Annotated in this window: 55 protein-coding genes (1 of these 55 only partly in view); 32 read left to right on the plus strand and 23 right to left on the minus strand. The window is 62.5% G+C overall.

The window, feature by feature from the left end:
• Window positions 1-129: 129 nt before the first annotated feature.
• Entirely contained in the window at window positions 130-1,032 is a 903-nt protein-coding gene (locus RCO24_RS18090) for an AraC family transcriptional regulator (RefSeq protein ID WP_308964084.1), read from the minus strand.
• A 208-nt stretch (window positions 1,033-1,240) separates the two neighbouring features.
• Here RCO24_RS18090 and RCO24_RS18095 point away from each other — a divergent pair, with 208 nt between their 5' ends.
• Together RCO24_RS18095 and RCO24_RS18100 are read left to right on the plus strand one after the other, a co-directional pair.
• Window positions 1,241-1,975: an SDR family oxidoreductase gene (locus tag RCO24_RS18095; RefSeq protein WP_308964085.1), complete on the plus strand. Its 735-nt coding sequence runs from the start codon at window positions 1,241-1,243 to the stop codon at window positions 1,973-1,975.
• A gap of 355 nt (window positions 1,976-2,330) precedes the next feature.
• The gene (locus RCO24_RS18100) at window positions 2,331-3,530 is read left to right on the plus strand and encodes an SH3 domain-containing protein (RefSeq protein ID WP_308964086.1); all 1,200 of its coding nucleotides are present in this window, start codon (window positions 2,331-2,333) and stop codon (window positions 3,528-3,530) included.
• Between the two features lie 13 nt (window positions 3,531-3,543).
• Here the strand turns inward: RCO24_RS18100 and RCO24_RS18105 are convergent, their stop codons facing one another.
• Window positions 3,544-5,061, minus strand: a complete 1,518-nt coding sequence (locus RCO24_RS18105; RefSeq protein WP_308964087.1) for a hypothetical protein — start codon at window positions 5,059-5,061, stop codon at window positions 3,544-3,546.
• Between the two features lie 176 nt (window positions 5,062-5,237).
• Between RCO24_RS18105 and RCO24_RS18110 the strand changes: the two genes are divergently transcribed.
• Both RCO24_RS18110 and RCO24_RS18115 read left to right on the plus strand, forming a co-directional pair.
• Window positions 5,238-5,411, plus strand: a complete 174-nt coding sequence (locus RCO24_RS18110; RefSeq protein ID WP_308964088.1) for a hypothetical protein — start codon at window positions 5,238-5,240, stop codon at window positions 5,409-5,411.
• 106 nt (window positions 5,412-5,517) lie between these two features.
• Complete coding sequence (locus RCO24_RS18115; RefSeq protein ID WP_308964089.1) at window positions 5,518-5,910, plus strand: DUF930 domain-containing protein; 393 nt, start codon at window positions 5,518-5,520, stop codon at window positions 5,908-5,910.
• A gap of 14 nt (window positions 5,911-5,924) precedes the next feature.
• On the opposite strand, the gene RCO24_RS18120 is transcribed toward RCO24_RS18115, so the two are convergent.
• Window positions 5,925-6,530, minus strand: coding sequence for a TetR/AcrR family transcriptional regulator (locus RCO24_RS18120; RefSeq protein ID WP_308964090.1), 606 nt, complete (start codon window positions 6,528-6,530; stop codon window positions 5,925-5,927).
• Between the two features lie 223 nt (window positions 6,531-6,753).
• Here RCO24_RS18120 and RCO24_RS18125 point away from each other — a divergent pair, with 223 nt between their 5' ends.
• The 4 genes from RCO24_RS18125 to RCO24_RS18140 all read left to right on the plus strand — a co-directional run bounded on the left by RCO24_RS18125 (window position 6,754) and on the right by RCO24_RS18140 (window position 14,336).
• Complete coding sequence (locus tag RCO24_RS18125; RefSeq protein ID WP_308964091.1) at window positions 6,754-7,944, plus strand: efflux RND transporter periplasmic adaptor subunit; 1,191 nt, start codon at window positions 6,754-6,756, stop codon at window positions 7,942-7,944.
• Between the two features lie 40 nt (window positions 7,945-7,984).
• Window positions 7,985-11,164: a multidrug efflux RND transporter permease subunit gene (locus RCO24_RS18130; RefSeq protein WP_308964092.1), complete on the plus strand. Its 3,180-nt coding sequence runs from the start codon at window positions 7,985-7,987 to the stop codon at window positions 11,162-11,164.
• A 114-nt stretch (window positions 11,165-11,278) separates the two neighbouring features.
• Entirely contained in the window at window positions 11,279-12,622 is a 1,344-nt protein-coding gene (hemN, locus tag RCO24_RS18135; RefSeq protein ID WP_308964093.1) for an oxygen-independent coproporphyrinogen III oxidase, read from the plus strand.
• Between the two features lie 358 nt (window positions 12,623-12,980).
• Window positions 12,981-14,336 (plus strand): globin-coupled sensor protein, encoded by a 1,356-nt coding sequence (locus RCO24_RS18140; protein WP_308964094.1) that lies wholly within the window; start codon window positions 12,981-12,983, stop codon window positions 14,334-14,336.
• A 100-nt stretch (window positions 14,337-14,436) separates the two neighbouring features.
• Here RCO24_RS18140 and RCO24_RS18145 read toward each other — a convergent pair whose 3' ends face one another.
• The 6 genes from RCO24_RS18145 to RCO24_RS18170 all read right to left on the minus strand — a co-directional run bounded on the left by RCO24_RS18145 (window position 14,437) and on the right by RCO24_RS18170 (window position 18,452).
• Complete coding sequence (locus RCO24_RS18145; protein ID WP_308964095.1) at window positions 14,437-14,700, minus strand: hypothetical protein; 264 nt, start codon at window positions 14,698-14,700, stop codon at window positions 14,437-14,439.
• Between the two features lie 76 nt (window positions 14,701-14,776).
• Window positions 14,777-16,357, minus strand: coding sequence for an AAA family ATPase (locus RCO24_RS18150; protein ID WP_308964096.1), 1,581 nt, complete (start codon window positions 16,355-16,357; stop codon window positions 14,777-14,779).
• 130 nt (window positions 16,358-16,487) lie between these two features.
• Window positions 16,488-16,835, minus strand: a complete 348-nt coding sequence (locus RCO24_RS18155; RefSeq protein WP_308964097.1) for a cytochrome c — start codon at window positions 16,833-16,835, stop codon at window positions 16,488-16,490.
• A 57-nt stretch (window positions 16,836-16,892) separates the two neighbouring features.
• A complete protein-coding gene (locus tag RCO24_RS18160; RefSeq protein ID WP_308964098.1) occupies window positions 16,893-17,225 on the minus strand; it encodes a cytochrome C in 333 nt (110 codons plus the stop codon).
• A gap of 32 nt (window positions 17,226-17,257) precedes the next feature.
• Complete coding sequence (locus RCO24_RS18165; RefSeq protein WP_308964099.1) at window positions 17,258-17,998, minus strand: sulfite exporter TauE/SafE family protein; 741 nt, start codon at window positions 17,996-17,998, stop codon at window positions 17,258-17,260.
• A 13-nt stretch (window positions 17,999-18,011) separates the two neighbouring features.
• Window positions 18,012-18,452: a DUF805 domain-containing protein gene (locus tag RCO24_RS18170; RefSeq protein WP_308964100.1), complete on the minus strand. Its 441-nt coding sequence runs from the start codon at window positions 18,450-18,452 to the stop codon at window positions 18,012-18,014.
• A 162-nt stretch (window positions 18,453-18,614) separates the two neighbouring features.
• Between RCO24_RS18170 and RCO24_RS18175 the strand changes: the two genes are divergently transcribed.
• The 10 genes from RCO24_RS18175 to ccoS all read left to right on the plus strand — a co-directional run bounded on the left by RCO24_RS18175 (window position 18,615) and on the right by ccoS (window position 27,924).
• Window positions 18,615-18,926 carry a hypothetical protein gene (locus RCO24_RS18175; protein ID WP_308964101.1) on the plus strand — a complete coding sequence of 104 codons (312 nt, stop codon included), beginning with the start codon at window positions 18,615-18,617 and terminating at the stop codon, window positions 18,924-18,926.
• A 173-nt stretch (window positions 18,927-19,099) separates the two neighbouring features.
• A complete protein-coding gene (locus tag RCO24_RS18180; protein WP_308964102.1) occupies window positions 19,100-19,798 on the plus strand; it encodes a helix-turn-helix domain-containing protein in 699 nt (232 codons plus the stop codon).
• Window positions 19,799-20,023: 225 nt separating this feature from the next.
• On the plus strand, window positions 20,024-21,688 hold the full coding sequence (gene ccoN, locus RCO24_RS18185; protein ID WP_374990979.1) for a cytochrome-c oxidase, cbb3-type subunit I: 1,665 nt from the start codon (window positions 20,024-20,026) through the stop codon (window positions 21,686-21,688).
• A gap of 12 nt (window positions 21,689-21,700) precedes the next feature.
• The gene (ccoO, locus tag RCO24_RS18190) at window positions 21,701-22,429 is read left to right on the plus strand and encodes a cytochrome-c oxidase, cbb3-type subunit II (RefSeq protein ID WP_308964103.1); all 729 of its coding nucleotides are present in this window, start codon (window positions 21,701-21,703) and stop codon (window positions 22,427-22,429) included.
• Between the two features lie 10 nt (window positions 22,430-22,439).
• Complete coding sequence (locus RCO24_RS18195) at window positions 22,440-22,622, plus strand: cbb3-type cytochrome c oxidase subunit 3 (protein WP_308964104.1); 183 nt, start codon at window positions 22,440-22,442, stop codon at window positions 22,620-22,622.
• Window positions 22,609-23,481, plus strand: coding sequence for a cytochrome-c oxidase, cbb3-type subunit III (ccoP, locus tag RCO24_RS18200; protein WP_308964105.1), 873 nt, complete (start codon window positions 22,609-22,611; stop codon window positions 23,479-23,481). The genes RCO24_RS18195 and ccoP overlap by 14 nt, the downstream gene beginning before the upstream one ends.
• Before the next feature lie 30 nt (window positions 23,482-23,511).
• The gene (gene ccoG, locus RCO24_RS18205) at window positions 23,512-25,014 is read left to right on the plus strand and encodes a cytochrome c oxidase accessory protein CcoG (RefSeq protein ID WP_308964243.1); all 1,503 of its coding nucleotides are present in this window, start codon (window positions 23,512-23,514) and stop codon (window positions 25,012-25,014) included.
• Window positions 25,011-25,541, plus strand: coding sequence for a FixH family protein (locus RCO24_RS18210; protein ID WP_308964106.1), 531 nt, complete (start codon window positions 25,011-25,013; stop codon window positions 25,539-25,541). Before ccoG ends, RCO24_RS18210 begins: the two co-directional genes overlap by 4 nt.
• Window positions 25,526-27,757, plus strand: coding sequence for a heavy metal translocating P-type ATPase (locus tag RCO24_RS18215; RefSeq protein ID WP_308964107.1), 2,232 nt, complete (start codon window positions 25,526-25,528; stop codon window positions 27,755-27,757). The genes RCO24_RS18210 and RCO24_RS18215 overlap by 16 nt, the downstream gene beginning before the upstream one ends.
• Window positions 27,754-27,924, plus strand: coding sequence for a cbb3-type cytochrome oxidase assembly protein CcoS (ccoS, locus tag RCO24_RS18220; protein ID WP_308964108.1), 171 nt, complete (start codon window positions 27,754-27,756; stop codon window positions 27,922-27,924). Before RCO24_RS18215 ends, ccoS begins: the two co-directional genes overlap by 4 nt.
• A 112-nt stretch (window positions 27,925-28,036) precedes the next feature.
• Here the strand turns inward: ccoS and RCO24_RS18225 are convergent, their stop codons facing one another.
• Both RCO24_RS18225 and RCO24_RS18230 read right to left on the minus strand, forming a co-directional pair.
• The gene (locus tag RCO24_RS18225) at window positions 28,037-30,745 is read right to left on the minus strand and encodes a bifunctional acetate--CoA ligase family protein/GNAT family N-acetyltransferase (RefSeq protein ID WP_308964109.1); all 2,709 of its coding nucleotides are present in this window, start codon (window positions 30,743-30,745) and stop codon (window positions 28,037-28,039) included.
• 308 nt (window positions 30,746-31,053) lie between these two features.
• The gene (locus RCO24_RS18230; RefSeq protein WP_308964110.1) at window positions 31,054-31,605 is read right to left on the minus strand and encodes a hypothetical protein; all 552 of its coding nucleotides are present in this window, start codon (window positions 31,603-31,605) and stop codon (window positions 31,054-31,056) included.
• A 222-nt stretch (window positions 31,606-31,827) separates the two neighbouring features.
• On the opposite strand from RCO24_RS18230, the gene RCO24_RS18235 reads away from it, so the two are divergent.
• Complete coding sequence (locus tag RCO24_RS18235) at window positions 31,828-32,568, plus strand: response regulator (RefSeq protein WP_308964111.1); 741 nt, start codon at window positions 31,828-31,830, stop codon at window positions 32,566-32,568.
• A 6-nt stretch (window positions 32,569-32,574) separates the two neighbouring features.
• On the opposite strand, the gene RCO24_RS18240 is transcribed toward RCO24_RS18235, so the two are convergent.
• Window positions 32,575-34,236: a PAS domain S-box protein gene (locus RCO24_RS18240; RefSeq protein ID WP_308964112.1), complete on the minus strand. Its 1,662-nt coding sequence runs from the start codon at window positions 34,234-34,236 to the stop codon at window positions 32,575-32,577.
• Here RCO24_RS18240 and RCO24_RS18245 point away from each other — a divergent pair.
• Window positions 34,235-34,480: a hypothetical protein gene (locus RCO24_RS18245; protein WP_308964113.1), complete on the plus strand. Its 246-nt coding sequence runs from the start codon at window positions 34,235-34,237 to the stop codon at window positions 34,478-34,480. The genes RCO24_RS18240 and RCO24_RS18245 overlap by 2 nt on opposite strands.
• Before the next feature lie 40 nt (window positions 34,481-34,520).
• Here the strand turns inward: RCO24_RS18245 and RCO24_RS18250 are convergent, their stop codons facing one another.
• Window positions 34,521-35,993: an aldehyde dehydrogenase family protein gene (locus RCO24_RS18250; protein ID WP_308964114.1), complete on the minus strand. Its 1,473-nt coding sequence runs from the start codon at window positions 35,991-35,993 to the stop codon at window positions 34,521-34,523.
• Window positions 35,990-37,036 carry a phosphotransferase gene (locus RCO24_RS18255; protein ID WP_308964115.1) on the minus strand — a complete coding sequence of 349 codons (1,047 nt, stop codon included), beginning with the start codon at window positions 37,034-37,036 and terminating at the stop codon, window positions 35,990-35,992. Before RCO24_RS18255 ends, RCO24_RS18250 begins: the two co-directional genes overlap by 4 nt.
• A gap of 143 nt (window positions 37,037-37,179) precedes the next feature.
• Here RCO24_RS18255 and RCO24_RS18260 point away from each other — a divergent pair, with 143 nt between their 5' ends.
• The gene (locus RCO24_RS18260) at window positions 37,180-37,593 is read left to right on the plus strand and encodes a LysR family transcriptional regulator (RefSeq protein ID WP_308964116.1); all 414 of its coding nucleotides are present in this window, start codon (window positions 37,180-37,182) and stop codon (window positions 37,591-37,593) included.
• A gap of 67 nt (window positions 37,594-37,660) precedes the next feature.
• Here the strand turns inward: RCO24_RS18260 and modA are convergent, their stop codons facing one another.
• The 6 genes from modA to RCO24_RS18290 form a co-directional block, all read right to left on the minus strand.
• The gene (gene modA, locus RCO24_RS18265) at window positions 37,661-38,467 is read right to left on the minus strand and encodes a molybdate ABC transporter substrate-binding protein (protein WP_308964117.1); all 807 of its coding nucleotides are present in this window, start codon (window positions 38,465-38,467) and stop codon (window positions 37,661-37,663) included.
• A 263-nt stretch (window positions 38,468-38,730) separates the two neighbouring features.
• A complete protein-coding gene (gene eat / locus RCO24_RS18270; RefSeq protein WP_308964118.1) occupies window positions 38,731-40,224 on the minus strand; it encodes an ethanolamine permease in 1,494 nt (497 codons plus the stop codon).
• 150 nt (window positions 40,225-40,374) lie between these two features.
• Entirely contained in the window at window positions 40,375-41,268 is an 894-nt protein-coding gene (locus RCO24_RS18275) for a diguanylate cyclase (protein ID WP_308964119.1), read from the minus strand.
• 139 nt (window positions 41,269-41,407) lie between these two features.
• Window positions 41,408-42,184, minus strand: a complete 777-nt coding sequence (gene eutC / locus RCO24_RS18280; protein ID WP_308964120.1) for an ethanolamine ammonia-lyase subunit EutC — start codon at window positions 42,182-42,184, stop codon at window positions 41,408-41,410.
• Window positions 42,181-43,566 carry an ethanolamine ammonia-lyase subunit EutB gene (locus RCO24_RS18285; protein ID WP_308964121.1) on the minus strand — a complete coding sequence of 462 codons (1,386 nt, stop codon included), beginning with the start codon at window positions 43,564-43,566 and terminating at the stop codon, window positions 42,181-42,183. The genes eutC and RCO24_RS18285 overlap by 4 nt, the downstream gene beginning before the upstream one ends.
• A gap of 428 nt (window positions 43,567-43,994) precedes the next feature.
• Window positions 43,995-44,396, minus strand: coding sequence for a hypothetical protein (locus RCO24_RS18290; RefSeq protein ID WP_308964122.1), 402 nt, complete (start codon window positions 44,394-44,396; stop codon window positions 43,995-43,997).
• A gap of 94 nt (window positions 44,397-44,490) precedes the next feature.
• Between RCO24_RS18290 and RCO24_RS18295 the strand changes: the two genes are divergently transcribed.
• From RCO24_RS18295 to RCO24_RS18315, 5 genes are all read left to right on the plus strand, one after another.
• Window positions 44,491-44,658: a NepR family anti-sigma factor gene (locus RCO24_RS18295; RefSeq protein ID WP_308964123.1), complete on the plus strand. Its 168-nt coding sequence runs from the start codon at window positions 44,491-44,493 to the stop codon at window positions 44,656-44,658.
• 2 nt (window positions 44,659-44,660) lie between these two features.
• On the plus strand, window positions 44,661-45,218 hold the full coding sequence (locus RCO24_RS18300) for a sigma-70 family RNA polymerase sigma factor (protein ID WP_308964124.1): 558 nt from the start codon (window positions 44,661-44,663) through the stop codon (window positions 45,216-45,218).
• Window positions 45,219-45,350: 132 nt separating this feature from the next.
• Entirely contained in the window at window positions 45,351-46,211 is an 861-nt protein-coding gene (locus RCO24_RS18305) for a response regulator (RefSeq protein WP_308964125.1), read from the plus strand.
• 343 nt (window positions 46,212-46,554) lie between these two features.
• Window positions 46,555-46,914 (plus strand): response regulator, encoded by a 360-nt coding sequence (locus RCO24_RS18310; protein ID WP_308964126.1) that lies wholly within the window; start codon window positions 46,555-46,557, stop codon window positions 46,912-46,914.
• 83 nt (window positions 46,915-46,997) lie between these two features.
• Window positions 46,998-48,053 (plus strand): HWE histidine kinase domain-containing protein, encoded by a 1,056-nt coding sequence (locus tag RCO24_RS18315; protein WP_308964127.1) that lies wholly within the window; start codon window positions 46,998-47,000, stop codon window positions 48,051-48,053.
• Window positions 48,054-48,065: 12 nt separating this feature from the next.
• Here the strand turns inward: RCO24_RS18315 and RCO24_RS18320 are convergent, their stop codons facing one another.
• Complete coding sequence (locus RCO24_RS18320; protein ID WP_308964128.1) at window positions 48,066-48,584, minus strand: histidine phosphatase family protein; 519 nt, start codon at window positions 48,582-48,584, stop codon at window positions 48,066-48,068.
• Window positions 48,585-49,107: 523 nt separating this feature from the next.
• On the opposite strand from RCO24_RS18320, the gene RCO24_RS18325 reads away from it, so the two are divergent.
• The 6 genes from RCO24_RS18325 to RCO24_RS18350 all read left to right on the plus strand — a co-directional run bounded on the left by RCO24_RS18325 (window position 49,108) and on the right by RCO24_RS18350 (window position 55,047).
• Window positions 49,108-49,779, plus strand: coding sequence for an XRE family transcriptional regulator (locus RCO24_RS18325; protein WP_308964129.1), 672 nt, complete (start codon window positions 49,108-49,110; stop codon window positions 49,777-49,779).
• 299 nt (window positions 49,780-50,078) lie between these two features.
• Window positions 50,079-50,975 carry a glutamine amidotransferase family protein gene (locus RCO24_RS18330; RefSeq protein WP_308964130.1) on the plus strand — a complete coding sequence of 299 codons (897 nt, stop codon included), beginning with the start codon at window positions 50,079-50,081 and terminating at the stop codon, window positions 50,973-50,975.
• A 4-nt stretch (window positions 50,976-50,979) separates the two neighbouring features.
• Window positions 50,980-51,687, plus strand: a complete 708-nt coding sequence (locus RCO24_RS18335; RefSeq protein WP_308964131.1) for a GXGXG domain-containing protein — start codon at window positions 50,980-50,982, stop codon at window positions 51,685-51,687.
• Window positions 51,687-53,021, plus strand: a complete 1,335-nt coding sequence (locus tag RCO24_RS18340; RefSeq protein ID WP_308964132.1) for an FMN-binding glutamate synthase family protein — start codon at window positions 51,687-51,689, stop codon at window positions 53,019-53,021. The genes RCO24_RS18335 and RCO24_RS18340 overlap by 1 nt, the downstream gene beginning before the upstream one ends.
• A 53-nt stretch (window positions 53,022-53,074) precedes the next feature.
• On the plus strand, window positions 53,075-54,409 hold the full coding sequence (gene glnT, locus RCO24_RS18345) for a type III glutamate--ammonia ligase (RefSeq protein WP_308964133.1): 1,335 nt from the start codon (window positions 53,075-53,077) through the stop codon (window positions 54,407-54,409).
• 200 nt (window positions 54,410-54,609) lie between these two features.
• On the plus strand, window positions 54,610-55,047 hold the full coding sequence (locus tag RCO24_RS18350; protein ID WP_308964134.1) for a group II truncated hemoglobin: 438 nt from the start codon (window positions 54,610-54,612) through the stop codon (window positions 55,045-55,047).
• Window positions 55,048-55,134: 87 nt separating this feature from the next.
• Here the strand turns inward: RCO24_RS18350 and fae are convergent, their stop codons facing one another.
• Together fae and RCO24_RS18360 are read right to left on the minus strand one after the other, a co-directional pair.
• Window positions 55,135-55,686 (minus strand): formaldehyde-activating enzyme, encoded by a 552-nt coding sequence (gene fae, locus RCO24_RS18355; protein WP_308964135.1) that lies wholly within the window; start codon window positions 55,684-55,686, stop codon window positions 55,135-55,137.
• Between the two features lie 71 nt (window positions 55,687-55,757).
• Window positions 55,758-56,142: the 3' portion of a sarcosine oxidase subunit gamma family protein gene (locus RCO24_RS18360; RefSeq protein ID WP_308964136.1), read on the minus strand. Its footprint extends 191 nt past the window's final position; 385 of the gene's 576 nt are visible here — the last part of the coding sequence; its start codon lies off the right edge, out of view; its stop codon occupies window positions 55,758-55,760.

The raw sequence follows: 56,142 nt of genomic DNA on the forward strand, positions 1-56,142 counted from the left end.
GGGTGAGCCAAAGCGAGCCAATGGCGTCGTCAAACCGCTTGTCCGATGCGACGGCATCGACCTGCGCGCTTTTCCTAGCCCTTGGCTCGCTTTGGCTCATCACTGCACTAGCCATAGTGAGTTCACAGCCTAGGCTGTGGTGAACGTGCCTGCTGTCGCCCGCAATTTCTCGATATCGCGTAGCGGCGGCGCGCCGAACAGGCGGCGATACTCGCGGCTGAATTGGGATGGGCTCTCGTAGCCCACCGTATGGCCAGCGAGGGCGGCGTCCGTCGCCTCGGTGAGCATCAAGCGACGCGCTTCCTGCAGGCGCAACTGCTTCTGATACTGGAGCGGAGTCATTCCGGTGACGGTTTTGAAGTGTTGGTGAAGCGCTGAGGAACTCATGCGGGCTTCATCGGCCAAATCCTCGACGCTGAACGCATGGCGGAAGTTGGTCTTGATCCAGGCGATGGCGCGATTGATCTGCTGCAGCTTGCTTTCGGCGAACGCGATCTGGCCCATGCGCGATGTCTGCTCGCCGCGCAGCAGTCGATAGAGGATCTCGCGTTCCGCAAGCGGGGCCAGGATCGGAATGTCGCGCGGTGTCTTCAGCAGGCGCAAGAGGCGGATTGCGGCATCGAGCAACTCTTCGGTCATGGTGCTGACGGCGAGCGACGGCTCCGGTTGGCCGCGCGAGGCGCGCTCGATATCGCTTTCGAGCATCAAGGCGCCGATCACACCGGGATCGAGGTCGAGCCTCAGGCTGAGGAAGGGATGCTCCGGCGTCGCGGCGGTGATCTGGCTGACAGCCGGAATGTCGACAGAGATGATCAGATAGTCGCCGCCTTTGTAGGAATAGACGTTCTCACCGGCCATGGCCTGTTTGCTGCCCTGCGCGATGAAGCAGACGGCGGGCTGATACACCGTGTGCAGCGGGGTGCTGACGGCAGACGCGCGATGCAGGAACATGCGCGGAATTGCGGTGTCGTGCGCGCCGTCGCGTTCGGAGAATTGTTCAATCAGCTCGGCAAGCTCACGGACGTCGGACATTTCGATATTCCCTTGGAACGGGCGGTTTGCACCCTTTTCTCGGTCGGATACTAGCCTCAGTCGGGGAGCTAAGCGGAGCCTAAAAATCGCGTGCTGGAGGATTGTGCAATAAGAACGGAGCTTCGATCTACCGCTTGATCGGTCCGCCCGCGCATCTTCATCGCCAGACGGGGCGCCTTTCGCCTCGGACTAACAATGGAGAGAGACCATGAGCAATATCGCAGGGAAGGTCATTGTCATCACGGGCGCTTCGAGCGGGATCGGGGAGGCCGCCGCGAAGCTTCTTGCCGAGCGCGGCGCCAAGGTCGTCGTCGGTGCGCGCAGGACCGATCGCCTCGAGAAGCTCGTTGCGGAGATCAAGGCGAAAGGCGGAGAAGCCCGTGCTCACGCCGTCGACGTCGCAAAGAGAAGCAGCGTTCAGGAGTTCGTGGCCTTCGCCAACTGGGAATTCGGCAAGGTGGACGTTCTGATCAACAACGCGGGGGTGATGCCGCTTTCACCAATGGAAGCGCTCAAGGTGGACGAATGGGATCGTATGCTCGACGTCAACATCCGCGGTGTGCTGTACGGTATCGCGGCCGTGCTGCCGGACATGAAAGCGCGCGGGGCGGGGCAGATCATCAACGTCGCCTCGATCGGCGCGCACGTGGTGGTGCCAACCGCAGCCGTCTATTGCGGGACCAAGTACGCGGTCTGGGCGATTTCCGAGGGCCTGCGCCAGGAGAATCCAGACGTCCGCGTCACCACGATTTCGCCCGGGGTGGTTGCGACCGAACTCGGTGACGACATCTCGGACGCGAGTGCCAAGGATCTGCTCAAGGGATTGCGCAAGACGGCGCTGACCCCGGACGCTATCGCGCGGGCCATCGCCTATGCGGTCGAGCAGCCGGACGATGTGGATGTCAACGAGGTGATCGTGCGCCCGACGGCGAGCGCCTTCTAAGGTTCTTCATCGGCCGGGGGGATCAGCAGGCGGGTGGGGCTAAGGAACCCCGCCCGCACGCTTTTTGGGGCTGGTCGGGAAGGGCCAAAGAGCACGCCCGGAGGCCGTCACTGCGCGGATCTTTACCTAACGGTAACACGCATGATCCTATTGATTAAGCACGCCGGTTCAGCGGTTGCTGCACGGGCGGGCCCGGTGCATGGTATTTTTCGACGCTGGTGGCCTGGCTTTTCAGGTTTGTGTAAGGGTTGAACCCTGTTCCTGCCACACTCGTGTAGGAGGAACAGAAGGGGCATCCTTCAGTACGGTAGAGTTAGGGTCGAACTTGCTCAGGCCATTCTTCGCCATTGGTTTTTTGGCAGTAGCGACGGCCGCTCTGGCTGAGCCGGTGCCGGTTGGCGGCGATGAGCTGAAAAAGAGCATTCCCGGATCTCTCGTCGAAATCGATACGCCCCTCGGAACCAAAATGCCCATCCGCTTTGGCACCGATGGGATGCTCGCGGGCGAGGCTGGCGACCTGGCGCCTATTCTCGGCGCTCCCAAAGACCGCGGCCGGTGGTGGGTCGACGGCGACAAGCTGTGCTCGAAATTCTTCCGCTGGTTCGATGCCGAGCCCCATTGCATCACGCTCGCACGCGACGGATCGCGCCTGTTCTGGCGCAAGGACAACGGAGAGACCGGCACGGCGACCCTCGTCGAGCAAGCGGTTCCCGATGCGCCTGCCGCTCGCCCGCCCACGCAAGTCGCGAAGGCCGAGCCTGAGGTTACCAAGCGCGCGCTAGCGAACGCAAAAAGCGAGACGGCGAAGAAAAGGACCTTTGTCGAGGCGAGCAGCTCGGCTGCGAGCGCTCCTCCCGCTCGGGCACAGGAGCCGTCGGTCACTCCGGCTGGCGAGACGGCAAATCCTGTTTCGCAGCCTGTCGTGGTCGCGCGTGCTGACGCGGCGGCCGCCGCTTCCGCTTCGCAGGACGATCCGACTATGAAATTCGGCGGAACCGGTCTGATGGATGCTTCGTCTCGCGTCGGTCCTCAGGGGCCGGTGCGGCCGCTCGAAAAGCGTGCGGCGCCAAAGAAGGAAGAGGCGGAAAAACGCGCGGCGCCAGCGAAATCTGAAGCGCCGAAGAAGGTTGCCAAGAAAGAGACCTTCGTTGCGCAGCTCCCGGCAGCGCGCCGCGATGCCGGGTCGACCCCTTCCGCATCGCCTTCCAATGCGCCGTCAGCGCGCGCTTTGACGGCAAGCGAGATGTACGCTGACGCCGATGACGCCCGAGCGCGTGAGGTCGCGATGCCGTCCGCCGCTTCCGGCTCCCGCTACAGAGTTCATGGTGTGAGTAAGGGCGACGTTCTCAACGTGCGGCGCGGCCCCTCCGAGCAGCACGAGCAGATAGGGGGTATTCCCCCGAAGGGCCGCAGCGTCGAGATCATCGGGCGATGCTATGCGGACTGGTGTCCGATACGCTATGGCAAGGTCAAGGGCTGGGTGAACAGCTACTACCTGATTGCCGAAAGCACGCAGATCGGTTCGTCGAGCCCGGTCTACACCGCGAAGCCCTGATCTTCGCCCGCCATTACGTTGTGGGCGTCGCGGCCGTTTCTTCATTCAGTTTTCTTCCGAAGAGCAAAATCGCCGTCAGCGGGACGACGAGGCCGATGGTCATGACGAGACCAAGGATCAGCGGGAGGTTTTCGTAGGAGCCGCGATCCACGACAAGGATCTGGTTGAGATACTTGGTTTGCAGGGCGCCGGCGACGAGGGCCAGATTCATCAGCGATCCCATCAGGGCGAACCACGTGGCGCGGCGCTTCTCAGGTGCGTAGATGGCGCAGAGTGTGAGTAGCGGGATCATGCTGAGCTGAAGCAAGGGTGACGAAGCGGCCGTGTCGATCACGGCGATGGTGCGGGCGCCAAAGCCCAACGTCGCTTGCGTCCATTCGCTGATGCCGAGTGTCAGTGCGAGGCTGGGCACCGTGAGCAGGCTCGCAGCGATGGTGAGCCAGAACAGCACGACGGGGATTGGGCGTCTGGTTATCGCATCCGAGAAAAACCAGGTTCCGACGAGCGCAAGCAAGGCGCCGATCTGATTAAGCGTGCCCTGAAAGGCCTCGTCGAAGCCGAGCACGTCGATGGTGAACCAGGTGTAGCCCTGGCCGACGAGCGGCGTTGCGCGGAAGGCGAAGATGATGAGGGCGGCGTAGAAGATTTTCTCCTTTGTCCGGGGATCGAGGTCGCCGACGACGCGCCACAGCATGGCCGAGACGACGGCCATCGAGACGACGAACACGATTTCCTGGCCATAAGGCACGCCGGTGATGGCGAGCGTCGCGACGGTGGCGCCGAAGGCGATACCGCCGCCCAGGATGCGCCAGTCGACGGAGCGGGTCGCGGGCGTCTTGATGTCGATCAGCAGCGCGCCGGAAATGGATATCAGCGGAATGACGAGCCCGCAGAGGAACACGGTCTCGTAAGAGAAGACGCTCGCGAGCCAGCCGGCCAAACCAGCGACGGCCACCATGCCGAGCGAGAGCGCGAGCCGGCCCAGCACCTGCACCATGCCGAGATCGCGATTGATGTCCCTTGGATCGCGTGGGGACCCGTCCGCGGTCTCGCGGCTCACGACCTCGGTGCTCATGGCGTCGGCGGTTACGTCCTGGAGCACGACGCCGACGACGCTCAGGAACGAGCCGAGGCGGTAAAGATCTTGCGGTGCGGCGAATGTCAGCCAGCCTCCTGCTGCGCCTGCGAGGGTCAACAAACCGAGAGCGACCAGGCCGCCGCCGATCAGCACATACGCTCTGCGCTGGGAGCCCATGACCGGTACGGCATCGACAAGTTCCCCGAAGACCATTTTGATGGTCCAGGGCAGCGTCAGCCACACGCTCAGGGCCGCAAGCTCCGACGGCGTCAGTGTCAGTGCCGACTTGATCCAGAAGCTTTCGGCAATGGTGATGATGCCGAGCGCGCCATAGGCGAAATAAACCATCAACAGCGGCAGATAGCGGAGACGAAAAGCGCGGATGGGGTTCAACAGTGCCGTCTCGAGCTTTTCCTTCCAACGCGGCGCGCTGAGCCCAGTCGTGTCGGTCATTCGCCCCCCCTTTGAAGTCAAAAATATACGCGGGTTGCGGTGGTAGGCACGGCAGAAATATCAGATGGGCTGATCCGCAACAGAATTCGGGGCGGGATGCCATGTCGTCGTCGCGGTTTCCGAGGGGAAAGTGGGAACTCTTCGATGGCGGCGGCCGTTCAGGCTTGATGAACGAAATGATCAAATTCATCGGATCAGAGCTGCGTCGCTACTACGGTGCGATCGTGAAATCTCCGATGCCCTGGCCGGTAATCGACAAGCTCTCCAGCCTCGAGGAAGTTGAAGAAAAGAGTACGCCGCCCGATCAGGCCGACGGCGGTGGTGAGCGCGATCGCAGCGCCGAGCGATAGAGATCCGTTGGCGTATTAACGTCACTCATTACTGCCACATTTGATTGCTCCTTCAAGCCTGTTGCCTTTGACGAGGCGATTGGGGGACTTGGGGGAGGACGAGACGTTGAAGGCTGCCTATACGACTGTTCTGACGGTTCTCTTTGTGATCGATGCGAGCCTTGCTGCCGGGGCCGGATCTCTCGAAAAATCGCTGATGAAGCTGAGCCCCGAGGAGCGCGCGCATCAGGCTTGCGTCGTGAAGGGGCTCGAGGCCATCCGGCGCGACAAGCGTCTTCCGCGCGCAGACCGGCTGGTGACGGATACGTTCAAGCGCGCCTCGTTCGAAGGCAACGTGGTGTCGGCGAAGGGCGGTGCCGTGCGGGCCGACAAGCATTGGTATGCCCTGTCGTTCAATTGCACGGTGTCGGGCGATCAGCTCAAGGCACTCGCCTTCACCTATGAACTCGGCAAAGAAATTCCGCCGGATACGTGGGAAGAGGTTGGGCTGTGGCGCTGACGTGAGCGTCGGTGCTAGGTGGTCGCAGGGTTGCGCGGGGCGTTGGCCAATAGATCGCGCAACATCTTCACGGCGCGCAGCGCAGGGCCTCTGCCGCCGCACTGAATGCTGATCCGGGCGCCCTCGAAAAGCAGGAAGACTTCATCGGCGAGCATGTCCGGATCGCGGTAGTCGGCGTCATGGAACAGCTTCACCAGGTTTTCTCGTTTGCGGCGCTTGTAATCCTCGATGACGCTGCGGGCCGGGTGGGTGGCCTGTAGTTCGACGGCGGCGTTGGCGAGCGCGCATCCCCGCTCGAAGCGGCTGGTCAGGACTTCCTCGACGTGGTCGACCCAGGCGTCGAGCCGCTTTTGCGGGCTATCCGGAAAGGTCTCTGCGAGGCGGGACCAAACCGCGTCCCCTTCGGCGGCCAGCTGCCGGGCATATTCGACAACAAGATCGTCCTTCGACTTGAAGTGACGATAGAGCGTCATTTTATTGGTTTGAGCAGCCTCGGCGATGAGTTCGACACCTACGGTGTGGACGCCATGGCGGTAAAAGAGTTCGCGTGCAACCGCGACGATCCGCTCGCGCGGAGGTGGCGGTGTTTCGCCCGCGGCATGTTGCCTGCTTTGTACCAAGGATTTGCTCACTGGCCTTGACTGTTGGGGTACCGACCGGTACGTAACGGGTGTTACCGGTCAGTAACGCCTATCATACTTCGAATAGCTTTGTCATCGGATCAAATGGGTCCTGTAAAGCTCCTAGTCTGATTCTTGAATTTTTGGCTTCCGGCGCAAACGTTTTGCTCCAAGTCCTGACCCGGGCACGTTCGAAACTTTCATTTCATGCGCTGGAGGGCCTATGTCGCCTCGTCGCTCCCGCTTTGCATTCGCGTCCGCTCTGGGTCTGTCGCTCTCACTTGCGGCGTGCGGTGACAATACGTCCAGCCAAACGGCAGCCCCGCCTCCGGCGCCAAAGGTCACGGTGTCCAAGCCGGTTTCCAAGAAGATTGCCGATTATGACGAGTATGTCGGCCGCTTCGTGGCGTTCGACTTCGTCGAAGTGCGTGCGCGCGTTTCCGGCTATCTAGACAAGATCCATTTCACCGACGGTCAGATGGTGCGCGAAGGCGATCAACTTTTCACAATCGATCGGCGTCCGTTCGAGGCCGCGCTCGATCAGGCCAAGGCGGGTAAGCAGCAGGCCGAGGCCAATCTTGCTTTCGCCGAAAGCGACCTGAAGCGCGGCGAGAACCTGATCCGCGGCACGACGATAACGCAGCAGACGCTGGACCAGCGGATGCAGGCCAAGCGCGTTGCGGAAGCATCGGTCACGGCCCAGGAAGCGGCCATGACGCAGGCGGCGCTCGATCTGCAGTTCACGGAACTCAAGTCGCCGATTTCCGGGCGTATCGGTGATCGGCGTGTTTCGATCGGCAACCTGGTAACGGGCGGAACGAGCGGGACCACGACGTTGCTTGCGACAGTTGCGTCCGTCGATCCGATCCGCTTCGAATTCACGATGGACGAGGCTTCCTACCTCCGTTACCTGCGCGCGGCGACTGCCGCGGCTTCGAGCGAAGCGAACAGGGGGATGTCGTTGCCGGCCCGGCTCAAGCTCATCGACGAGCAGGAGTTCAAGCACGAAGGAAAGATCGATTTCGTCGACAACGCGATCGATAGGTCGTCGGGCACCATTCGCGGCCGCGCCGAGTTCAAGAACCCAGATGGCAGGCTGACGCCGGGCATGTTCGGGCGGATCCAGATCACGGTCTCGGCGCCGGCCGTTGCAGTTCTGGTGCCGGACAGCGCCATCGCCACCGAGCAGGTGCGCAAGTTCGTCTACGTGCTTTCAAAGGACGATGTCGTCAACCCGAAGTACGTGACGCTCGGACCCGTCGTCGACGGATTGCGTGTCATCACGAGCGGGCTCGACGCCAACGATACGGTTGTCGTCAACGGCCTGATGCGGGTGCGGCCGGGCGCGAAGGTGTCGCCCGAGAACGCGGCTTCGGGGGGCGACGCTAAAGAGACCGTCGTCGGTACCAACTAGTTCTTTTTCGTCGTGCCGCACCTAGGCGGACAGGTGATCCATGCGCCTCTCACACTTCTTTATCGACCGGCCGATCTTTGCCGCTGTGATCTCGATCGTGTTCGTGATCGTGGGCATGGTGGCTGTCGGGCGTCTGCCGGTTGCGCAGTATCCCGAGATCGCTCCGCCGGTCGTGAACGTGACGGGACAGTATCCCGGCGCGAGCGCCGAAGTGGTGGCGGCGACCGTCGTTGCGCCGCTCGAGCAGCAGATCAACGGCGTGGAGCGCATGCTCTATATCTCGTCGAACTCGACGGGTGACGGCCGTTTCACGATCTCGGTCACGTTCGATCTCGGCACAAACCTCGATACGGCGCAGGTTCAGGTTCAGAACCGTGTCTCGGTCGCGCAGCCGAGGCTGCCCGCGGACGTGCGCAACATCGGCGTGACTGTGGCCAAGGCCTCGCCCGACATGCTGATGGTCGTGCATCTTTATTCGCCTGACCAGTCGCGCGACACTCTGTTCATCTCGAATTACGCCAGCGTCAATGTCGTCGACGTGCTGAGCCGCATCGAAGGTGTCGGCTCGATCACCGTGTTCGGCAGCCGCGACTACTCGATGCGTGTTTGGCTCGATCCCGATCGCCTGCAATCGCTGGGTCTCACCGCCAGCGACGTCACGACGGCCCTGCAGCGGCAGAACGTGCAGGTGGCGGCCGGTATCCTCAATCAGCCGCCCCTCGAGCAGCCCGGCGCGTTTCAGATCTCGGTGCAGACGCAGGGGCGTCTCACGGATCCGGCCGAGTTTTCCGAAATCGTCGTGAAGCAGAGCACCAATGCGGTGGTGCGGCTCAAGGATGTCGCGCGCGTCGAGCTCGCCGCGCTGGACTACGGTCTCAACTCCTATCTCGACAAGAACCCCGCGATCGGGCTCGGCGTCTTCCAGTTGCCCGGCTCGAACGCGATCGATACGGCGGAGCGCATCAAGTCGACCATGTCGGAGCTTTCCAATAGCTTCCCGGCTGGCGTCAAATACGACATCATCTACAACCCCACGGAGTTCGTTCAACAGTCCGTCGATGCGGTGGTGCACACCATCCTCGAAGCCGTCGTTCTCGTCGTGCTGGTGGTAATCGTGTTCCTGCAGACGTGGCGGGCGGCGATTATTCCGATCGTGGCCATTCCGGTGTCTCTGATCGGCACCTTCTTCCTGCTGTCCGCCTTCGGGTTCTCGCTCAACAACCTGTCTCTCTTCGGGCTGGTGCTGGCCATTGGCATCGTCGTCGACGACGCGATCGTGGTCGTCGAGAACGTCGAGCGCAACATGGCCAAGGGCATGAGCCCTCGCGAAGCTTCCTATCAGACGATGGAGGAGGTGGGCGGCGCGCTGGTCGCCATCGCGCTCGTGCTTTCCGCGGTGTTCGTGCCGTCGGCGTTCATCACCGGTATCTCGGGGCAGTTCTATCGCCAGTTCGCCTTGACGATTGCGGGCGCCACAGTGATCTCGCTGATCGTCTCGCTCACGCTTTCGCCGGCGCTCTGCGCGCTGCTGCTCAAACCGCATGCTGAAAGCCACCGGACGAGCGTCCTAATGTGGCCGGTGCAGGCCTTCTTCCGCGTGTTCAACTGGAGCTTCGACAAACTCTCGAACGGCTACGGCTGGTTTGTGGGAAGGATCGTGCGGCTCTCGCTCGTGATGCTGGTCATCTACGTGGGGCTGCTCGCGTTCGGCATGAACGAGTTCCGCAAAACGCCGGTCGGCTTCATTCCGGCAGTCGATGGCGGCTACCTCATCACGATTACGCAGCTTCCCCCCGCCGCGTCCCTGACGCGCACCAACGAGGTCAACCGCCGCGCGGTGGAGCTCGCGCTCGACGTTCCTGGCGTGGCGCATGCCGTCAATATCGTCGGCTTCTCGGGCGCCACGCGCACGAACTCGTCCAATGCGGGCGCGGTGTTCGTCGTGCTCAAGCCGTTCACGGAGCGGGCCGGGGATCCGGCGCTTTCGGCGCAATCGATTCAGAAGGCGCTTCTCGCCAAATTCTCCACGATCCAAGACGCGATGGTGCTCGTCGTGGCACCACCGCCAGTGCGTGGCATCGGCAGCGCAGGTGGCTTCCGCATGATGGTTCAGGACCGCTCCGGCGCGGGGCCGGCGGCGCTGCAGCAGGCCGTCGGTGCTATGATGGCGAAGGCCGCGCAGACGCCAGGTCTCCAGCAGGTGTTCTCGCTGTTCGAGAATTCGACGCCGCAGATCTATCTCGATATCGATCGCGTCAAGGCGCAGATGCTCGGCGTGAACGTGTCCGACGTGTTCACAGCTTTGCAGACCTATCTCGGCTCGGCCTACGTCAACGACTTCAACCTGCTCGGCCGCACGTTCCGTGTGACGGCGCAAGCCGACAGCGATTTCCGGACCAACAGCAAGGACGTTCTGAAGATCCGCGTGCGCAACTCCACCGGGGATACGGTGCCGCTCGGGACGTTCACGACTGTGCACGACGTTTCGGCGCCGGCGCGCGTGCCGAGATACAATCTCTATCCGGCGGCCGAACTCGACGGCGCGGCGGCACCGGGTTACTCGCAGGGTCAGGCCATCGACCTGATGCAGAAGCTCGCCGCGGAGACGTTGCCGCAGGGCTTCAGCTACGAGTGGACCGAGCTTGCCTACCAGCAGATCCGGGCCGGCAACACCGCAGCCTTCGCGTTCGCGCTCGGCGTCGTGTTCGTGTTCCTGGTGCTGGCCGCACAGTTCGAAAGCCTCACGTTGCCGTTGGCCGTCATCCTGATCGTGCCGATGAGCCTCATCGCGTCGATTTCCGGCGTGATCCTGCGAGGCATGGACAACAACATCCTGACCCAGGTCGGCTTCATCGTGCTGATCGGCCTTGCGGCCAAGAACGCCATTCTGATCGTCGAATTCGCCCATCAACTCGAGGCGCAAGGCAAGAGCCGTTGGGATGCGGCGACCGAAGCGTCGCGGCTCAGAATGCGGCCCATTCTGATGACGTCGCTGGCGTTCATTCTGGGCGTGGTACCGCTGGTGTGGGCGGTCGGCGCGGGTGCGGAGCTGCGGCAGGCGCTCGGGACCGCGGTGTTCTCCGGCATGATCGGCGTTACGGTGTTCGGTCTCATCTTCACACCCGTGTTCTACGTGATCTGCCGCTGGCTCGCCGGGCTTGGCTTACGCAGGCGCCCTGAAGCTCGGGACGATACTCATGTCTCGCAGCCGGCGGAGTGACGCGTCGGGTGATCCGGGTTTAACCCTTGATCTGGGTCAACGTGCGCCGGGTGGCGATCGGTAGTCTTCGAGACTGCCGCCGGGGCGTTCCGGCGGTCTTTCGATCAGGCCGCCATGACGCCCGAACTCATCAAACGGTACGCTGCGCCGGTGCCGCGCTACACGAGCTACCCGACCGCGAACCATTTCTCCGCGGCGATTACCGAGGAGCACTATCGGGGGTGGCTCGCGACGCTTCCTGCCGATGCGGCCCTCTCTCTCTATGTGCACATCCCTTACTGCCGCGAGCTGTGCTGGTATTGCGGGTGCAGCACAAAGGCCGTTCGCCGCTATCAGCCGGTTGCCGACTATCTCGCGCCTTTGGTGGGCGAAATCGATGCCGTGGGCGGTCTCGTGCCGGCAGGGCATTGCGTCCGGCATGTGCATTGGGGTGGTGGCTCGCCGGATATTCTCTCTGCTTCCGACATCCTCCGGCTCGGCCAGGCACTACGTGCGCGCTTCACGGTGGCGGCGGACGGCGAGTTCGCCGTCGAAATCGATCCGCGCCTTCTCCGGGAGGACCAAGCCGACAGCTTTGCAGCCGTCGGTGTCAATCGCGTCTCGATCGGTGTCCAGGATTTCGACGAAGCGGTGCAGCGCGCCATCGGGCGGATTCAGAGCTTCGAAACGACGCGACGTGCCGCGGAGATTTTTCGCGGCCGCGGGGTCGCCTCCATCAACATGGATCTCGTCTATGGGCTTCCCGGCCAGACAGAGGACAGTCTCGCGCGGACGCTCGACCAGGTGCTCGCGCTTCAGCCCGATCGCGCGGCCGTATTCGGTTATGCGCATCTGCCGGATCGGCTCAAGCATCAGCGGTTGATCGATGAGACGACGTTACCAGGTCCCGTCGAGCGTTTCGCTCAGGCGAGGCTGATCGCGCGACGTCTTGTGGAGGCGGGGTACGTGGAGATCGGGATCGACCACTTTGCGCGACCGGAAGATTCGCTCGCTAAAGCGGCCCCGGCGCGAAATTTCCAAGGCTATACGACGGACAAGGCGGATGCGCTGCTCGGCTTCGGGGCTTCGGCCATATCCCGGCTGCCGCAGGGCTTCGCGCAGAACGCGGTTGCAGTCGACGACTACACCAGACGGATTTCGGGTGGTGAGCTGGGGACAGTGCGTGGGCATGAGATGCAAGGCGACGACAACTTGCGCGCGGCGCTGATCGAGCAACTCATGTGCGGGTTCGCGGTTTCGTGGCGCGATCTTGCCGACCAGTTCGGCAGCAGCGTGGAGCGGGTGCGTCAAGAGGCCGAAGACTGTGCGCGGGGCGACGAAGATGCGTTCGTCGACATCAGCGAGGAAGGGATCAGGATAACGGATCGCGGCAAGCCGTTCGTGCGGACGATTTGTGCTGTGTTCGATCCTTATCTTTCGCGCGAGGTCGCGCGGCGCCGACACGCGATTGCCGTCTAAGAAATAACGAGTTGACTGCATTTACGTGTCACGGGTCGTGAAGCTCCCTTTGATACCTTATTGCGAAATGCGCAAAGTTTCTTTATGCGCCCGATCAAGAAATCTTATTTCCGATAATTGATCGCGCGGGGGTTGAGGCGCTTGTTTTTGACACGCGACTCAGCTGAATCTCAGCAGCGATCCAAATACGGCGAAAAGTAAGGTGCTTTAGTCCTTTAGCTGTTTGTAAGTCGTCAGACGCTACCTGTACGTCGTTCGAGTTTTGGATTGTTGCAGGGCTAAATTCATTGCCCGCGTTCTGAAATGCGCGTCCGAACCGTGTTCAGTTTCGAATGATCTTCCGGAAGAGAGAATGAACATGAATTCCAATGCAGCAATGGCGGCGCGACTTTCTTTCAATCAAATCGATGAAGAAGCTCGTCGGCTGCTTCGGGAATACAAGAGCTTCCTCGTTGCGGAGCTTCCGGGGGTGCTCGAGAGATTTTACGAACACCTCGTGAAGTATCCCGAGACGGCGGCGTTCTTCAAAAATCGCGACATGATGGTCGGCGCCAAAAATGCGCAGCTCCGCCATTGGCAGACGATCCTCGACGGCAATTTCGACGCAGTTTACGAAGCCTCGATCAAGAGGATCGGCGAGACCCATCATCGGATCGGGCTCGACCCGAGATGGTACATCGGCGGCTACAATGCCTTGGTCAACGGCCTGTTGCAGGCGATTGCCTTGAGGCTGCCGCAGACCTCGTCCGGTCAGAGCGGCGTGGCCTGGAAAGGCAAGGGCGCGCCGGCGCCGGACCGGCGGCTCGATCTGCAGAGCGCGGTGCTGAAAGCCGCCATGCTCGATATGGATCTGGCTATTTCGGTTTATCTCGAGGCAGGTCGCAGGGAGCTCGCCGGCTTGGCGGGAGCCGTCGTCTCGATGGCGGGATCTGTCGCTCACACCGCAAACGAGCTCGAGCGTGCGGCCGATGCGGTTGCGAACTCGGCCAGGAACGCGACCGATCAGACATCCGCGGTGGCGGCGGCTGCCGAGCAGGCCTCGGCCAACGTGCGGACGGTTGCGTCGGCGGCCGACGAGCTTTCGGCGTCAGTCAAGGAAATCTCCCGGCAGGTCGCAGGCTCCACTGAAATCGCGGGGCGCGCGGTCTCCACGGCTGATGAGACCTCGGACAAGGTCCGCAATCTTTCGCTCGCCTCACAGAAAATCGGCGACGTGGTCGAACTGATCAGCAATATCGCGCGGCAGACCAATCTTCTGGCGCTCAATGCCACGATCGAAGCGGCGCGTGCGGGCGAGGCAGGCAAGGGATTTGCGGTCGTTGCGCAGGAGGTCAAGTCGCTCGCCAATCAGACGGCCAAGGCAACTGCCGAGATCGGCGCGCAGATCAACGCGATCCAAGGTTCCACGGCGGAAGCGGTGGGATCGATCGGAAACATCGGCGGCATCATCAAGACGATGGATCAGATCGCGACGACCATCGCCGCGGCCGTCGAGGAACAGGGCGCCGCGACCATCGAGATTGCCCGCAACGTGCAGGAAGCCGCACGCGGGACGTCGGATGTCGCCTCCAACGCGGTTGAGCTCTCTGGCTCGGCGGCGACGACGGGATCGGCTGCAGCCCAGATGCTTGCTGCGGCCAGGAAGCTCGGATCGCAGGCCGAAGAGCTGAAGAAGACGGCGGAAGGCGTCATGGGCAACAGCAAAGCGGCGTGACGCTTACCGGGAGACAGCAACGGATGTTGGTCTCCCGCCCCCGCTCCGCGCCTCTCAGCCGAAGCGCGGCCGCTATCGTGCTTTCCGCGTTCCCGGAAGATCAGAGCGGATAGTCAGCTGCTGCGACGCCGCAGGTCTCCAGGAATTTGCGGATCTGGATGATCTCTTCTTTGGGTACGCTGTGGTTGACGTGCTGAACCGCCACTTTGTGGCCTCCGAGCGAGATGCCAAGGCGGTTGCCGGATTTCGACTCGATCTCCGCTCCAAGCGCTTCGAGCGCGTGCTCCAGTTCTTTCATGTCGATGTTGGCGCTGATGGGGTGGGCGAAGATCGCGTGCAGGACTTTGCGGTGGCGGTGGTTCATTGGATCTCCGTCGACATGAAGAAAATGGGATGCGGTCGACGGTAGGAGCAGGGAAGCTGGGCCGCTTTGCTCCGGATCAAGATTGAGAAAGGCCGAGCGCTTCGAGGGCGAGATTTAGGGCGTGCTCCGGCGTTTTTCCCGCATCGATCCGATGCCAGTGGACTTCGCCGACGTCGCGTTCGGCTTGGGCGCGAACGACAGCCTCGTTCGAATCGGAAGCGTCGCCGCGGCGCGCTTCGACGCGCGCGATTTGTGTTTCGAGCGGGGCTTCGAGCCACAATCCCGCGAAAGCAATACCGAGCTTACGGGCGATCTCTTCTATTCTGTCGCGTTCCGCGACCTTGGCGGAGACGCCATCGAAGATGACGGCGTGTCCGGCCGCGAGCGCGCGGTGGGTCTTGTCGTAAAGTACGGCATAGACTTCGTCGGAAGCCTGTTCGGCGTAGTGCTCCACTGTCAGGTGGAAGGTCTCCGGCACATCGAACAGTTTCTTGCGCTCGACATCGGTGCGGAGCACCAGCGCGCCGGGGGCTGGGCCAATGCGCGACGCGAGGCTGGCTGAGAGTGTCGACTTGCCGGTTCCCGACAGCCCGCCGACTGCGATCAGCATTGGTGGCCGAGGAGAGAGATAGGTGTTGGCGGCGTTCGCGTAGCTACGAGCCCGGTCGACGTCGTCGGCGTCCTGACCCTCGGGCTTCTGCAATGCGCTCTCCAGTGCCACGAGCGCGCGCACGGCGGCGCGTGTCGCGAGGAACAGGGGTAGCGTGGCGAGGCCCTCGATTTCGCCGCCGGTCGGCTCGGCCGTGACATAGGCATTGAGGACGATGTTGGCCGCGGTCCTGTCGCCGCGCACGTCGAGATCCATGAGCAGAAAGGCGAGATCGTAGAATACGTCAGTGCAGGCCAGGCGCTCGTCGAATTCGAGGGCGTCGAAGGGAACCGCGCGGCCGTCGCGCAAGACGATGTTGCCGAGATGGAGATCGCCGTGGCAGCGGCGTACGTGACCGGCCACGCCGCGGGCTTCGAGGAGCGGGCCGAGCAATACGACCTCGGCCAAGCTGCGCCGGGCGAATTCCTTCATCACCTCTACGGCCGAGGCGGGGGCGGCGTCGGTCAAGCCCGCTGCGAGCCCAGTTATGGTGTCGCGCATCAGGTCGGCGCCGGAGGTGCCGGCAGCAATCGGGACGGCGCGATGGTAGCGGGCAACCATATCGGCCAGCTCTCTCGCGATCGTGGACGGCAGGGGGCCGCGGGCCGAGATGCGAGCCAGAAGCCCTTCCTGATCGAATCGGTTCATCACGAGCGCGTAGTCGACGATCTCATCTTCGCCGAAGGAGAAGCTTCCGTCCGGCGTGCGGCTGATCGGAGAGACACCGAGATAGAGTTCGGGAGCGTGGTCGCGATTGAGTTCAAATTCCCGTTCGAGCGCTTGCTTGCGCGAGGCGAGCGTCGAGAAGTCGAGAAACGGCAGCTTGATGCGCTTCTTGATTTTGTAGGCTTTGCGGCCGACCAGGAACACGCGCGCGGCGTGGGTCTCGATCCTGTCAATAGGCTCGGCCGGTTCGGGGTAGGAGGCAGGATCGGAGAGAAACGCGATCAGCTCGGTTTCCTCGAGGCCGGAGCCCGCGAAATCCAGAGGCTGGCGCTGTCTCGGCATCGTGCTCTCCCGTGTCGGCCGTCCTTGCGGGCCGAAGTTTGCGACAGGATGTATGGCACTTCTCGGCCGAACGCCACCATCCGATCCGGCTGTTTCACCATCCGGACTGACTGTTCCACACGCGGGCGGGTCAGCTCTTGTTTTGGGGTAGCAGGCTGGACAGGTAGTCGATGACGGCACCGATCTCGCTCGGCTCCATGACGAACTGAGGCATGTCCGGATGACCCGAGACGATGCCTTCGGCGAGGGATTCGGCAAGGTTCTCGGGCGGGTAGCGACGCACGATCTCCCGGAAGGGTGGCGCTTCGGCGTGCGCGCTTGTGTCTTCGAGGCCGATGGCGTGGCAGCGGCTGCAACGGGTTTCGAGCGCGGCTCTTCCGGTGTCGATGGTGTCGGTATCCGCCTCCGAGCAGCCGCCGGACTGTAAGGCGATGACGATGAGGAGACCGCTCGCGATCGCCGAAGCCCGCATGTTCATTCCTCCCGATCCTGTTTCTGTTTTGCGAGGCGTTGCAAAGGAAACGCCGAGATCCGGTTATTGTTGCGGGAGCGACTTCAGGCTCATGATGTAAGCGATCAGGCTGTCGCGGACAGGCTCGGGGATCATGAGGTCGGGCATGGTCGGGTGGGAGGTCTGCAGCCATACGGCAATTGCGCGCTCGGTCATGCCAGGCGTATTGGCGACATCGACGAAGCGGGGTGCCGCGAAGTCCGGTGAAATCTCACCGGATTTGTCGACCGTGTGGCATTCGGCACAGTGGGCTTTGGCGTAACGCTCGCCGTCGGCGGCGTTGCCTGCGGTTGCCGCGTTAGCCGCTACCGGCACGAACACGACGACGAAAACGGCTATGCGAAGGGTGGCGTGCACGTTGGCTCTCCATCAGCGTAGATCGATTAACGCTAAGGGTTCGTCGGGCGCTCGAAATTGATCCAGCTCAACCGAGCCTGCTCACCGGGGGCACAGATCACGCCCGTCGCAGGATGCGGAAGCCAGACCGTCATGAAGCCGAAGGCGCCGATGGCGAGACCCGCGGCCACGCGCAGGCTCTGGCGTTGTCCGGCGCGCGCGAGGGCGCGTACGCCGAGGGTCGCGGCGATGAGCGCGGGCAGGGTGCCGAGGCCGAACGCCAGCATCGCCAAGGCACCGGACAGCGCGGACCCGGTCAGCATGGCCATGAACAGAGCGCCGTAGACCATGGCGCATGGCATAAGGCCCCAGGCTAGCCCGGCGGCAAACGGAGACCACGCGCGTCCCTGCGCTCCGCTGGTCGCTCGAACGAGCACGTTGGCCACGGGGCGCAGCAGCGTATCGATGCCGCTGAGCGCGGGCAGGAGGCCGGCCGTCGAAAGGCCAATCCACATCAGCGCGACCGCGCCGGCCCATTGCACAAGCTTGAAGGCGATCTCGCGGTCGAGCCAGCCGATGACGGGCGTGCCGAGGGCGGCAATCAAGGCGCCGGCAAGGGCGTAGGCCGTTATGCGTCCCGCGTGCGTGAGCGCCAGCGTTTGACCCAGGCTTGCGCTGCGCGGCCCGGCGAACAGAAGGCTCGACGCGATGCCGCCGCACATGCCCGCGCAGTGAAGCGTGCTCGCGAGGCCGAGCCCGAATCCGGTGGCGAGTGTCAAGATCAACGGGTCCACGGGCAAGGTCTCATCAGGCAGCGATTACAGGAGAAGCGCTGGGGCGGGTGCCGGCTTCGGCAAGGGCGAGTGCGATCGGCAGTGCCAGCAACCAGAAAACTGCAGTTTCTACGGTTGCCGCGAAGGGGTGATGGAACGCGCCCAAACCCCATCCCGTCAGAAGTGCGGCGCCTGCGATTGCAAAGGCGAGGCCCAGCCAGCGTGAACGCGCCGCGTCGTTGAAGCGCTTCACATTGAGCGAGATTGCGACATAGCCGCAGATCGCCGCCCACAGGAACGCAGCCATGGTCGGGGCTTCGGCGATGGCGTGGGCGCTTTCGTCGAAGTTGTCCTCGTTGAAGAGAAAAACGCCTGCGATTGCCGCCACGAGTACCGCGAGGCTCGCGATCCACCACGTCGTCCGGCCGATTCGGCCCTTCAGCGAAAACAGGATATCGATGGGGTTTGTCGCCATGTTTGCTCGTCGAGTGCTTTGGCTTGCGGGAGGGGAAAACAAGCGAAGCAAGGAAGCTTGGCGAGACGTTAGCATCGACGCGTGGTGCTTCTTTGATGTGCGTCAAAGCCATTGGTCCCGTGCGCGGATCAGATGGCCGCGACAGTTTTGAGGGAGAGAACCATGAGAGGCGTCGGCAAAAGCTTTGGGGTTGCCGGAATTCTAGCTGTGGCTCTGTCGGCCGTGCCGGTTTCGGCGCAGGATGGCCCAGTTACCCCGGAGGAAGGGCCGTGGCGCCTCGTTCTCAAAGCCCAGCTCAAGCAGGAGAAGGGCTGCGACCTCAACGAGGTTCTGATGTACCAGGAAATTCCTCTCGGGGACGATGTCGGCGTGCAGGGGAAGGTCTCCTGTCACGACAATCGGCAATTCGACTTCAGCCGCAACCGCAAACATCAAAAGTTCAGGATCGAGCTCTGTCAGCCGACGGTGTGCTGAAGCCCATGGGCGTGGGGCTGACGGGACCCAAAGCTGATGGCTAAGCTCGGCTTTGGGCGGCCGTTTCGGCCGCCTGTTACATTCTCTCACAATTCGTCACGGACATTGCATATCGCCGGTTCGGAAGCCCTTTTTAATCCTCTCCAACGCAATTCCTTGGCGAGGAGAAGTCGATGCTCGGATTCCAAACTTCCGAAACCCATTCGTTCCGTCCGCAGAGCTCGCGCATCTCCATCTCGCCGCCGACCGGCAGCACGCTCGATGAGCGCATGGCCTATGCAAGTGTGCGCAAGCTCGAGAGCAAAGAGCATGTGTTCTGCGAGGGCGATCCGAGACTGCATGTGTTCCGGGTCGAGGAAGGCGTCATCGCCATCTACAAGACCTTGTGCGACGGGCGCCGCCGGATCATCGATTTTGCCTATCCCGGCGATCTGATCGGGCTCGGCGCTCTGGAGGAGCACATTCTTTCCGCGCAGGCGACCTGCACCTCTAAGGTGCGTTGCCTCTCGGCTTCTGCCCTGGAGGCGTTCGCGGAAACCGACGCCAATCTCGCGCTCAAGCTTTACAAGTCGGTCTGCCAGGAGCTGGCGGCCACGCGCAGCCTGCTGGTGACGGTGGGACAGCGCAGCGCCGTCGAGCGGGTTGCGTCGTTCCTGCTCGCGCTACATCGCCGTTCGGGTGACGCAGACGGCAGCACGGTGACACTCGCCATGCGCAGAAGCGATATCGCGGACCTTCTCGGACTGACGATCGAGACGGTGAGCCGTACTCTGACGAAGCTTCGCACGATGAACGTCATCGAGGTCGAGCAGGGCGGCACGACCGTCACGCTTTGTGATGTCGCGCGTCTTGCCGATCTCGCCAACGAGTAGGCGCTACTTACGTATTCAGTTGCGTTCCAGCGCTCCCGATTTCGGGGGCGTTTTTTTGTCGGCGTCGCGGCTCATTTTGCAAGGGCAAGTTTGCCGCTGGTGCTGCGTCCAATTGGTCCGCCGATGCGTCCAATTGATCGCCGTCAAGGCATCGTGCGGATGCTGACTTCATCAAGTCTGGAACGGTTCAAGAGCGAGCGCAGAAGGGCGGGCCAGGGGCATCTCATGAAATCAACCAGCGAAGAGGTCATTGCAGTTTCCGGTGCATTGGGGTTGATGTCCGCCGCTCTGTTTGGAGCGGCCGGCAGCATCCTCGCATTTGCCGGTCTCGACGAGGTGATCCGGTTCCACGGTCTACTGATTGCGGTCGCGGCCGTCGTCGGCGGGCTCTACATCATGGCCAATCCGCGCAAGGGCGGGCTCGACGAGCAACAGTCCTATATGGATGGGCCGATCAAGTTCGCGACGCTCGCGGCCGTGGTCTGGGGCGTCGTCGGGTTTCTGGTCGGCGATCTCATCGCCTGGCAGCTCGCGTTCCCGGCGCTTAACTTCGATCTGCCGTGGACCAATTTCGGACGCCTCAGGCCGCTGCACACGTCGGCGGTCATCTTCGCGTTCGGCGGCAACGTCCTGATTGCAACCTCGCTCTACGTGGTGCAGCGGACGAGCCGCGCGCGGCTCGCGGGCTATTGGACGCCCTGGTTCGTCGTGTTCGGCTATCAGATATTCATCGTGCTCGCCGCGACGGGCTATGTGCTCGGCTCGACGCAGGGCAAGGAGTACGCCGAGCCCGAATGGTACGTGGACCTGTTCCTGACGATCGTCTGGGTCGCCTACCTGCTCGTGTTCCTTGGAACGCTCTGGAAGCGCAAGGAACCGCATATCTACGTCGCGAACTGGTTCTATCTGGCGTTTATCGTCACCATCGCGATGCTTCATATCGTGAACAACCTGGCGGTGCCGGTCTCGGTGCTCGGCTCCAAGAGCTACTCGCTGTTCGCTGGCGTCCAGGATGCGATGACGCAGTGGTGGTACGGGCATAATGCGGTTGGCTTCTTCCTGACCGCCGGCTTCCTCGGCATCATGTACTACTTCATTCCGAAGCGGGTGGAGCGGCCGGTCTATTCCTATCGCCTCTCCATCATCCACTTCTGGAGCCTGATCTTCCTCTACATCTGGGCGGGTCCGCACCACCTTCACTACACGGCGCTGCCGGATTGGGCGCAGACCCTCGGCATGACGTTCTCGATCATGCTGTGGATGCCTTCTTGGGGCGGCATGATCAATGGCCTCATGACGCTCTCGGGTGCATGGGACCGGCTGCGGACCGATCCGGTCGTGCGCCTGCTCGTGGTGTCGGTCGCCTTCTACGGCATGTCGACCTTCGAAGGCCCGCTGATGTCGATCAAGGCGGTGAACTCGCTCAGCCACTACACGGACTGGACGATCGGGCACGTGCACTCGGGTGCGCTCGGCTGGGTCGGCATGGTGTCGTTCGGCGCGATCTACTGCCTCGTGCCGTGGCTCTGGAAGCGTGAAGGGCTCTACTCCCTACGGCTTGTCGAGTGGCACTTCTGGATCGCGACCATCGGCATCGTTCTCTACATCTCGTCGATGTGGGTCTCGGGTGTGATGCAGGGCCTCATGTGGCGCGCCTACGATCACCTCGGCTTCCTCACCTACTCGTTCGTCGAGACGGTGGAGGCGATGTACTGGCCGTACATCATCCGCGCGACCGGTGGCCTTCTGTTCGTGCTCGGCTCGCTGATGATGGCCTGGAACGTCTGGAAGACCGTGCAGGGTGCCAAGCCTGTCGACATCAAGCAACAGCCGCGTTCCGCCAGCGCTCCTGAGCTGCGCGCGGGTCTCTTGGCCCATCCGGCCGAGTGAGGGGGAACAATCATGAAGCATGAATTTTTTGAAAAAAACTCGATGGTGCTGCTGGTCGGCATCCTGATCGTCGTGTCGATCGGCGGCCTGATCGAGATCGCGCCGCTGTTCTTCCTCGGCTCGACGATCGAGAAGGTGCAGGGTATGCGTCCCTACTCTCCGCTAGAGCTCGCGGGACGCGACATCTACATCCGCGAGGGTTGCTACAACTGCCATAGCCAGATGATCCGGTCGCTGCGCGACGAGGTCGAACGGTATGGCCACTACAGCCTCGCTGCCGAGAGCATGTACGACCATCCGTTCCAGTGGGGTTCGAAGCGCACCGGTCCGGATCTCGCGCGCGTGGGCGGCAAATACTCCGACGCCTGGCACGTGGATCACATGAAGGCGCCGCGCGAGGTGGTGCCGGCTTCCGTGATGCCCGGCTATCCGTTTCTCGCCACACGTCAGGTCGATGCGAACGACATCGCCGATCGCATGGGCGCGCTGAAGCTCGCCGGCGTGCCCTACAACGACGAGATGATCGAAAAGGCGAAGGTGGACCTGATCGCGCAGACGCAACCCGACTCGAAGGAGGCGAAGGGCGTGCTCGAACGCTATCCGAAGGCACAGGTGCGTAAGTTCGACGGCAATCCCGAAGGTCCCGCCACCGAGATGGACGCTCTGATCGCCTATCTGCAGATGCTTGGCACGCTGGTCGACTTCACCAAGTTCGATGCGGCCGGGCCGAACCTGAGATGAGGAGAGGAAGATGAGCTACGAAAATCTTTCCGCTCTCTCGCAGGTTCTCGCGATGAGCATCTTCGGCGCCGTCCTGCTCGGCGTCGTCATCCATGCTCTGCGCCCTGCCAACCGGGCGCGTTTCGAAGCAGCAGCACGACTTCCGCTCGAGGGCGACGAGCGCATTGGGGAGCAGTCACATGGCGATCAATAAAGAGATCGATGCCGTTACCGGCGTCGAGACCACCGGGCACGTCTGGGATGGAGACCTGAAGGAGCTCAACAAGCCGCTGCCCAAGTGGTGGCTCTATGTGCTCTACGCCTCTATCGTCTGGTCGATCGGATATTGGGTGCTCTACCCCGCTTGGCCCGGCATCAGCGGCTATACGCGGGGAACCCTCGGCTACAGCCAGCGTGTGGAGGTCGCGAAGGACTTGGCACTCGCCAAGGAGAGCCAGGCCAAGTTCATCGAGGCGATTGGCGCGAAGCCGATCGAGGAGATCGAGAAAAACCCCGACCTCATGGAGTTCGTGCTGCGGGGCGGTGCTACGCAGTTCGGTAACAACTGCGCGCCGTGTCACGGCAAAGGTGCTCAGGGCTTCAAAGGCTATCCTAACCTCAATGACGACGATTGGCTGTGGGGCGGCGGCAACGAGGCCATTCAGAACACGATCCGCTACGGCATCCGCTCGGGTCACGAGAAAGCTCACGAAGGCGCCATGCCGCGCTTCGGCATCGACCAGATCCTGACCAACGCGCAGATCTCGGACACGGCCGACTACGTGCTGTCGCTGTCCGGTGTCAAAGGCGACACCGCGGCTGTCGAGCGGGGCAAGACCGTGTTCGGGGAGCAGTGTGCCGCCTGTCACGGCGCCGAAGCAAAGGGCACGCTTGAAATGGGTGCTCCGAACCTGACCGACGGGATCTGGCTCTTTGGCGGTCGCAAGGTCGATGTCGAGGAAACGATTCGCAACGGCCGCTCCGGCGTGATGCCGGCGTGGGAAGGCAAGCTCGATCCGGTGACGATCAAGATGCTCGCGATCTACGTGCATTCGTTGGGTGGCGGCAAGTAGCGGAACCAAAAGGAAACCGCCGTGACACAGATGGAGCCCATCGCGCGGACGAACGGCACTAAGCCGACCGAAGCCGCGCCCGGGATCGAACGGATCGATGTTGCGGCGGTTTCGTCCAAGAGCCTGCGCTCGCTCTACGGAGAGCGAAAGCCCATCTACCCCAAGCGTGCGCACGGTACGTTCCGCTCGATCAAGTGGATCGTGATGGCGGTGACGCTCGGGATCTACTACCTGCTTCCCTGGGTGCGCTGGGAGCGTGGGCCCGGACTTCCCAATCAGGCGTTCCTGCTCGATTTCGCAAATCAGCGTCTCTATTTCGGTCCGATCGAGATCTGGGCGCAAGAGCTCTATTTCATCACCGGTATCCTCGTCCTCTCGGCGCTGGGGCTGTTCCTTGTCACGGCGATCGCGGGGCGCATGTGGTGCGGCTATGCCTGTCCGCAGACGGTCTGGACGGATCTGATGATCGCAGTCGAGCGCTTCTGGCAGGGCGATCGCAATGCACGGATGCGGCTCGATCAATCGGCGTGGACGCTCGAGAAGATCTGGAAAAAGACGGCCACTCACATTTCGTGGCTGGTGATATCGATCGCGACCGGCGGCGTTCTCGTGTTCTATTTCCGCGATGCGCCGACGCTGGCTGCCGAGCTGGTGCGGGGGGATGCTCCGCTCATCGCATACGTCTTTCTCGGCATTTTCACTGGAACCACTTACCTGCTCGGCGGTATCGCACGCGAGCAGGTGTGCATCTACATGTGCCCCTGGCCGCGTATCCAGGCGGCGATGTTCGATGCCGAGTCGCTGCTCGTCTCCTACCACGAGCATCGGGGCGAGCCGCGAGGCGCGCACAAGAAGGGGCAGACGTGGCTCGACCGCGGCGACTGCATCGACTGCAAGGCGTGCGTTGCGGTTTGCCCGATGGGGATCGATATCCGCGATGGCGCGCAGATGGAATGCATTCAGTGTGCGCTGTGCATCGACGCCTGCGACGACATCATGGACAAGGTCGGGCGCCCGAAAGGGCTCATCTCCTACGACACGTTCCTCAATGTCGAGGCGCCTGCAGGAGCGGAGCCGGTTCCGGTCCGTATCGTTCGGCCGCGCACGGTGCTCTACTCGGCTCTGATCGCGCTCGTGGTCGGGCTCATGGCGTGGGCGTGGCTTGCGCGCCTGACGACGCAGATCAGCGTGATCGCCGATCGTAATCCGATGTTCGTCGCACTGTCGGATGGCGGCGTGCGCAACGGCTATACGCTCAAGATCCTGAACAAGACGCATTCGGCGCAGGCCTTCCAGGTCGCGATCGACGGGGTGCCGGGCGCGACGATGTCCATCGTAGGCTTTGAAGGGACGTCGGCGCCGCTCAACATCGAGGCCAACAACGTCCGTGCATTCAAGATCTACGTGACGGCCCCGGCGCCGATCTGGCGGAAAATGAGCGGCACCGCCGTTCCGCTGCGCTTCAAGGTGACGAATATCGACAGCGGCGAAACCGCGATCAACAACGCGACCTTCAGAGGCCCCGGATCATGATGAGCTTTTCTCGACCCACCGAACAACGGGCCACGGGACAAAAGCGCGGCGGGTTGACCGGCGCCCACGTTCTTTTCTCGCTGCTCGGTTTCTTTGCGGTGATCGTCGTTGCCGACGCGACGCTGATCTACAAGGCGCTCACCACCTTTGGCGGCGTCGATAACGTCAACGCCTATCGTGACGGGGTTGCGTACAACACGCGCATTGCGGCCGATACGCGACAGACCGATCTCGGATGGCAGGATCAGACCGAGATTTCCGGAGATCCCGTCCGTCTGCGTGTTTTGCTCAAGGCAAAGGATGGGACGCCTGTCACGAACCAGAGGATTGTCGCGAAAGTCGGCCGGCCCGCGACCAATCGTTTCGACAACAAGATTGCGCTCGCCGAGGCCACGCCTGGTGTCTACGAGGCGGTGCTGGAAGCGGCGGACAGCGGAACCTGGCTTGTCGAAGCGCAGGTGTTTTCCGGCGCGGAAGCCGCGACGCCGGTGTTTCAGATCCGGAGGCGCCTGTGGGTCGCACCTTAGACATCTCGCTTGCTGATGCTGAGTTGCGCTCCGCTCTCGATGAGGGCCGGCCGCGCGTCGAGACGACGTCGCTCGTGGTCGAGAACATGCAGTGCGGGGCGTGCATGTCGTCGATCGAGGGCGCGCTGCGCAACGTTCCAGGCGTGCTCGATGCCCGGGCCAATCTCTCGGCGAGGCGCGTCGCGGTTACGTTTCATCCCGAGAAGGCGCAGTCCCAGGCGCTGATCGATGCGCTTTCTGGTGCCGGCTTTCACGCGGCCGAGACACCGGAAACGGCTGCCAGCCAGTCCGAGGCGCGCGCGGACGACCTGCTGCGCCGGCTCGGTGTCGCGGGTTTCGCGGCAGCTAATGTGATGCTGCTTTCGGTATCGGTGTGGGCCGGAGAAGCGAGCGACATGGACCGCGCTGCGGCGTCGCTGTTTCACTGGCTTTCGGCGCTGATCGCGATGCCGGCTATCGCCTACGCTGCACAACCCTTCTTCCGTTCGGCTGGCGGCGCGCTCGGCAGCGGCCGCCTCAACATGGATGTGCCGATCTCGCTCGGCATCATCCTAGCTACGGGCATGAGCCTGTTCCAAACCATCCGCGGCACGTCGCATGTGTATTTCGACGCCGCGATCATGCTGACGTTCTTCCTGCTGATCGGACGCTACCTCGACGAGCAGGTGCGGCTTCGGGCGCGCGGCGCGGCCGAGAATCTGATCGGCCTCAAGGCGCTGACGGCGATGGTGATCGGCGCCGATGGAACTGCGACGCGCGTGCCGGCCCGGACGCTTGTACCCGGCATGCGTATCCATGTTGCGGCCGGCGAGCGTATTCCGGTCGACGGACGGATTCTCGACGGGTTGACCGACATCGACGCGAGCCTAATCACGGGAGAAACGCTCCCGGCAGCGGGCGCTCCGGGAAGCAACGTTCATGCGGGCACGCTCAATCTCACGCGTGCGATCACGGTGGAGGCCACTGCGACCGACGACAGCACGTTGCTGGCCGAAATTGCGCGACTGATGCAGTCGGCCGAGCAGGGGCGAGGTCAATACGTTCGACTTGCGGATAGGGCGTCGCGGCTCTATGCGCCGGCGGTCCACGTGCTCGGTGCCGCTACGCTTCTCGGCTGGATGATGGTAGGTGCGGGCTGGGAAGTTGCGCTGACGAATGCTGTCGCCGTGTTGATCATCACCTGCCCGTGTGCGCTCGCGCTTGCGGTGCCGGCGGTGCAAGTCGCGGCGACGAGCCGGCTGTTCGGCAAAGGCGTGATCGTGAAGGCCGCCGACGGGCTCGAGCGGCTCTCGGAGGTCGATACCGTCGTGTTCGACAAGACCGGAACGCTCACGCGCGGCGAGCCTGCGCTGCGCAATGGCGCGGAGATCGACGATGATGTGCTGATGGCGGCCGCGTCGCTGGCCATTTCCAGCCGCCATCCCTATTCGCGGGCGGTCGTGAAGGCGGCGCGCGACAGGGGCTTGGATATCATTCCAGCCGAGAGCGTGACCGAGGTGGCGGGTTCGGGACTTTCGGCGCAGACGAGCAACGGAGAACGCCGGCTCGGCTCGGCCGCATGGGTGAGCGAGGGCACTTCTTCTGCGGGTGCGCCTGGCTCGCTGTTCTATGGGGATGGCACAGCCGCGCCAGTTGCGTTCCATTTCGACGATATCGTCCGTGACGACGCGACCGAGGTCGTGGCGGCGCTTCGGGCGCAAGGGTATACGGTGCACCTGTTGTCGGGTGATCGGCCACAAGCCGTCGCCGCAGCGGCACAGGAAGCCGGTATTGCCTATTGGTCCGGAGGCGTGCGTCCCGATGGCAAGATTGCGATGCTGGAACGGCTCAAGGCCGAGGGGCATCGGGTCTTGATGGTGGGCGACGGCCTCAACGATGCGCCGGCGCTGGCTGCGGCCCATGCGTCGCTTTCGCCGTCTTCGGCCGCGGACATCAGCCAGACTGCTGCGGATGCGGTGTTTCAGGGGCAGCAGCTCGCGCCGATCCTCGAGGCGCTCAAGGTCGCGCGTGCGTCACAGCGTATGGCCGTGCAGAATTTCGGCATTGCGCTCGCCTACAATGTCGTGTCGGTGCCGCTGGCAATGGCGGGACACGTGACGCCGCTGATCGCGGCGCTTGCGATGTCGCTGTCGTCCATCGCGGTCACGGCAAACGCGTTGAGGCTGCGGCGGCGCAAGCTCGCGCTCGAACCCGCCATCGGAGGAGGTCAATCATGACCGCGCTTGCCTGGCTGATTCCCTGCGCGCTCGTGTTGGGCCTCGTCGGACTGGTCGCGTTTCTGTGGGCCCTCAACTCGGGTCAGTTCCAGGATCTCGAAGGCGCGGGCTGGCGGGCTATCCAGGATGACGAGGATGCGCCATCGACGGCGCCGGATAACCGCTAGGCGCCGCTGTCTTAAACCGGCTTCTCCTGTCGATTGTCTTGTCGCTTAGAGCAAGATCGCTTTTCTTTGAATCGCGATCTCGCTCTAAGTTTCTGATGAGACCGATGATTATTTAGGTGCGCGCTGTGCGGAGCGCTTGCGGAGTTGCGCCGATTTGCAGCGTCGCGCGGCGCAGCGTGCTGTCGTCGTCGATGGTCTCGATCTTGAAGCCGAGAGCCTGGCACATCGTCAGCATGGTGGTATTGGTGGCGAGGATCTCGCCGAAGAGCTGCTGCAGGCCTTCTTCGCGGGCGTAGGCGATCAGGTGCTGCATCAGGAGCCAGCCGAGCCCTTTTCCCTTGAGATCGGAACGGACCAGCACGGCGTACTCGGCGCGCGTGTAGTCGGGATCCGCCGAAAGGCGGCTTACGCCCAACAGCTCGCCATCCGGAGACAGCGCCACGAACGCCATCTCGCGCGCGTAGTCGATCTGCGTCAGGCGCGCGATGAATTTGTGCGAGCGGTCGGGCTTCATGGTGAAGAAGCGCATGTGGGCGTCCTCGGGCGTCACGTGCTCGAAGAAGCGATCGTAGAGTTTTTCGTCCTCGGGGCGCACGGGACGCAGGTGGAACTTGCCGATGCGCGGCAGCTCACGATCTTCTTCCCATTGGGCGGGATAGGGCCTGATCGAAAGCGGCAGGCGCGGCTCCCTGATCGCGTCGGCGACGCGGACACGAGCATCGAGCGCGATGCAGCCGCGTTCGTCGGCCAATAGCGGATTGATGTCGAGTTCGCGGATCTCGGGATGGTTGGCGATCATGTAGCTGACGCGCACCAGCACCTCTGCGATGGCGTCGAGATCGGCGCGTGGGCGGTTGCGGTATCCTTGCAGCAAGCGGCTGATGCGGGTCTGGCGGATGGCATCGTGGGCCAGCATGAGATCGAGCGGCGGAAGCGCGTGGGCGGTATCCTTGATGACCTCGACCGCGGTGCCGCCTGCGCCGAACAGTAGCGTGGGGCCGAAGGTTCTGTCCTCGCTCATGCCGACGATAAGCTCGTGCGCGTCCGGGCGCTCGATCATCGGTTCCACGGTGAAGCCTTCGAGATGGGCGTCGGGGCGGATGCGTGCGATGTCGGCAAGCATGGCGCGCGCAGCTTCTCGGGCTTCCTCGGGGCTTCTAAGACCAAGGCGGACGCCGCCGACATCCGATTTGTGGGAGATGTCGTCGGAGAGGATCTTGATCACGCAGGCGGGCGTTGTTTCCATGATCTTGCGGGCGGCGTTTGCAACGGCGTCCGGATCCCTGGCGATGACCGTCTCGGCGACGGGAATGCCGTAGGCGGAGAGGATTGCCTTCGATTCCTTTTCCGTCAGCATGAAGCGGTTGCGTGCGATCGCCTCCGAGATCACGGCGCTGGCGTGGTCGGTATCAAAGTGCAGGTTTCCGGGGGCGGTCGGGGGCGTGCGCATCAGCTCGTTCTGCGAACGCCTGTAGGCGACGAGCTGCATGAAGCCTTCGATGGCTTCGGCGGGGGTATCGAACGTCGGGATGCCGGCTTTCGCGAATTGGCGGCGGCTTTCGGTTGCGGCGCCGTCACCGAGCCAGTTGGTCAGCACGGTTTTCTTGCGCCCGGTTTTTGCGGTATCCGACGCGTGCGCGCGAATGACCGCGCTGGCGGCGGCTTCGCTCGAAGCCAGGGCGGTCGGGCAATTGATGACGAGAACCGCGTCGAGCGCCTTGTCGGCGAGTAGAATTTCGAGGGCCGCCTCGTAGCGATCCGGGCCTGCGTCGCCGATGATGTCGACCGGATTACCTCTCGACCAGGTCGGCGGGAGCACGTTGTTCAGCGCGGCTTGCGTTTCGGGGGAGAGGTCTGCGGGGTCGACGTTGAAGTCCGCGAGCCGGTCGGCCGCGAGCACGCCCGCGCCGCCACCGTTGGTCAGGATGGCAAGCCGCTCGCCTTCGAGCTTCGGCGTGAAGGAGAGAATTTCGGCGGCGCTGAACAGCGAGTCGAGATCGCCGACACGGACGAGGCCCGCGCGCCGGAATGCGGCGTCGTAGACGGCATCCGCGCCCGAAAGCGCGCCGGTGTGTGATTGCGCGGCCTTGGCGCCCGAGGCGTGGCGGCCGGATTTCAGAACGATGACTGGCTTTGCACGCGCGGCGCGGCGGGCCGCTGACAGGAATTTGGGAGCACTGGTGATTTGCTCGACGTAAAGCAGGATCGCCTTGCTCTGCGGGTCGCCGGCGAGAAAATCCAGGAGGTCGCCGAAGTCGACGTCGGCCATGTCGCCCATAGAGACGACTTTCGAGAAACCGATGCCGCGGGCGTGTGCCCAGTCGATGACCGCGGTGACGAGCGCGCCTGATTGGGAGAGGAACGCGAGATCACCCTTGAGCGGCATCCCATGCGCAAAGCTCGCGTTGAGCCCCAGGCGCGGCAGGAGCAGGCCGATGCAGTTCGGCCCCACGATGCGCATGCAGGTTGGCCGTGCCGCGTTGAACATTTTTCGGCGGAGCATCGTGTCGATGCCCGCCGTGATCACGATCGCCGCGCGCGTTCCTTTTGCGGCGAGGTCCGCGATCACGGAAGGAATTGTTTTCGGGGGCGTCGCGATGACGGCGAGATCGGGTGTCGCTGGGAGTGCCGCGATGGACGGATAGCAGACGGTTCCTTCAATCTCCGAGTGCTTTGGGTTGACCAGATAGAGGTCGCCCGCAAATCCACCTGTCTTGAGGTTGGATGTCACGATGCGGCCGACGCTGCCGGGCTCCGGGCTCGCGCCGATGAAGGCCACCGACTTCGGCGAGAACAGGAATTCGAGGTTGCGAACCGTCATTGTGGGGCCTTTCGGTGCATCGTGGCACGGTCCTCGGTCGAGGTGAGGACGCACATGTTCATGAGATCCGGCTCATGGGATCGGGCCTGAGCTGCGCTAATACTTCGTCTGCGTCCGGAAGGATTTGACGCAAGCTGCTGCACGTTCACATCGATTTCGATCAACTCAATCAAAAAAATCTGAATCGCGCGTTTGGCCAATAGTCTAAACCGCGGCGCGATACAGTTCAGTGACGCGGCTCCAAGTGGAAGGAAACCGTCACGCGGCTGGAGGTTCCCGGCGATGCGCAGTGTTAGCAGCATCCGGGCTCAGTTGAGCTGCGCCGTCATTTCGTGGGTCAGCAGAACTTCGCAATTCGCATCCAAGAGCGCGCGTGAAGTCGCCATGCGCTGTTCGGCATTTTCCGTTCTTGCAATGACGAGGGTGGCTCCGCCTGCGAGGCGGTTCACGACATGCTGGAAAAGGCGCTGCGTGCCGAGCGGCGTGATGCGGAGGTCGACGGCGCTTTCTGCGTGGATGCTTTTCCACAGAGCCCTGAAGGGCCGCGGGGTTTTGCTCGCGCCGGGCATGTCTCGCCCCGATTTCAGAAAGACTTCGCTGGTGCAGCGGCTTATGCGATCGCTTGCCGCGGATGGCGGGCGTCGGCTTTGCGCCGTTTGGGATACGACGAGGACGTCGCAATTGCGCGCGGCACTGGAAACGAGGCCCTCGATGGCTCTGTCGGCCTGGGTCTGCTCCGGAAAAATACCGAGGACGAAGGTTTGCCGGCCGCGCGCCGTCTCGCCCAGCCCGGCATCGGGGTATGCGGCTGCTTCGGCATTTCCGGTCAGAGGCGTTTGGTCCTTCGCGGCTGTCGTCACCAAGCCCTCTCGGGTAACCTTTGCCTAGCCTCGACGATGCAAATACATTCTTTACGCCGAGGCATTTGGCGCGTTCGCCAATGTGCGATAGGGGGATAAGATTGGTCCCGCGTTCCAGGCGTATGGTCCAATTGTAAGAATGTGTATCAGCATGTGTCAGAGAGCCTCTAAAAGGGGTGACATCTGACGTTTGCGGCGGTCGGCTCGGGTGAAGAGAGAAAAATGTCTCAACACGAGATCTCACAAGTCCTGATCGTGGACGACGAACCTGAAATCCGCGCGCTGCTGAGGGCCGGGCTCGAAGCCGAAGGTTTCGGCGTGGTCGAAGCGGCGAGCGGCGCGGAGGCCGAAGCGCATCTCGATCGCCAGCCGATCGCGCTGATGACGCTCGATCTCAAGCTCGGTGGCGAGGATGGGCTCAAGCTTGCCCGCGATTTCCGCGCCAAACGCAACACGCCGATCATCATGATCACCGGCAAGGGCGATCCGATCGACCGCGTGGTCGGGCTCGAGCTCGGTGCCGACGACTACATCTCGAAGCCGTTCTTGATGCGCGAGGTTGTTGCGCGCGTCCGCGCCGTGCTGAGGCGCTATGTCGGGGGCGCCGAGGAGGCTGATACCGGCGCGACCGAGCGGCCCGACGGGACGCGCTTTGCGTTCGATGGATGGTCGATCGATGTGAAACGGCGCGAGGTGCGCGATCCAAAGGGCGCCAACGTCGAGCTGACGACGGCGGAGTTCAATCTGCTCATCATTTTCGTGCAGCGACCCGGCCGCGTGCTGTCGCGGGACGAACTGATGGACCTGCTCAAGGGCCACGACTGGACGCCGATGGATCGGTCGATCGACGGCCTCGTCGCGCGGCTGCGCAAGAAGATCGAGCCCGAAAGCGAGCGGCCGCAGCTGGTCAAGACCGTGCGCGGTGTCGGCTATGCATTCGCGGGAAGTGTCAAGCGAGTCTAACGCGCCTTACGTCTTAGGCGCGAGAGCATCGCGCAGCGCGACGGCAAGCTGCTTTCTGGGATAGGGCTTGCGCAGGATAGGAGCGTCAATCAGATCCGAGGGATCCTGGTTCGCCTCCTCGGCGGCATAGCCCGTTGTCAGCACGATCCTGGTTTGCGGTGCGTTGGCCCGGACCCAGCGGGCGAGGTCGTATCCCGAAAGTCCGCCTGCCATGACGATGTCGCTCAGGATGAGATCGATAGGGTCGCCGCTTTCGAGAATGCGGATCGCGGCCTGGCCGTTTTCGGCTTCCTGTACGACGTAGCCCAACCCTTCGACGCGCTGCAACGTCAGCTCGCGGACTTCGGGATTGTCTTCGACGACGAGCACCGTTTCGCAGTTTTCCGAGAGCGGGATCGGCTCGGAGGTTTCCTGGCGGATCAAATCGGCTTCCGCATCGGCGCGCGGCAAATAGAGGTTCACGATGGTTCCCTTGCCGAGCGTGCTCGCGATCGTCGAATAGCCACCCGATTGCTCGGCGAACCCATAGATTGTGCTGAGGCCCAGTCCGGTGCCGCGGCCGGGCTCTTTTGTCGTGAAGAAAGGTTCGAACGCCCGATCCAGAACTTCCGGTGGCATGCCCTGGCCGGTGTCGCTCACCGCGATGTGCACAAAATCTCCGGGATGGGGGGCGCCCGCTTCGGTTGCCGACACGTTCTTGGTCTCGATGACGAGTTGGCCGCCCGTGGGCATCGCGTCACGTGCGTTGATCGCGAGATTCAGAATGGCATTTTCGAGTTCGCTCGGATCGGTGCGGGTGTGCCAGAGCTTACCGGCAAGCACGGTGGTGAGCGTGATCGGTTCGCCCAGAGAGCGCTTCAGGATTTCGGTGAGGCCAAGCACCAGCTCGTTGACGTCCACGACCTGCGTCGCGAGCCGGCGGCGGCGCGCGAAGGTCAAAAGGCGCTTGGTCAGCGCGGCGCCCATGTCGGCGGCGTCGGACGCTCGCTTCAGATATGCGCGAGAGCTTTCCTTGTCGATTTCGTAGCCGAGAAGCTCGAGATTGCCCGTGACGATGGTCAGGAGGTTGTTGAAGTCGTGCGCGACGCCGCCGGTCAGCTGGCCGAAGGCTTCCATGCGCTGGGCCTGGATGAGGGCGACCTGAGTTTCCTCGCGACGGCGGATCTCGGCTTCGAGATCGCGCGTGCGATCGGCAATACGCTTTTCGAGTTCCGAATTGGCGAGGGCGAGGGCTGCTTCCGTCCGTTTGCGTTCGGTTACGTCGCGCAGCACGACCATGTAGACTTTCTTGCCGCCGACCTGCTGCTTGGCGATGGAGGCTTCGGCGGGGAATTCGCTGCCGTCTTTTTTCAGCGCAAAGATCTCCTGGCGGTCGCCCATCTTGCGGGCGGCGACTGGGGAAGCGGAGAAATCGGAAACGTGGCGTCGATGGACGGCGTGGAAGCGGCTCGGGATAAGCTTGTCGATGGAATCGCCGATGATCTCTTCGGGCGTATAGCCGAAGATGGCGGTTGCGCCTTCGTTGAAGAGCGTGATGCGGAAGCGCTCGTCGAGCGAGATGATCGCGTCGGCTGCGATGGTCAGAATGGCCGAGATCTGGGTTTCGGCAATTCTCAGATTTTCGCTCGGATCGCGCCGGGGTGACGGCGGCTGGGGCGTGTCGGCCATGGGCTCTCTCGACCAATTCCAAAGTGTCTTAGCATCCGGCTCAGGACGCGCCAACCCGGGGCATCTCATCCGCAGGCGCGGCGGGAGCTGGGCGTTCGACGACGATCCGGACGATAGCAGCGACGACGAGCCGGGCTTCAAGTTCGGCAAACATTGCATCGTTCCGAGCGCGTACATCCCGTTCCGTGAGCACGACTGCGTGCTGCGCACCTTTGTCATCGAGCCCGTTGTCGATCTCGATTGAGCGGTGGTATCGGACTGATTGGGTCCGAAGCGATCATGGGCTAGCCCTTGAGATACCACCCCCAGGGATCGGGGCTTAGGTAGCGCGTGATCTGCTTCGGCTCGAGGAAGTTCATCAGTCCCCAGGTTCCAAGCTCGCGCCCGACGCCGCTCTTCTTCATGCCGCCCCACGGCGGCTCTAGGAAGTTGGGCTGGGAGCAGTTGATCCAGACCACGCCCGCCTCGAAGCGATCGGCAATGCGAGCTGCGCGATCGAGATCCGAGGTCATGACGGCTGCGGCCAATCCGAATTCGGTATTGTTGGCTAGCGCAAGGGCCTCCTCCTCGGTCTTGAAGGATGCGACCGCGAGCACGGGGCCGAAGATCTCCTCCTTCCAGATGCGCGCTTCCGGGGCGACGCCGGTGAAGATGGTCGGTTCGACAAAATAGCCGGCATTAAAGCCCGCGGGGCGCTGTCCGCCGGATACGAGAGAGGCTTCGCGTTTGCCGACCTCGATGTAGCCCATGACCTTGTCGTACTGCGGACGGCTGACGAGCGGGCCGAGCAACACGCCCGCGTCCATGCCGTCGCCGATGGTGATTTTCTTGGCCTCCTCGGCAAGCCGTTCAACTAGGCGGCCGGCAATTCCCGATTGAACGATCAGGCGCGAGGTGGCGCTGCAGACTTGGCCCTGGTTCCAGAAGATCCCGAACATGACCCATTCGATGACTTGTTCCAGGTCGGCGTCATCGAACACGACGATGGGAGATTTTCCGCCAAGCTCCAAGCTCACGCTCTTGATCTCGCGGGCCGCGGCCGTGGCGACGGCAATGCCGGTCGGGATGGACCCGGTGAAGGCGAGCTTTCTGACATCCGGATGCGTGCTGAGACGGGCACCAGCTTCGGCTCCGTAGCCGGTCACAACGTTGACGACGCCCGGCGGAACGCCGGCGGTCTCGCAGATGCGGGCCAGTTCCAGCGCGGTGAGGGACGTAAACTCGGACGGTTTCAGCACGAGCGTGCAGCCTGCGGCGAGGGCGGGGGCCACCTTCCAGGCGGCCATCAGCAGCGGATAGTTCCACGGCACGATCAATCCGGCGACGCCTGCCGGCACGTACTTTACGGTGGTCTTGAAGCGATCATCGGGTACGGCGATGGGCTGGTCCTGCTTTGCGTCCAGCTCCTCGGCGTAGGTGGCGTAGAGATTGAAGCAGTAGATGGTATCCGAGATGTCGCCCAGGGCCTCGGGCAGCGGCTTGCCGTTGTCGCGGACTTCGAGTTCGGCAAGCGCCTGTTGCTCGGCTTCCAGCCCGGAAGCGATCGCGCGAAGGACCACTGCACGCTCGCGCCCGGTGGTTCTGACCCAGGCGCCCTGGCCGGCTGTCTTGGCGGCCGCGACCGCGCGGTCCACGTCCTCGGCGGTGCCGGCGGCAATGGTGGCAAAGACTCGCTCGTTAGCAGGGTTGATAACGTCGATTTCTCCACCCTTCGCGGCGGCATACCAGGTTCCGTTTATGAAGTGCTTCGCCGTCATCTCGCTCTCTCTTGCTCAGGGAAGACCGTTCCGGATACGGCGTGCGCTGCGCCGAAGCGGGACAGGTAGCGCTCGCAAAGCGGAACCGTACCTTGGGTGTAAGCGACCCCCATCGAGCGGGCGAGATCGGTTTCCGCGTGCGAGCCGATCCAGGCGACGAGCAGGATGCGGCGCAGCATGACGAAGGTTGCGATCTCGGCTTCCTCGTCCGGGCTCAGCGTGCCGATGCGGCGATAGCCGCGCACCCAGGCTTCGATCAGCTCGGGTACTTCGGGAGCCTCCTCGAAGAACGAGACCGTGGTCGCGCAATCGTAGAGGAACCAGGAGAAGCCGCAGTCGTCGAAATCGATGACCTTCACGGTGCCGTCGTCCATCAGCAAATTAGCGAGGCGCATATCGCCGTGGACGAGATTGAACACGCCGGGTCCGGTGCCGATGCGCGCGAGGCGCCGCTCGATCAGCGCGACGGTCTCGCCAAGCACGCGCTCGATCTCCGGCGTCATGCCCATGCCATCCCGCCAACGGCCCCAGTGTGGCGTGGCACCCAGGCTGGTCTCGAAATTCCAGGTGTGGCGCTCGAACCAGGACGGGCGTTTCCAGGTGCAAACGTGTGCGTGCATCCGGGCGGCCGTTTCGCCGAGCTTCTCGAAGCCCGCGACGTCGTTGGCGGCAGGCTCCTGGCCTGCTTCCCAATCGAAGAGAACGACGTTGCGCGGATTCGCAAGGCCTTCCGCTTTCACCGACTGAATGAATTCGCCGTCTCGGCCCTGGATCGGGGCCGGCACATTGGCCGCTTCGGCCGCCCGGAGGGCCGCAAGCCAGGCCAGCTCGGACGCGATGGCGGCGCGGGAATGGTATCCCTCGCGGTGGATGCGGAGCGCCCAGCGATTGCCGGTGGCGGGGTCGTCGAGCCGGTATGTGGCGTTTTCCGAGATGTTGATCAGCGTGGGGATGACGCCTGGGGGCAGGGCGAAGTGGCGGATCGACCGCTCGGCCAATTGGTCCAGCCCAGCGTTCGATGGGGATACCTCGACTTCGCTCACCCTCTCTCCCTTCTTCTTCGACACCTGCCTCCAACAAGCACAGGGGGACGGGCCTCGCAACGCTCTCGCTTCCTTCGGCGCTGCACTGTAGATTTGCGGTTGTCGCTTGCGAGGGGGCAATCAGGCGTGATGAAGCAGGTCCTATGAAGGGAAAGCGGAAAGAAACCGAGCCGGCCGTCCGGCGCAAGGCGATCGCGGCCGATGGGCCGTTGTCGCGGGCCTCGTTGCGGCTGCGGGTCGTGTTTCCGGACGGGCGACAGCTCGGCCCCGGCAAGGCCGACCTACTGGAGGCGATCGGGCGGACGGGATCGATCTCGTCGGCCGCGCGCGAGCTCGAGATGTCCTATAGGCGCGCGTGGCTGCTCGTGGACGAGCTCGGCAAGCTGTTCAAGCGGCCGCTGCTGACGACCGCGGCGGGTGGTGCGCATGGCGGCGGCGCGGAGCTTACGGATTTCGGACGGGCGCTGATCGCGGCGTATCGTCGGATCGAAGATCGGGCGGCCGAGGCGGTGCGTGCCGAGCTGATCGTGTTCGAATCGGATCTCGACGATGTCTGAGATCCGCGGAGAGAAATCCGGCCCCTTTGTCGGCTAATGCGAGCGAAAGGGGCCGGATGTTCGTTGTCTACTTCAGAACCGTGAAGCCTTGGCCCTCGAAAACCTTTGCGGCTTCGGGCGTCGACAGATAGGCGAGAAATGCCTTGGCGTCGGCGTTGGTCGATGACGCGGTGATTGCGACCGGATAGACGATCGGCTGATGGCTGTCGGCGGGGAAGATGTCGACCACCTTGACCTTCGGCTCGCTCTTCGCGTCGGTGCCGTAGACTACGCCGAGCGGCGTCTCTCCGCGTGCGACGTAGGTCAGCGCGACGCGCACGTTCTCGGCTCCGGCGACCTTTGCGGAGACCTGATCCCAGACACCGAGGCTGGTCAGCGCGGCTTGGCCATAGATGCCGGCTGGGACGGACTTCGGATCGCCCATTGCGAGGCGCCCTTCACCAAGTGCCTCAGCGAGCTTGAAGCCTTTCTCGATCTTGAGGTTCACGGTGCTCTCAGCCGGTGCGATCAGCACGAGCGTGTTGCCGAGCAGCGTCTTGCGCGAGGCGTCGTCGATCAGCTTACGCTCGGCGACCCAATCCATCCACTTGAGATCGGCGGAGATGAAGAGGTCGGCAGGCGCGCCGGATTCGATCTGCTTGGCAATGGCGGACGATGCCGCAAACGACAGCGTCGCCTTCTTGCCGGTCTTGGCTTCCCAATCCTTGGCAATGGTATCGAGGGCGTTCTTGAGGCTTGCGGCGGCGAAGACAACGACTGGCTTAGTGGCAACCGCCGCATTCTCGGCAGGACGCGCGTCCTGCGCGTTCGCCAGGGGGATCGCCAGGAAGGCCATGGCGAAGAAGGATGCAAACGTTCGTGCGAGCTTGGTCATGTGAGGGGATCCTGCTGAGAGGCTGTATCTCGTGGAATACAGCGATGGTGCTTACCCCTGTCAAGCGTGCTTGCGCGCCTTCATATTTTTACCTGTAGGTCTTGCTGGCGCTGTGACATCTGCCGCGCGAATATTTCCGTCATCCTAGCTGTATTCGACGAAATATTGTGAGCTTTGCTGTTTCCCGGTCGAGATCGACCGAACGAAAAACGGGCGGCCCGGAGGCCGCCCGTCATGGTGTTTGATAGGCTTGAGAGCGCGGCTCAGTGCGTCTCGTAGGCCTTCTCGCCCTTGGTAAGCGCGAACTCTTCTTCCGGCGAGAGGATCAGCTTGTGACGGCCGATCAGCGCGAAGTAGATGATGCCGATCGCAAACCAACCTGCGACCCAGTAGACGCCGACGCTGTAGGCCGGATCCTGGAGCTGCATGTAGATCGTCACCAGCGCGATGATGACCGTGAGGGCGGCGCCGACGACGCCGAGCGGGCTCTTGTAAGGACGCTCGAGGGTCGGGAAGTCCTTCTTGAGCTTGATGTAGGTGAGGCCTTGCATCACGTAAGAGAACATGGCGCCAAAGACGGCCATGTTCAGCAGCGTGCCGCCGATCAGCTTGGCGCCCTGGTCAGCGCCTTCCGCAAACCACACGACCAGCATCACCGCGAGGCCGATAAGGGCGCCCGTGATCAATGCGACGTGCGGAGTTTTGCGGGTGCCGTGGGTCAGCGAAAGTGCGGTCGGGAAGTAGCCGGCGCGCGACAGCGAGTAGATCTGGCGGCCGTAGGCGTAGATGATCGTATGGAAGCTCGCGATAAGGCCGGTGAGGGCGACGACGGCGAGGATCGTTGCGATCTCGGTACCGTAGATGGCACGGAAGCCGTCGAGCAGCGGTTCGCCCGAAGCCCCCAGTTTCTGTGCGCCAACTCCGATGACCGACGGGTTGAGCGTTAGCACCAGAAACGCCGAGAGAAGAAGCGTGAACATGCCAAGCATGATGCCCTTCGGCATATCGCGCTTGGGATCGACGGATTCTTCTGCCGCGAGCGGTAGCTGCTCGATGGCGAGGAACAGCCAGACCGCGAACGGCAGGCCGGCCAGGATGCCATAAGGCCCGAACGGTAGGAATGGACCGTTGCCTTCCGGCAGCTCGGCGCCGTCAGAACCGATGTTCAAAGCCCAGCGGCTGAAGTCGATATGGCCGATCGCGCTGATGTAGAACACCGCGAGACAGAGCAGGGCCAGGATGGTGATGATCAGCGAGAAGCGGAACGAGAGCTCGACGCCGATGTAGTTCAAGGTCACGAACACGATGTAGAACGCGATCCAGAACAAGGGTTGCGCTTCAGCCGGCGCTCCGAGAATGGCAGCTGCGTAACTGCCGATAAAGAATACGATCACCGACGGCGTGATCACATATTCGACGTTCTCGGCAAGGCCGGTCAGGAAGCCGCCCCAGGGGCCGAATGCGGTGCGCGCGAAGGAGTAGGCGCCGCCCGTGTGCGGCATGGCCGGGCTCATCTCGGCGAGGCTGAACGTCAAGCCGAGATACATGATGGCGATGATGATGGTGGCAAAGAACATGCCGCCCCATCCGCCTTGTGCGAGGCCGAGGTTCCATCCGGAGAAGTGACCGGAAATCACGGCGCCCACGCCGAGTGCCCAAAGCGACCACACGCCAGCGTGGCGTTTTAGGCCGCGTGCTTTGAAATAGGCGTCATCTACTTTTTCGTAGGTAACGCCTTGAGTGTGATGTTCCGTCATGTGTTGCTCCCCTGTCGGTGCGCCGAACGGCCGCATAAGGATATTCCCTTATGGCGAAAAGCGGCAATCCCTCTTTGGGGGGTAACTTGAAGGCAAGTGCTTGCTGCTCTGCAATAAATTTAAGCAGGCTGGGGCTGAGAGGGCCAGACGCTAGGCGAGCTCAAGCGCCGCTGGCTCCGCGACTTTTACTTGATTACGGCCGCCGCGCTTTGCGTCCATTAGGGCACGGTCGGCTCGCTGCAGTGCAATCCCGAGGGATTCGTCCGGGTTCCACGACGTCAGGCCGAAGCTGCAGGTGATCTGGAACGATTCGGTCGCGGATTCGAATGTTTGCCCGGCAATGTTGTTGCGGATGACCTCGCACCAGTGGGCCGCCTGTTCGACGCCGAGAACTGGAAACGCGATTGCGAATTCCTCGCCGCCAAGCCGGGCGACGATGGGCGCTTCCTCGCCGGCGATGCGGGCAACGGCCTTGATGACCTCGTCGCCTACGTCATGGCCGTGGCTGTCGTTGATGCTCTTGAAGTGATCGATATCGAGCAGGCAAACCGAGAGATCGTCGCTGGCGTCGAGCTCGCGGCGCTTTTCTTCCATTGTCGCCAGAAAGGCCCTGCGGTTGAGGGCGCCGGTCAGGTAATCGGTGCTGGCCTGCTCGACGAGCTGGCGCTGCAGCGTGATCATTCGGTTGGCCGCGCGCAGCCGCGCCATCAGCTCTTCGCGCCGTACCGGCTTCACGGCAAAATCGTCGGCGCCGCAATCGAGCGCTTCGGCGAGCGCCCGTTCGCTGGTGTTCGAGGACATGACGATGATGTGCAGCGGGCGTTTCTCGCCGACGAACGTGCGGAGGGTCCAGCACAGCTCAAGGCCGGGTATCGGATCAATCTCGAGGCTGGTCAGCACCACGTCGACCGTGCGCGTCGCTTCGATGTACTGAAGCGCAAGGTCGGATGCCGTGAAACAGTCGACGAAGCAACCCGTTGCTTCGAGTTCGGTAGCCAGTTTCTGTTGGACGACCCGGCTGGGGTCGACAATCACGACGTGCATCCGCAGCTTCTTCTTTTTCTTAGTGTCCGACCACTGATCGGACAGGTGTACACGGCTTTGGTGAATAGGTGATTACTCCCGGCCGCGAGTGAGGCCGGGATGGCCAGCAAAAACAGAAACCGGGTGGGAGAGGAGCGCGTCAGGGGCTCGAAAGTGCGGCCGGACGCTTGCTGACCTCGAGCTGATAGTTGCTCTCGTCCTTGAGATTGACGCCGGTCAGGCGCCGCCGGAAGGCCTCGCGCAGGAGCCAGGCGATCTTGAACGCCGCTTCGTCAGAGGAGATACCGCCGTTGCGGATGTTCGAAATGCAGTTGCGCTCGCCGTCCTTGCGGCCAACCCGCGGTTCCCACGTCAAATAAGCGCCGAGACTGTCCGGAGATGACAGGCCGGGGCGTTCGCCGATCAGCATAACGGCCGCACGGGCTTTCAGGAATTCTCCGGCATCGTCGCAGAGGGCAACGCGCGCCTGGGTCGCGAGCAGCACAGGGCCGAGGCGCCATTCGTTCTGGCGCGCAAGAGGCAAGAGAGCAGCGACCGTCGCGACCGCGTTGGCGGTGATGGCCGTAGACGACAGCCCGTCACCGATGATGATCAGCAAGTCGGTCGCCGAGGGCGAGAGCGCGGAAAGCGTCTGGCGGGATTCGGGGCTCAGGCGGCGGCCGAGATCCGGGCGTCTCAGGTATGTGTCACGGTCCGGAGCGGCGCTGGTGATCCGCAGCGGGGTGAGGCCAAGCGTCTTCAAATCGTCTTCGACACCCGTCCATTCGATCGGCGTTTTGACGGCATCGCGGGCTTGCGCGTGGGCCATCGAAAATTTCAGCACTTCGGTCGTCGGCATGCCCGCGCCCGACCGGCCAAGTCCGATCCGGGCTTCGGTGAATTGGCGGAGATTGAGCCAGGGGTCATCGGGTGTCATGCGGCGGCTCCCGCGGCGTGCTCGAGCAGAGCTTTGGTCGGCTTCTCGGTGATGATACGGCCGCCGGGCTCCATGATGCCCATGCGCTCGAGCCACGCTTCGAATTCAGGGGCGCGCCTCAGCCCAAGTGCCTCACGCACGTAAAGCGAGTCGTGGAACGACGTGGACTGGTAGTTGAGCATGATGTCGTCGGCGCCGGGAATTCCCATGACGAACGTGACGCCGGCCGCGCCGAGCAGCGTCAGCAGCGTGTCCATGTCGTCCTGGTCGGCCTCGGCGTGGTTGGTGTAGCAGACATCGCAGCCCATCGGGATGCCCATCAGCTTGCCGCAGAAGTGATCTTCCAGGCCGGCGCGGATGATCTCCTTGCCGCTGTAAAGGTACTCAGGTCCAATGAAGCCGACGACGGTGTTGACGAGCAGCGGCTTGAACTCGCGTGCGACGGCATAGGCCCTGGCTTCGAGGGTCTGCTGGTCGACGCCGTGATGGGCATCGGCGGAGAGAGCAGCGCCCTGTCCCGTCTCGAAATACATGACGTTGTCGCCGACGGTGCCGCGCTTCAGCGACAAGGCGGCTTCGCGGCCTTCCTTCAGAATGCCGAGCGTGACGCCGAACGAGGAATTGAGCGCTTCCGTGCCGCCGATCGACTGGAACACCAGGTCGACGGGCGCGCCGCGGGAGATCGCCTCGATCGAGGTGGTCACGTGAGTCAATACGCAGCTTTGGGTCGGAATCTCGAGCCGGTCGATCATGCGGTCCAGCATCGACAGCATGTCGATGATCGCGCCGACGTTGTCGGTCGCCGGATTGATGCCGATCACCGCGTCGCCGCAGCCGTACATCAGGCCATCGATGACGGAGGCGGCGATGCCTTTCGGGTCGTCGGTCGGATGGTTCGGCTGCAGGCGAACCGAGAGCCGGCCCTTGAGCCCGATCGTGTTGCGAAAGCGGGTGATGACGGAGACCTTGCGGGCAACGAGGATCAGATCCTGGTTGCGCATCAGCTTCGAGACAGCGGCGATCATCTCGGGTGTCAGGCCCGGCGTGAGGCGGGACAGCGCCTCGGTGGTTGCCTTTTCCGAGAGCAGCCAGTCGCGGAACTGGCCAACGGTCATCGATGACACTGGCGCGAAGGCCGCTGCGTCGTGGCGATCGATGATCAGGCGGGTGACGTCGTCTTCTTCATAGGGAATGAGCAGTTCGGAAAGAAATGTCTTCAGCGGAACGTCGGCGAGGGCCATTTTGGCCGCAACGTTTTCCTCTGCACTCGCGGCTGCGACACCGGCCAGCACATCGCCGGATCGCGGAGGGGTGGCTTTTGCCATCAGGTCCTTGAGGTTGTCGAACCGGTAAGTCGTGTGCTGCCAGGTCGCCTGATACATTGGTCGCTCCGCATCGCCGAGGGCACGTCCAATATAGAAAAAGGTTCGCCTCCGATCAAAGCTTCGTTGTTGGGCATCTTGAGCTGCAATGCAGCACGCGGGGACGCGCGTTCGATCAAAGTCCTACTTGTCAGCTCACGGGCTTTTATCGGGAAGTGCATCGAGGCGTCTCGGATCGGGATGCTTCGGTGCAGGAGGCTAAGAGGCGTGTGCTGTGGGAACCCGAACAGTGTGTGGTGCCGGTCGCAGTGTTGGGAGGTTTCTGCGGCCGACACCACGAGCATGACGCCACCCGTGCTCTAGGGTCGGGGAGGGGGTGCGGGCGGCGCCAGCTTTTTCGGATCGCCGGACCCCGTGGATCGATAGAACGGGATCTCGCGATCTCCCCAAGGACACCCGCGGGGGCGTCCGATCGGAGAATGCTAGGGCTAACGTCGAAAGCGCCAGGGGGTTCCGTGGACGTGCGGCTTGGCAGTTTTGGTTATGAAATGCCGCGCAATTGGTAAGACCCAAATGAGCCAGCTGCCTAGTCGGTCCGGACAGTGTTTATCAATGGAACTTCTCATATGTTCGCGCGTTTTGCGTTGCCGGTTTGGCGGAATGTCTTCCGCCGGATCGGCGAGGATTTGGCTCAAGGCGCTGAAGATGCTTCGGTTTTTCGTTTTCTGGAATGAGTTCGGAAACCGCTGGATAAATTCGAGATCGATGCGTGACGGGGACGAATGCGGGGTAAGCCTAAAATTTGGGTGATGATAGGCGCCGTTCGGGAGGTCAACGACGAAGCCGTCTTTGACCGTCGGCACATCGCTCCGCATGGCGAGCACTTTCAAAGCTCGCTCTCATAGAAAGGTTCCGAGGGATTTAAGGAAAATGACCACTCCGAAATCGGTTCAACCGGCTCAGAGCGTGACAGCTGAGAGTGCCATGAGCACAGAACAGACCGCGAGCATCGATGCCGGCATTCAGGGCGCGCTCGGGCGGAAGCTGCGCGAGTCCTATGAGGAGGTCGTGCGGGAAACGGTGCCGGACAAGTTCCTGCAGCTGCTCGATCAACTCAAAAAGTCCGAAAAAGACAAGGCGGGTGAGAGCTGACAATGGCAGCCCCGGATTTCGAGCAAGCTCTGGTCGGAGCGATATCTCATCTGCGCGCTTTCGCCCGATCGTTCGCGAACGATCCTGCGCGCGCGGACGATCTCGTGCAGGAAACGCTGGTGAAGGCATGGAACAGCCGAGATTCCTTCACGCCGGGGACGAATTTCCGGGCGTGGCTGTTCACCATTCTGCGCAACGTCTATTTTTCGCAGCATCGCAAGTTGCGGCGCGAGGTCGACGATCCTGACGACCATTATCAGAATTCGCTTTCGGTCCAGCCCGAGCAGTACGGACATCTCGACCTGTCGGACTTTCGCGATGCTCTTGCGACGCTGCCGTCCGATCAGCGCGAGGCGCTGGTTCTGGTCGGCGCGGAAGGCTTCTCTTACGAGGAGGCGGCGCAGATCTGCGGCTGCGCAGTCGGCACCATCAAGAGCCGCGTAAACCGGGCCCGCAACAGGCTGGTGGAACTGCTTGGTGATGAAGATCTCAAGCCCGGCAGCCATCATGAGGGCGAGACGCCGCCCGCCGGAACGTTGCTCAAAAGCACTGCGCGCTAACGCGATCTCGCCTTAATTTATTGATATCAAATAGTAAATTTCATTTGGAACTTTAACGCTCGTCAAACGTTAGTCTTGAGGGTCGCGGCCGTGCCGATTGCAGAGCAGGCCGCCATGTAGGGAGAAATCGGTATGTCGCTTGCTGAAACGATTGCGCCTCAGCTGCCGTATCTCAGGCGCTTTGCGCGCGCGTTGACAGGTAGCCAGGAAAGTGGCGACGCTTATGTGGTGGCGGTGCTGGAAACGCTAGTCGCCGATCCCGACAGTTTTCCGCAAGGCAACATGAAGCGGGTCGGACTTTATAAGTGCTTCCTCAAGGTGTGGAACTCGATCAGCGTCAATCACGAGCCAACGACTCCGAAGACGCAGGCAGATCGCAGCCTCGACGCAATCACGCCATTGCCGCGGCAGGCGTTCCTCTTGGCCTCCGTCGAAGGCTTCACCACGCAGCAGATCGCTGAAATTCTCGATTGCTCGACCTCCGAGGTCACGCGTTTGATCGAAGAGGCGGGTGAGCAGATCGCCGAGCAGACAGCAACGGACGTGCTCATCATCGAGGACGAGCCATTGATCTCGATGGATCTCGAAGCCCTGGTAAAGGGGCTCGGTCATCGGGTATCGGGAATTGCGCGTACGCATCGCGAAGCTCTTGCCGAAGTGCGCAAGAAGAAGCCTGGTCTCGTGCTGGCCGACATCCATCTTGCTGACGGCAGCTCGGGTCTCGATGCGGTGAACGAGATCCTGCTCGGCTTCAATGTGCCGGTCATTTTCATTACCGCCTTCCCGGAACGGCTTCTGACCGGAGAGCGTCCCGAGCCGACCTTCCTGATTACCAAGCCTTTCGAGCCGAACACGGTGCGGGCGCTGGTTAGCCAGGCGTTGTTCTTTGGTACTGATGCCCGCATTCCGGATACGCCGGCCGGGCTTGGAAGCCAGAGAGGACCGCGGCCCGTGGGCGCTGCTTCGGTAGGTTTCCGATCGGCGAGACCGTAACAGCGTTCAGCATCAACGCTCTGATTGGCCAGTGTTTTTCCAAGGCTGTCCTGCGCTTTGTCGCGGCAGTAGCGGCTTGGCCATTCGCTTCATCAGCGTATGTCTTGCAAGCGTGGGCTAGGGTGGCGTCCCGGAGGCGTTCTGGGCGCCCCTCCATAACTGCGGGCAGCGCAAGCTCTGTAAGGGATGATCGCATTTTTGATTGCAACGGGGCCAAACGTGATTCACGCTCTGCTTCGTCGATCTGTACCGTGCTTCCCAGTGTGCCGTTCTCGAAATTGGAAACACACTTGGCTTTGCTCCGCGAATGGATGGTCTTTGGGCCGTAGCAGGTGGAAGTAGAATGGCGCGAGTCCTGGTTGTCGATGACGAGGCGTTGATAGCAATGATGCTCTCCGACCTGCTCACCGAGTACGGGCACGAGACGGTTGGTCCTGCGCATTCGGAGGCGCAAGCGCTCGAACTCGTCGCCTCGAAGGCGATCGATGCCGCGATCCTGGATGTGACGCTCGGGGATCATGACTGTTTTGCCGTAGCTCAAGCGCTGGGCGAGCGTGGAATTCCGTTCGCGTTCGCGACCGGACACGGCATCCACGCCATGCCGGATGCGTTTCGCGAGCGGATGACGGTTTCGAAACCCTTCGACTTTGAAGTCGTCAAGCAGATCGTCGATGAACTCGTCGCGCCGGCGACGCAATTGTAGGTCTTGGATGCGCGCGTGGCGTTGGCGCGTCGGCCTCTCAACGCTGCTTCACCGGTTCCGCTCTACCGTAATCAGGTCATCTGATGACACGCCCCGAGGCAGGTGCCGATCTTCTCGTTGTCGATGCTCCGGCGGCGTGCCAAGCGGATTATCAGAAATCGCTCGCGGATGTCGCGCGCTCGGTTTCTTTCGCGAACTCGGGCGAGGACGTCGGGCGGGTTGCGCGCGAGCGCTCTTCGCCGGTCGTGTTGGTCCACCTCGATGGGCCGGATGGAGCCAATCCCGATCCCGCTCGGCTCATGCGCGCGTTGCGCGGACTTTCCGATCTTCCGGTAATCTTCGTATCGCAGGAAGTTTCGCAGGCTCTCTCCTTGCTCTCGCGCCATTCCGGTCCGTTTGATTATCTGGCGTGGCCGATCGTGCCTGAACTTGCAGGCGCGAAGATCGGCACTTTTCTCGGGTTGCGTCGCGCAGCTGAAAAACATGCCGAACTCGAGCGCGAGCGGGACCGGCTGGCGGATGCGCTCGAGAGCGAGAAGCGACGTACGGATACCTTGGTGGCGCTGGCCGGCGAGCATGTGCATCGCGGCAAGAACCTGCTTGCGATCATTCAATCCATTTCGCTCAGAACGGTCAGCGACGGACGCAGCATTGCGGATGCGCGTAGCGCGCTGATCGGGCGGCTTCGGGCCATCGCGCGGGCCTATCACATGGCGACCGCGACCGGGCACGCCGGGGCGGAGCTTCACGAGATCGTCGAGGCCGAACTCGGCGAGGCAGCCCATCGCATAGTCGCATCCGGTCCATCAGTCCGGCTCAAGGGCGGGATGGTTCAGACGTTCACGCTCGTTATCCATGAACTCACGGCGAACGCGCTGGCTTACGGCGCGCTGAGCACTCCGGTCGGATCGGTGGCGATCGGATGGACGTTTTTCGACTGCGGCGAGGAGAGCTATCTCGAAGTGGATTGGACAGAGAGAAACGGACCGCCGGTGGTTTCTCCCGAGCGGCAGGGCTTTGGGTTGAGCCTGGTTGCCACGTTCGCGGGGACGGGCGCCGAGTTTCCCAACGTCAGCTTCGATCCGTCGGGCTTCGTGTGCCGGTTGCGGTTGTCTCAGGATATGATCGCCGCCGACTGAGCCGTCCGAATTCTACGAGCCGAGCCGACGCGGCGTCGTGAACTGTTCGAGGTGGCCGCTCGCAGACTTGAGATCCTTCCAGTTCACTGCGTCGAACGACAGCACAGCCAGGGCCCCGGTCGGGAACTCTTGCGCGAGTGCGGCCAGCATCTTGCGATCACCCTCTCCGACAAGCTCGAGCGTCAGGGCATGCAGGCCAGGATTGTGGCCGACGAGGAGGATGTGCGGCTCGCTGTCGGCTTCCGCAAGCGCTGATCTGATCGTGTACGGCGACGCGAGGTAGAGCGTTTCGTCGTAGATGACCCTCGGCGCCGGCGGTCCCAATTCCGCCAACAGAAGCGTCAGCGTGGCGCGCGTCCGCATTGCGTCCGAGCAGAGTGCCAGTGTGGGCCTGAGCTTCGCCTGGCGCATGAACTTCGCCAGGATCGGAATCGCCTTGGCCCCGCGCTTGGCGAGGGGGCGCTCATGATCGTCCAGCTCTGGATCTGCCCAGCTCGATTTCGCGTGGCGGAGGATGGAAAGAGTCAGCATGTGCGGAGCATCGCAAATGCCGACGCGGCGTCAAGGGGTTGCAAGCGCCGAGGGTGTTATCGCCGAGAGCCGCTCAGCAGGGCGTAGGAAGAAAAATGGAGCCCAAGCTTTCGCCTGGGCTCCAGTGTAGCTGTCTGGACGTTGCCGCCTCTAGAAACCAGGGGAACCACTTCGGTTGGAAAGGCGGGTTCCAAACAGCGATCGGTACTTGTTGCGAAACCTTATGCATGCCGGTTCTTAAGGGTCAACTTTTTTTCGCTTGAGGAAAGTACGCAAAAGAGGAAAACGCAGCCAGCGCGCGTGCCGAACCTAAGCGAACGATCTTCGGCCGGCTGGGAAGACACGCTGGTCCAGCCGTCGCGCGTTAACGGATTGGCGTTGAGGACGTTGAGGCTGGCTGCGGCCCACGTTTGTGCGCGGCTTCGGAATGGGGCATCCTGAAACGAGTTTGCACCCCTGGCGTATGAGTTCGTGCGCGGAGGGACGCGTTTTCTCAGCTCAAGCCGGAAGATCGATTGCTGCCATGGCCAAGCGCAAGGTTGTCACCAAGGTCGTTAAGAAGAAGACGGGAACGCGGGCGAAGGTGGCGCACCTGACGACGGGATCCGGAGCGCCGGACATCGTTGCGCGAACCTTGGAGAACGCAATCGGGGCGCAAGTGCGCGACTATCGCAAGCACGCGGGCCTCACCGTGTCGGAACTGGCCTCTGTCGCCGACATTTCCTCGGGCATGTTGTCAAAGATCGAGAACGGACAAATTTCGCCGTCGCTCTCGACGTTGCAACTGCTGGCGTCGGCATTGAACATTCCTCTGACGATGCTGCTTGCGACTTACGACCGTGGCCGCGGGTGCTCGCATACGAAGAAAGGTGAGGGCGTTTCCATTCGCCGGCGCGGCACGAAAGTGGGGCACAACTATCATCTGCTCGGCCAATCTCTCGGTGGCGATGTTGCGGTCGAGCCTTATCTGATCTCTCTCAACAAGGACGCCGTGACCTACACCGAATTCCGTCACGAGGGCATCGAGTTCATCTACATGCTGAGCGGCAAGCTCTCGTACGCGCACGGTGATCGCTCCTACACGTTGGAGGCGGGAGATTCGATGATGTTCGATTCCGCCGAGCTGCATGGTCCCGACAAGCTGATCGAGATGCCTGCCGTCTATCTTTCGGTGATCATCTACGAGCGCAGATAGGCGCGGCGCCCTTTCAATCGCGATGATCTTTGATATCGCGACGTCACGATCGCGAAAGCGTGAGCACGCATATTTTCACGCCTGATGCCCGACCAGCGTTGCCGAAAATTTCGAAGCGTCGACGTGCATTTGCTCGCGTTGTGCGGTGCCGCATTCGTGCGTGTTCCGAGGGTTCCTCTTGGGGATCTGCTCGCGATTGCGAAGTTTCTTTAAAAGAAAATTTGTTTCCCCCTGATTGACGCCTCCGTGTCTCTCCTGTAGGTTCCGCTGGCAACCAACAACACGAAGGCATGCGCCAGATGTGCGGAATTGTCGGACTATTCCTGAAGGACAAAGCACTCGAGCCGCAGCTCGGTGCGCTCACGGCCGAGATGCTTGCGACCATGTGCGAGCGCGGCCCGGACTCTGCGGGATTTGCGATCTACGGCACGGCTGAGAAGGGCAAGTTCAAGGTCACGGTTCAGTCGCCGAACCCCGACGTGGACTTCAAGGGCCTCGACGCCGCCGTCGCAAAGGCCGTCGGCAGCAAGGTGTCGTTCGTGCAGAAGTCGACGCACGCTATCCTTTCGGTTCCGGAAGACAAGGTCGAGGAAGCCAAGGCCGCGATCCGCGAGGGCTTCCCTTCCGTTCGGATCATGGCGACGGGCGCTTCTGTCGAGATCTACAAGGAGGTCGGATATCCGACCGAAGTCGCGAAGCGCTTCGATCTCGCGAAGATGACCGGAACGCACGCCATCGGCCATACGCGCATGGCGACCGAATCCGCCGTCACCACGATGGGCTCGCATCCGTTCTCGACCGGCGCGGACCAGTGCCTCGTGCACAACGGCTCGCTCTCGAACCACAACAACCTGCGCCGCGAACTCAAGCATGACGGCATGACGTTCGAGACGCAAAACGACAGCGAGGTGGCCGCGGCCTACCTCACCTGGCGCATGAACCAGGGCAGCAATCTCGGCGAAGCGCTCACGAAGAGCCTCGACGATCTCGACGGCTTCTTCACTTTCGTCGTCGGCACCAAGGACGGATTCGGTGTCATCCGCGATCCGATCGCCTGCAAGCCGGCCGTGATGGCCGAGACCGATCAGTACGTCGCTTTCGGTTCGGAATATCGCGCACTCGCAAACCTCCCCGGCATCGAGAACGCCAAGGTTTGGGAGCCGGAGCCGGCCACCGTTTACTTCTGGGAGAGATAAGAAAATGGACGGGAGCATTGGCACCAAGCAGACCATTGATCTCGCGAAAGCACCCCTTCGCGAGCTCAATCAGGATCTTCACAGGCAGACGGACGGCTCTAACGACAAGGTGTGGGAAGTCCTCAATCCGATGGGCTTCCACTCGATCGCGGTCGGCATCGACGCGCCGATCGAAGTCGAGATCCGCGGAAACGTCGGCTACTACTGCGCGGGCATGAACAAGAAGGCGTACGTCACCGTGCACGGCTCTGCCGGCCCGGGCGTCGCCGAGAACATGATGTCGGGCACGGTCCGGATCAAGGGTGATGCAAGCCAGTATGCCGGCGCCACCGGCCGCGGCGGTTTGCTCGTGATCGAAGGCAATGCGTCGTCGCGCTGTGGCGTGTCGATGAAGGGCATCGACATCGTTGTCAAAGGCAACATCGGCCACATGTCGGCGTTCATGGCGCAGAGCGGGCACCTGGTCGTGCTCGGCGATGCGGGCGATGCGCTCGGCGACTCGATCTACGAAGCGAAGCTGTTCGTTCGCGGCAAGGTGAAGAGCCTCGGCGCCGATTGCATCGAGAAGGAGATGCGCCCCGAGCATCATGAGGCGCTCGGCAAGCTTCTCGAAAAAGCCGGCATTACGGATGTCAAGACAAGCGAGTTCAAGCGCTACGGTTCTGCGCGGAAGCTCTACAACTTCAACATCGACAATGCGGATGCCTACTGATGTCGTACCATAACCCCCCGACCACGCCGCGCAAATCCGCGGTGTTCGACGACTACACGCTTTCGGAAATCCGCCGCGCCGCTCAAACCGGCATCTATGATATTCGTGGTGCCGGCGCGAAGCGCAAAGTTCCGCACTTCGACGATCTCCTGTTCCTCGGCGCCTCGATCTCGCGCTATCCGCTGGAAGGCTATCGCGAGAAGTGCTCGACGGCGGTGACGCTCGGAACGCGCTTCGCGAAGAAACCGATCGAGCTCAAGATTCCGATTACCATCGCGGGCATGAGCTTCGGTGCGCTTTCGGCGCACGCCAAGGAAGCGCTCGGTCGCGGCGCATCGATCGCGGGAACGTCGACGACGACGGGCGACGGCGGCATGACGCCGGAAGAGCGCGGGCAGTCGAAGACGCTCATCTATCAATACCTGCCTTCGCGTTACGGCATGAACCCGGACGATCTTCGTCGTGCGGACGCCATCGAGGTGGTCGTCGGCCAGGGCGCGAAGCCCGGCGGCGGCGGAATGCTGCTCGGCCAGAAGATCTCCGATCGCGTTGCCGAGATGCGCAACCTGCCGAAGGGCATCGATCAGCGCTCGGCTTGCCGTCATCCCGACTGGACCGGCCCGGACGATCTCGAGATCAAGATCCAGGAGATCCGCGAGATCACCGATTGGCAGAAGCCGATCTACGTCAAAATCGGCGGCACGCGTCCTTACTATGACGTGGCGCTTGCGGTGAAAGCCGGTGCCGACGTGGTTGTGCTCGACGGCATGCAGGGCGGCACGGCCGCCACGCAGGAAGTGTTCATCGAGAACGTGGGTCTGCCGACGCTTGCCTGCATCCGTCCTGCCGTCCAGGCGCTGCAGGACCTCGACATGCATCGCAAGGTGCAGCTCATCGTCTCGGGCGGCATCCGCAACGGCGCGGACGTTGCCAAGGCGTTGGCACTCGGCGCGGACGCGGTGGCGATTGGCATCGCGGCACTCGTGGCGCTTGGCGACAACGATCCGCAGTGGGAAGGCGAGTACGAGAAGCTCGGCACCACGGCTGGCGCCTATGACGACTGGCACGAAGGCCGCGATCCGGCCGGCATCACGACGCAGGATCCGGAGCTGATGGCTCGTTTCGATCCGGTGAAGGGTGGTCGCCGTCTCGCGAACTATCTCAAGGTCATGACGCTCGAGGTGCAGACGATCGCACGCGCATGCGGACATAACCACATCCACAATCTCGAGCCGGAAGACCTCTGCGCGCTGACGCTTGAGGCCGCTGCCATGGCACGCGTGCCGCTGGCGGGCACGGGCTGGATTCCGGGACAAGGAACGGGCGGCTTTTAGCCGCCCTTTCTATTGCAAAAAGAGCAAAACAAAGAGACCAAGAGGAAACGGTGATGGCCCTAGATACGGCTACAGTCACAACACAGCAGGATCTCGGAGAGTTCGCGAAGAAGAACGGGATCAAGTATTTCATGATCTCGTTCACGGATCTGTTCGGCAGCCAGCGCGCCAAGCTGGTACCGGCGGTCGCGATCTCGGACATGCAGAAGGATGGCGCCGGGTTTGCCGGATTCGCCACCTGGTTCGATATGACGCCGGCGCATCCCGACATGTTCGGCCTGCCTGATTCCGCGTCCGTGATCCAACTTCCGTGGCGCAAGGATGTGGCCTGGGTTGCCGCAGACTGCATGATGGACGACAAGCCCGTCCTGCAAGCGCCCCGCGTCGTTCTCAAGAACATCATGGCGGCCGCCGCGCGCGAAGGCCTGTTCGTCAAGACCGGCGTCGAAGCCGAGTTCTTTCTGACCAAGCCGTGCGGTACTCTGATTTCTGACGAGGCCGACAAGGCGACCAAGTCCTGCTACGACCAGCAGGCACTGATGCGCCGCTACGACGTCATCTCCGAGATCTGCGATTACATGCTCGAGCTCGGCTGGGGCCCGTATCAGAACGATCACGAGGACGCCAACGGCCAGTGGGAGATGAACTGGAACTTCGACGACAGCCTGATCACGGCTGACCGTCACGCGTTCTTCAAGTTCATGACCAAGGCGATCGCCGAAAAGCACGGACTGCGCGCCACGTTCATGCCGAAACCCTTCATGGGGCTCACCGGCTCGGGTTGCCACGCTCATATCTCGGTGTGGGACAAGGCCGGCAAGACCAACATGTTCTACGACGCCACCGACGAGATGGGCCTCTCTCAGCAGGGCTATCACTTCCTCGGCGGCATCATGCGCCACGCCGAATCCCTCTCGGCCATCACCAACCCGACCGTGAACTCGTACAAGCGCATCAACGCGCCGCGTACAGTTTCGGGCGCGACGTGGGCGCCGAATACCGTCACGTGGACCGGCAACAACCGCACGCACATGGTGCGCGTGCCCGGCAAGGGCCGCTTCGAGCTGCGCCTGCCGGACGGCGCGGCGAACCCCTATCTCTTGCAGGCGGTCATCATTGCGGCGGGCCTCAACGGCATCCATCGCAAGGCACACCCCGGCAAGCGTTACGACATCGACATGTACCAGCTCGGCCATACGGTGACGGATGCACCGAAGCTGCCGCTCAACCTGCTCGATGCGCTGCGCAACTTCGACAAGGACACCGAGCTCAAGCAGATGCTCGGTGAGGATTTCTCCAACTCCTACATCAAGCTCAAGATGACGGAGTGGAACTCCTACGCCTCGCACCTGACGGAATGGGAGCGTCTCAACACGCTCGATATCTGACGCAGATATAAGATAGCGCAATCGGCTCGGGTTTCCCCTCCTTCGCGAGCCGATTGCCTTCTTGCCGATTGCTGCGCCACAGCTTCGGCAGAGGCGCGGGAGGAACTACCGGGCTGGTTCTCCCCGCGCCTTGATGTTGCTCAACTGCCTAGGGCTCCAAGTCCGCTACACTCAGTCGCCTAGGCATTGGGAGGCGCTGCATGGACACGGAACTATCTCGAAATGGCGGTGCGCCGCTTCAGTCTTCGGCGCTGCGGGAGCCTAGTCTCTACGATCTGATCGGCGGCGAAGCGCCGCTGCGCAAGCTGATCGAGACCTTCTACGATATCGTCGAATTCGAGCCGGAGGGTCGCGTTCTTCACGTGCTGCATCTACGCGGGCACGGGGTTGCGCATTCTCGCATCGAGCAGTTCAATTTCCTGTCGGGCTTCTTCGGCGGACCCGGCCTTTATGTTCAGAAGTACGGCCACTCGGACGTGCGAGAGATGCACGAGCACGTGGAAATCGATGTGGAAGCGCGCGATGCCTGGCTCAACTGCATGTCTATCGCGATAGATCGCGTCGGTTTTTCTCCTGACATCAAGGCGCGGCTGATGGCGCCCTTTACGCGCGTCGCGACGATGCTGGTCAACAAATAATAGAGCCGTCCGAGATCAAATAGATCTGCGAACGGCTCTACAACTTTTTTGCATTCTGGGGCGATGCAAAGATCCGCCGGCGCCCCCTCAGATCTCGCCCTTGAGACCCTTCTCGAAATACTTGTGAATGATCTTGTCCTGGTTCTGGAGCAGCCAGTCGATCGACGGCTCGTTGGACATCGCCTTGTGGATCGCGCGCTGGGTGGCTTCGCGATGGATGTCGAACAGGATCTTGTGATCGAGGTTCTCGACGTTGACGATCGAAGGGTTGAGCCACACCGAAACGATGATGCCGAGATCGTTGGCCTTCTCTTTCGGGATGTCGCCGGCACGAACGGAATCGAGAACGCCCATGGCGGTGGCGTACTGCACGGTGCCCATCAGGATGTTGGTGTAGCGCTCGCTCGAGACCGTCACCTTGCTCACGCACAGCGTGGCAGGCCGCACCATCACGTCGGTGTTGAGGAGGGCAAGCACGCGGCTGTGGCCCACGACCTGGTTGCCGAGCAGGTTTGCGAAAGCGGTGCCGAACGGACCGTCCAGCTCGCCGATCGCGACTTCCGGCTCTGCCGCCGTGCCGGGCGGGCCGCCCGCTACGAGCGCTTCGCCGACGCGAATCCCTGCAATTCTTCCGCTCATGACAATCCTCTCTTATTGGTTCGGCGCTGTCTCAGCGCGCGCTCAAGCTTTTACGGCGTGTGCCGGAGTTCTCAAACTCCGTATTCCGCCGCAGAGTCCAGAAGCCAATGAGCGAAGCTGTCGACGTAGCTGCGGAACAGTGCGACCTCGTAGGTCGGCTTGTCATCGATCTGCCAGAGAATGACGCCAATGTGGCTCGCATGCGTGATGGCGACGTTCCCGGGCTTGAAGGCGCGGGCGTCGAGATCGACGGGGATGCCTTTCGCAAGGATCGCGCGTGCGTCGGATCCCGAGATGCGCACCACGACACGTCCGTCGGACTGATCGACCACCGATGCGATGCCGGAGAGCGCTGCCTTGAGCTCGGATTCGAGATCGCGGCCATCCTTGCGCTCGGCGATCGCGAGCCACTGGTCGGGGCCGGCCCAGACGAAAGCAATGCCGTTACCCTCGACG

Source organism: Hyphomicrobium sp. LHD-15 (assembly GCF_031157355.1).
In the GTDB taxonomy this organism is placed as follows: Bacteria; Pseudomonadota; Alphaproteobacteria; order Rhizobiales; family Hyphomicrobiaceae; genus Hyphomicrobium_C.

Bases quoted from the DNA above. Each gene is read 5' to 3' on its own strand.
- RCO24_RS18090 (WP_308964084.1), bottom strand. From the start codon at position 1,032: ATGTCCGACGTCCGTGAGCTTGCCGAGCTGATTGAACAATTCTCCGAA.
- RCO24_RS18095 (WP_308964085.1), top strand. From the start codon at position 1,241: ATGAGCAATATCGCAGGGAAGGTCATTGTCATCACGGGCGCTTCGAGC.
- RCO24_RS18105 (WP_308964087.1), bottom strand. From the start codon at position 5,061: ATGACCGACACGACTGGGCTCAGCGCGCCGCGTTGGAAGGAAAAGCTC.
- RCO24_RS18110 (WP_308964088.1), top strand. From the start codon at position 5,238: ATGATCAAATTCATCGGATCAGAGCTGCGTCGCTACTACGGTGCGATC.
- RCO24_RS18125 (WP_308964091.1), top strand. From the start codon at position 6,754: ATGTCGCCTCGTCGCTCCCGCTTTGCATTCGCGTCCGCTCTGGGTCTG.
- RCO24_RS18130 (WP_308964092.1), top strand. From the start codon at position 7,985: ATGCGCCTCTCACACTTCTTTATCGACCGGCCGATCTTTGCCGCTGTG.
- hemN (WP_308964093.1), top strand. From the start codon at position 11,279: ATGACGCCCGAACTCATCAAACGGTACGCTGCGCCGGTGCCGCGCTAC.
- RCO24_RS18140 (WP_308964094.1), top strand. From the start codon at position 12,981: ATGAATTCCAATGCAGCAATGGCGGCGCGACTTTCTTTCAATCAAATC.
- RCO24_RS18145 (WP_308964095.1), bottom strand. From the start codon at position 14,700: ATGAACCACCGCCACCGCAAAGTCCTGCACGCGATCTTCGCCCACCCC.
- RCO24_RS18150 (WP_308964096.1), bottom strand. From the start codon at position 16,357: ATGCCGAGACAGCGCCAGCCTCTGGATTTCGCGGGCTCCGGCCTCGAG.
- RCO24_RS18155 (WP_308964097.1), bottom strand. From the start codon at position 16,835: ATGAACATGCGGGCTTCGGCGATCGCGAGCGGTCTCCTCATCGTCATC.
- RCO24_RS18170 (WP_308964100.1), bottom strand. From the start codon at position 18,452: ATGGCGACAAACCCCATCGATATCCTGTTTTCGCTGAAGGGCCGAATC.
- RCO24_RS18175 (WP_308964101.1), top strand. From the start codon at position 18,615: ATGAGAGGCGTCGGCAAAAGCTTTGGGGTTGCCGGAATTCTAGCTGTG.
- RCO24_RS18180 (WP_308964102.1), top strand. From the start codon at position 19,100: ATGCTCGGATTCCAAACTTCCGAAACCCATTCGTTCCGTCCGCAGAGC.
- ccoN (WP_374990979.1), top strand. From the start codon at position 20,024: ATGAAATCAACCAGCGAAGAGGTCATTGCAGTTTCCGGTGCATTGGGG.
- ccoO (WP_308964103.1), top strand. From the start codon at position 21,701: ATGAAGCATGAATTTTTTGAAAAAAACTCGATGGTGCTGCTGGTCGGC.
- RCO24_RS18195 (WP_308964104.1), top strand. From the start codon at position 22,440: ATGAGCTACGAAAATCTTTCCGCTCTCTCGCAGGTTCTCGCGATGAGC.
- ccoP (WP_308964105.1), top strand. From the start codon at position 22,609: ATGGCGATCAATAAAGAGATCGATGCCGTTACCGGCGTCGAGACCACC.
- ccoG (WP_308964243.1), top strand. From the start codon at position 23,512: ATGGAGCCCATCGCGCGGACGAACGGCACTAAGCCGACCGAAGCCGCG.
- RCO24_RS18210 (WP_308964106.1), top strand. From the start codon at position 25,011: ATGATGAGCTTTTCTCGACCCACCGAACAACGGGCCACGGGACAAAAG.
- ccoS (WP_308964108.1), top strand. From the start codon at position 27,754: ATGACCGCGCTTGCCTGGCTGATTCCCTGCGCGCTCGTGTTGGGCCTC.
- RCO24_RS18225 (WP_308964109.1), bottom strand. From the start codon at position 30,745: ATGACGGTTCGCAACCTCGAATTCCTGTTCTCGCCGAAGTCGGTGGCC.
- RCO24_RS18235 (WP_308964111.1), top strand. From the start codon at position 31,828: ATGTCTCAACACGAGATCTCACAAGTCCTGATCGTGGACGACGAACCT.
- RCO24_RS18245 (WP_308964113.1), top strand. From the start codon at position 34,235: ATGGGCTCTCTCGACCAATTCCAAAGTGTCTTAGCATCCGGCTCAGGA.
- RCO24_RS18240 (WP_308964112.1), bottom strand. From the start codon at position 34,236: ATGGCCGACACGCCCCAGCCGCCGTCACCCCGGCGCGATCCGAGCGAA.
- RCO24_RS18250 (WP_308964114.1), bottom strand. From the start codon at position 35,993: ATGACGGCGAAGCACTTCATAAACGGAACCTGGTATGCCGCCGCGAAG.
- RCO24_RS18260 (WP_308964116.1), top strand. From the start codon at position 37,180: ATGAAGGGAAAGCGGAAAGAAACCGAGCCGGCCGTCCGGCGCAAGGCG.
- modA (WP_308964117.1), bottom strand. From the start codon at position 38,467: ATGACCAAGCTCGCACGAACGTTTGCATCCTTCTTCGCCATGGCCTTC.
- eat (WP_308964118.1), bottom strand. From the start codon at position 40,224: ATGACGGAACATCACACTCAAGGCGTTACCTACGAAAAAGTAGATGAC.
- RCO24_RS18275 (WP_308964119.1), bottom strand. From the start codon at position 41,268: ATGCACGTCGTGATTGTCGACCCCAGCCGGGTCGTCCAACAGAAACTG.
- eutC (WP_308964120.1), bottom strand. From the start codon at position 42,184: ATGACACCCGATGACCCCTGGCTCAATCTCCGCCAATTCACCGAAGCC.
- RCO24_RS18285 (WP_308964121.1), bottom strand. From the start codon at position 43,566: ATGTATCAGGCGACCTGGCAGCACACGACTTACCGGTTCGACAACCTC.
- RCO24_RS18295 (WP_308964123.1), top strand. From the start codon at position 44,491: ATGAGCACAGAACAGACCGCGAGCATCGATGCCGGCATTCAGGGCGCG.
- RCO24_RS18300 (WP_308964124.1), top strand. From the start codon at position 44,661: ATGGCAGCCCCGGATTTCGAGCAAGCTCTGGTCGGAGCGATATCTCAT.
- RCO24_RS18305 (WP_308964125.1), top strand. From the start codon at position 45,351: ATGTCGCTTGCTGAAACGATTGCGCCTCAGCTGCCGTATCTCAGGCGC.
- RCO24_RS18310 (WP_308964126.1), top strand. From the start codon at position 46,555: ATGGCGCGAGTCCTGGTTGTCGATGACGAGGCGTTGATAGCAATGATG.
- RCO24_RS18315 (WP_308964127.1), top strand. From the start codon at position 46,998: ATGACACGCCCCGAGGCAGGTGCCGATCTTCTCGTTGTCGATGCTCCG.
- RCO24_RS18320 (WP_308964128.1), bottom strand. From the start codon at position 48,584: ATGCTGACTCTTTCCATCCTCCGCCACGCGAAATCGAGCTGGGCAGAT.
- RCO24_RS18325 (WP_308964129.1), top strand. From the start codon at position 49,108: ATGGCCAAGCGCAAGGTTGTCACCAAGGTCGTTAAGAAGAAGACGGGA.
- RCO24_RS18330 (WP_308964130.1), top strand. From the start codon at position 50,079: ATGTGCGGAATTGTCGGACTATTCCTGAAGGACAAAGCACTCGAGCCG.
- RCO24_RS18335 (WP_308964131.1), top strand. From the start codon at position 50,980: ATGGACGGGAGCATTGGCACCAAGCAGACCATTGATCTCGCGAAAGCA.
- RCO24_RS18340 (WP_308964132.1), top strand. From the start codon at position 51,687: ATGTCGTACCATAACCCCCCGACCACGCCGCGCAAATCCGCGGTGTTC.
- glnT (WP_308964133.1), top strand. From the start codon at position 53,075: ATGGCCCTAGATACGGCTACAGTCACAACACAGCAGGATCTCGGAGAG.
- RCO24_RS18350 (WP_308964134.1), top strand. From the start codon at position 54,610: ATGGACACGGAACTATCTCGAAATGGCGGTGCGCCGCTTCAGTCTTCG.
- fae (WP_308964135.1), bottom strand. From the start codon at position 55,686: ATGAGCGGAAGAATTGCAGGGATTCGCGTCGGCGAAGCGCTCGTAGCG.